Source organism: Lacticaseibacillus baoqingensis (genome assembly GCF_003946165.1).
Classification (GTDB): domain Bacteria; phylum Bacillota; class Bacilli; order Lactobacillales; family Lactobacillaceae; genus Lacticaseibacillus; species Lacticaseibacillus baoqingensis.
On the sequence record NZ_RHOI01000020.1, the window covers coordinates 1 to 48,953 of the forward strand.

The following is a 48,953-nucleotide window of genomic DNA, read 5'->3' on the forward strand; positions in this document are numbered from 1 at the left end:
TGTTTAATTCTTTTCATTTAAGAAAAGCCCTATCACATTTACGAAACTTTGTTCAGTTTTCAAAGGACTACCTTGTCCGTTAAGACAACTTTGTAAGTATATCTTATTGAGACAATGTTGTCAACAACTTTCTTGAAAGATTATTCATTGAATGAATAATCTTTCATCTGCTGTTCGCTGAGCGACTTAGCATCGCTCGACAACAATAGCTATCATACCAGCGAGAAAAGGCCTCGTCAACAAGAATTTGCAAAAAATCCGGCAAAAAAAATAAGCCGAACATCTGCCGCAATATGCGACTATTTATTCGGCCTATCCGATAGTTTTTCTCTGGCATTAGCTAATTATTCGCCTGTTTTAATTTCTGCTGACACTCTGGGCATAGCCCGTAAACTTCCAGATGATGCCCCGTTACCTGAAAACCAGTTTTAGCGGCAGCGACCGCTTCCACATTGGTTAATTGATCATAGTGAAAATCAACGATCTTGCCACAATTTGAGCAGACTGCATGGTAATGCGGCGATAAGGCAAAATCAAAATGGGTCGCGGTATCCGCAACACTCATTTCTTCGATCAACCCCAAATCGGCCAACAACCTTAAATTATTATATACCGTCGCCACACTCATATGTGGGAACTGTGGCGCCAACGCTGCATGGATCATTTCAGCAGTGGGGTGCGCGGTACTGGCGATCATATACTGAATGATCGCCGTACGCTGTGGCGTGACGCGGATCCCCTCAGCTTTGAGCCGCTTTAGCGTCTCCGTATAAACACTCGTTTGCATGTGCGTCACCTACTTTCTATCAATTGCACACAACTGTCAACGCAAGCTTAACGCCTTTTTCTATTAAGTACAACTAAAACTCACCCTGACTTGACGCTGACAAATACAAACACCTCTGCCACCTGTCCAATTCATGCAAGACAGGTGGCAGAGGTGCGCCGTGACTAACTACCTGATCAAGGTACTCATTTAGCCGAACTGCTGGTGCTGGCAGCCGCATTAGTTTGCAGCTCTGGGGCATCCGTTTGGTACGGGATCGACTTATTCTGGTTCTGATACAAAACAGAAGTCTGCTCTTTTTGACTCTTCTTCAGCTTCGTTAAAGCTTTCTTCTTATTATAGGAGAAACTGCTTTTATCGACCTTCATAAATCCATTCGGGGTGTAGAAACGCAAAAGATCTTCGTTCATCACCCGATCAGACAACGACAACTCAGTCGTGACTTGATTCGTTGCTTTATCGATAATGGCCTTTTGCGCTGCCGACAATTGCTTGATCACCTTACCAGTACCGGTGTCGTAATAGGTACTGCCGACCTTGGTAAATTGCGGCGTGACAAAGTCGCCATTTCGAAACGCAACGGTTTGACTATGCTGCGGGCTCAGCAGATCCGTCCCAAATTGCACATAACCTGAATGCTTCACCCCTAATAGATTCAATAAGGTCGGCAAAACATCGATCTCCCCACCATAGGTATGGTTGATCCCGCCTTTTAAGCCATCCATATGAATCATCAACGGGACGCGTTGAAACTGTGCATTATCATAATTGTTAAAGGTCTTCTTCCCTAGCAGCTTCGCAACCGCCTTTTTATGGTTAGCAGAGATCCCGTAATGATCGCCGTAAAAAACGACCATACTCTTCTTGTCTAATCCAGATTGCTTCAGCCAAGTCATGAATTCACCGATCGATTGATCAAGGTAGCGCGCAGTTTGCACGTACCCATCGACGGTATCATCCCCGGTGTCGGTTTTTTCGATCGTTTGGTTTTGCTTATCTAAGGTATACGGATAGTGATTCGTCACCGTGATCAGCTTCGCGTAAAAAGGCTGGGGCAGTTGTTCGATGTACTGGGCAGAGTCTTTCAAAAAGATCTTGTCTTTCAACCCGTACCCAACATTATAGTCTTTGCCTGAGGAAAAATAGTTTTTCGTGAACCAATAATCATAACCCCAGGACTTATACGTGTTGTCACGATTCCAAAAGCTTGGCACATCCCCATGAAAAGCAGCAGTCGTATAACCATTTTGATCCAAGATCGCCGGCGCCGCTTGGAAGGTATTCGTCGTCCCGTCAGACACCATCGCCGAACCTTCTGGCAGGCCAAACAGCGAATTTTCCAGCATCATTTCGGCATCGGCAGTTTTGCCTTGGCCGACTTGATTAAAGAAGTTGTCAAAACTCAAGGTATCATTTTGATGATACAACTTGTTCAGATTCGGCGTCACTTCTTGACCCTTCCACTTGTAATCGATCAAAAACTGCTGGAACGATTCCAAATGAATGATGAAAACATTCTTGCCTTTGGCGACCCCGGCATATTCAGCATTTGGGGTGGCCGGATTTTTCTTCAAATAATCCAAGACAGAATTAATATCACTTGCTTTGGCATTCGCCTTAGTCGCACTAGTCTGCGCAGTCTTAACGCCATCAACGACCGTATAGGCATTCAAGCCAAGATACTTCACGATATAGTTGTTATCAAACGTCCGCGTCAACAAACCGGAACGATCAGAATACGCCATGCTCAAGTTAGCCCCAAACAGCATCACAGCCAACACGGAGACGCCGATCGCAAAGCGCTTTTTGATCGGCCGAATATCGATGCGAATGAGGTGTGTGGCCAAGACAATGATCAAAAACGCCACATCCAAAAAGACCAGCCAATCACTGCCCCGCATGATCCCAAAAACCCCTTTACTGAGGTTATTGGAAACCGCGCCGGAACCTTTGATCAACGCGAAGGTCAAAAAATCTGAAAACTCGCGATAATACAAGATGTTGGCAAACAGCCACACAGAAGTTAACGCATCGATGATCACCATCACAATGTAAGACTTCCGCCCGCTGAGATAAAGCGCGATCCCAAACAGCAGTAAGGTGGTCGGGATCGGATTCAGCACCAGCAGCATTTGTTGCATGCTGCCTTTGACCCCAAGGTTAAATTTGTTGGAATACGCCCAATACGTTTTCGCCCAAAACAAGGCGATGGCAAGGACAAAAAATCCGAGTCGAGAATTAAAAAATGCCCGAATTTTGCTGCCGAGATGTCTCATCGTGATCCTCCAGATGGTTAGTTTTCATGAATAAGTCATTATATCACAACCGCTAGTCTACACATTCGCTAAGGAAAACTCAATTTATCCCTCGCTTCACGCGCCGCTTTTAACGACATCTTAAGGTTGTCAGGCACAAAAAAAGCCGCCCAAGTTGCCTTGGCCGACCACGATCCCGCTGACTAGTCCCCCAGGAGATCGTAAATCTCCATCGCCACTAGATCGATATCATCAAAATCAAACTTTTGGTGATGATCCATTTCTTCGAGGGTATAGGTTTCAGTCTTTGGGTCATATTCAACCAGACCCTTTTCGGTTCCGTCTTTTTCGAAACGCCGCGTTTGAACCTCGCCATCGGTTGCTTCTTGCATCGCCTCTAAGCGCTTGATAATCGCAACTAACTGTGAGCTCTTCATACCAACGGCCCCCTTCCTGTACTTCTGTGATAGCGTACCATAAAATGGCGCCTTGTGACTATGAAAATCCCTGAAACTCAAAGATTTTTAGCCTGTTGGGAATGATCGAGCCGCTTGACTGGGACTGCTAGTGCGATGATCCCAAAAGCGATGCCGAGGTAATACGTCAACAGCCGCCATAAAAGCATCGCCAAAACCAGCTGTGATGGCGTCGCCACAAAGCTGGCAAACAGCGTCTTAAAGCTCAATTCGGCGCCGCCAGTGCCGCCTGGGATCGGGAACAGCGAAACGATCATGACGATCATGACATGTGATACCATCACCGTGACCAGATCTACGCGGCCTAAGCCAAAACTCAACAACACAAAATACGGCACCGAGTAATACAACAACAACTGGATCAGCGTTAGTCCCGCTGCCCGCAACACCTTGAACTTTTCTTGTTTGAGATGCAGGCTTTCGGCGTAAAAGGTATCGATCTTGGCATCCATATGTTCTTGCCAGCGCAACAGCCGCTCGTGGCCAATGAACCAGCCGCACACGCGCACGGCAATGCCGACGAGCCGCTTGGTAAAGCGATACTGGTACATGACCAGCAACAACCCAATAATGACCACCACATGGATCACCAAGCCAAACACGATCAGCCATGCCAATGCCCCAAAATGCGTCGCCACCCGATTAAAGCCGATCAAGATCGTCAACACGAAGTTGATCAAAACCATGAACTGGTAAACCACAAACTTCATCAATAAGACAGAACTGGCCCGGCCGCCTTCGACCCCGGCTTGCATCAAAGCCACCAATTGTGCCGGCTGGCCGCCAGAAGCAAAGGGGGTGATATTGTTGAACAGCTGCTCCACTAAGGGGACGCGCAGTGCCGCCTTAAAATTCAGATGCTCGCCATCGTGTTGAACGAAGATCTTCACCACGAAGCTTTCCACGATCCACGAACTGACCATGACTAAAAACGCGACCACCAGCCATTGCAGCTGCATATGATTGAGCGTATGCCACACTTGGTGAAAATCCAAATGCCGCATTTCGACTCCGAAAATAGCCACGCCGATCAAGATCATGACGATCATAGCAATGCGATTGTTTTTACTCATGTGTCTTCACAAGCGCTGCTTGTTCACGATAAAACCGCTCCCAGACCCGCGCTAGGCGCTCCTCTGAATATTCTGCCGCCGCGTTTTGACTCTTTTGGGTATACTCGGCTTGCATGGCGGGTGAATCACGCAATTTCCGCAGCTGCACGTTCATGTCATGCCCGTCTTTGGCCATCATGGCATAAGGACGGATGATCGTATCATACAGCTGCAGATCACGGACCATCACTGGCGTTTGAGTGGAAAAAGCTTCTAGTACTGCCATTGGGAAGAGTTCTTCAAATGATGGCAACAAAAAAACATCCGCAATGTTATAGTAATCCACCATCTCCTCACGCGGCACGATCCCGGTGAACGTCAGATTCTCTGGCGCGTTGGCTACAGCCGACTTCAAATGATCGTATCCATTAGTGATCATCCCAAAAGAAAAACCGCCAGCCCAAATGAAGCGCATGTCGGGATTGCGCTTGGCCAAGGCAATAAAGTCATCGACGCCTTTGCGATCTTGGACTTGGCCAGCGCCAAACACGACAAACGCTGACGCTTTCACCCCATATTTTTGCCGCAGGATCTGCTTATTTGTCGGCGTTTCGGGATAAAAGGTTTCACGCGAGACAAAGTTTGGAATGTAGATGACCTTCTTGGGATCGATGCCATAAGCAGCCAAACGCGGAATAAAGTTTGGATTGACCACCACTAAGATATCCATCCGCTTGTAAAATGCCACCACGTACTTGTCCAAGGTCCACCGCGCTACGCCTGGCAGACGCAGGCTTTGATCTAACGTATCAGGCAAAAAGTGCACATAACCGATCTTGCGGCCGCGCCGTTTGGAAAATGTCGACGCGAAAAAAGCCGGGTCAATGGTGTGATAATGACTCACCAGACTAGGCGTATAATCGTTGATGCTGATCTTGAATTCTTCTGGAAAATATCGCTTCAATAAATCTAACAGTTCGGTATAGACGGCACCGACCCCTTGGCCGGCCACTTTATCTGCAGAACTGAACATGTGGATGTCGATCATCGCTACCCCTTCGCCTCAAACCGCGGCGAATCCTCTTCTTCTGTGGCGGCATCATCTGGTGCATACCGGCTGACTGCTTGCTGGTAAAAAGCCAAGACATCATCACCAAACTGGTCTGCCGAAATGGCGGTCAATTTGGCTGCCAATGGCGCTGGGTCGTCAAAGGCTTGTGGATGGGCTAAATATTGCAAGACTTGATTGACCATTTCCGCATCAGTGGAAAACGTGGTGCCGATCGCAGGATCATCCAGCAGCGACTGGGTATATTCGCCAGCACAAGCCACCACTTTGCGCCCGGCTGCCATCGCTTCAATATAAGTTAACCCTTGTGACTCTGAGTCACTGGCGGAAACAAACACATCCGCAGCCCGATAATAATCAGCGACGGCGTCATGATCCACTTCCCCGATGAAGCGCACATGCTCGCCTAAGCCTAATTGCTCAGCTTGGGCTTCTAAGTCGGCTTTGGCAGGCCCATCGCCAACGACCAAAAGCACCGCATCCGGCTGTTGGGCCAAAATCGCCGGCATCGCACCTACGACGCGATCGATCCGCTTTTCGTAAGCGACACGACTCAATGACAACAACACCGGCACGTCGCTCAGCCCTAGATCAGCACGCAAGTTTTCGTTTTGCGCCCGCTTGAATTGCGTTAAATCAACGCCTGTAGGAATGATCGCCATTGGTGTTTTGATGCCATAGCCTAAAAGCGAGTCCGCCGTCCGTTCAGAAGGGGCAATCACCCCAGAAACATGGTATAAGTATGCGCGCATAAATTGACGCACATGATACGGCCGCAATAAGTGGCCATTCATCACATAGTGTAAGTAATCCTCGTACATCGTATGATATGTGTGCACCGTCGGGATCTTCAATTGCCGCGCCACGAACTTGCCAATATAGCCCATGGAGAATTCAGTTTGCGTATGGACGATATCCAGTTTCAATTCTTTGGCCACCGCATAGGCGTGAAACAACCCGCGCACCGCAATGCGGCGATCCGTAAACGACACAAAAGGCACACTGGTAAACCGAAACACATTCGGCTCGACTGCTGATTCCGGCAAGTGCGGATCGGTCGTCGTAAAGATATACACGGTGTGGCCTTTGCGTTCCAGATCCTCTTTCAGCGTCTTAATGGACGTCGCCACACCTGAGACCTGCGGAAAATACGTATCCGTAAAAATGCCGATATTCATCAGACTTCCTCCAAACGCTGACAGACTTTTATCTACAGTATAAAGACAAACGCCAGTCAGCGCAAAAATTCTCGCGTATGGGTCTATTGTAACAGAAACATGACAGGCGCCAATCCGGCATAAGTCCGACTTTTCTCCACTGGTAAATTATTCCTTAAACCTCTTTTTAGCGGTAAATAGTCCAGCACGGTCATGGCATAATTGAGACGCTGATGAAAGGAGCTGCCTATGCAACGACGTAAAACCAGAACCAAAAAGAAGCAACGCTGGGGCCGCCGCCTGCTGCTTGCGATCATTGTGATCGCCGCTTTATGCGGCTTGGGAGTCGTCTTTTTCCCCCAGTTGAACAACACCTGGCGCAGCGCCAACGGTGGCAATGATACGCCTGCGGATACGGCCGTCAAAACTGCCGTCGTCAAAGAATTGAACCAACAAAAAACAGGCAATGCCGCCACTGACAGTGTGATCGACGCGGCCGCTCAAGCGATCACCAATACCAAGATGGCCACGGTCATGGCCGCGGCCAAAGATCAAACCACCGCCGCGCAATTGCTCACCCAAGCGGGATTAAACAGCAGTGAAGCGCAACTGGTAACCAACACTTTGTTCAACACCAGTGCCTTTGACGGCGTACGGCAGGCACTGGCCCAAGGCAATTACGTTGACGCCTATCAGGCCGCCAAACAACTCCGCAACAATGAGAATGTGGCCAGTTTACTCGGTCAGTAATTACCGATCAACTTTCGATAACCACAAAAGCGTCTGGTGCACGACCACAAAAATCGTGCACCAGACGCTTTTTTTCAGGCTTAATAACGACGAAAGCGTGCTTGCCGCTGGGCCAATAACGTGGCCGTCGGCATGGCGGCCAAACGCGCGATCGTTGGGATCAACGCGGTTTTCAGCATTGTGGGAAATTGTCTGCCAGCTTCTGGAAGCACGCGCTCTACCACCTGATTGGCCAATAGCTCTTTGGGTGTGAGACCCATCAGTGCTGCGGCTGCTTCAGCTTTGGTCACATCCTTGAATAAGATCGAGGCAAAACCTTCTGGCGACAAAATCGCGTACATGCTTTGCGCCGCCATCCACACTTCATCCCCACAAGCCAGCGCTAACGCCCCGCCACTGCCGCCTTCACCGACGATCACTGCCACCAGCGGCGTTTGCAAGGTACTCACTGCCAACAACAAGTCTGCGATCGCCGCGGCTTGACCATTGGCCTCTGCTTCCTTGCCGGGGTATGCACCTGGGGTATCGATCAGCGTGATGATCGGCCGATGGAATTTTTCTGCTTGGCGCATCAAGCGCAACGCCTTGCGATACCCCCAAGGCTCTGGACAGCCGCCATGCGTGGCTAAGCGCTCTGGCAGCGTCTCGCCTTTCGTCGTGGCGATCACGGTGACCGGCCGCTGATCGAGCCAGCCGATGCCGCCAATGATCGCCGAATCGTCTTGATGCACCCGATCACCACGACATTCTTGAAAATCGCTCACGATCCCGGCGATCAATGTCCGCGTCGAGTAAGGTCTAGGGGCGCGTGCTTGTAATACTTGTTCATATGCAGTCATCAGCAGCCCTCATGCAAGGCTAATAATGCGGCCAGCTTTGCGCCCAGCGCGGAACGCGGCACGATCGCATCGATAAAGCCCGCTTTTTGCACGGCCTCGGCGCGTTGAAAATCTGCCGGCAGCTGCGCATGGATCGTCGCTTCGATCACGCGCTTGCCAGCAAAACCCACGCGACTGTGCGGCTCTGCCAAGATGATGTCGCCTTGCATCGCAAAACTCGCGGCCACGCCGCCCATCGTCGGATCGCTTAACACCACGATATACAACAACCCGGCTGCCGCGTGGTGAGCCACCGCCTGTGAGACTTTGGCCATTTGCATCAACGACTGGATCCCTTCTTGCATTCGCGCCCCGCCGCTGGTGGCCACGACGACCACCGGCAAACGAGCTTGTGTCGCCCGCTCAAACAAGCGGCACAGCCGTTCACCGGCCACAGTCCCAAGCGACCCCATCATGTAATGACTATCCATCACCCCTAACGCGACCGTATGGGCACCGATCAGCGCTTGGCCGCAAATCACACTTTCGTCACTGCCGCTGGCGCTTGCGGCCGCCTGCCGCTTGTCGGCATAGCCAGGAAAATCCGTCGGCAACTGCGGCAGCTGCTGATCCCATTGTTCGAATTGCTGCGTCAACTGCGCAATGCGCTCATGCGCCGTCAAGCGCAACCCATAGCCGCATTGCGGGCAGACCTTGGCAGCGCCAAACCGCCTGCGATAGGCGCTGGCATGACAATTGGGACAAGTCAGCCACAACCCCGTTGGCAACGCTTGGGCCTTGGCGATGACGGCTTGATCTAAAGGTGCTGGGGTACTCGTTTTTAACATCATATTGCCTCCTGTTGCTGCCAATTAGGGATCACGACCCGATCGACATAATCGATCGCTGCGGTACCTTTTTGAATGACCGGATCGGTGATCAACGCTTGTTGAAAAGACACATTGGTTTGCACCCCGGCGATTTCAAGTTCGGCTAAGGCGCGAGCCATTTTCGCCCATGCGCCAGCGGCGGTGTCGGCATGCACGATCAGCTTGGCCAACATGGCATCATAATAGGGTCCGATCACATCGCCGCACCTGATGCCGCGATCAACGCGCACGCCGGTCCCGCCTAAAGGCCATTGCAAGCGCGTGATCGTGCCGGTTTGCGGGGCAAAATCTTGGGCTGGCGCTTCTGCATTGAGCCGACACTCAATAGCGACGCCTTGCGGTTGCCAGCGCGTCGTGCCATGCGCCAGCGCTTGGCCGGCAGCAACGTTGATCTGGGCAGCCAATAAGTCCAACCCAGTTACCATTTCCGAAACGGGATGTTCCACTTGAATGCGCGTATTCATCTCCATAAAATACGCTTGCCCCTTTGGTGTCACTAAAAACTCGACGGTCCCGGCGTTTTCGTAATGGCTGCCAATGGCGATCCGTTCAGCCAGCGTTTGCAAATGGGTGCGCAAAGCCGGGGTACATGTGAGACTGGGACTGATTTCCAATAGCTTTTGTTTGTGGCGCTGCAGCGAACAATCGCGCTCCGGCAAAGTCCACACTGCTCCTTGGCGGTCGGCCAGCACTTGCACTTCCAGATGTTTAGCCCCAACGAGGACTTTTTCTAAATACATTGCCGCCGCGCCAAATGCTGCCGTGGCTTCACCTTGAGCCACAGCCCATTCGGCTTGCAGCTGTTTGGCCGAAGCGACTTTGCGGATCCCTTTACCGCCGCCGCCTGCCGCGGCTTTAAGCATCACCGGATAACCTAAGTCAGCAGCGGCGGTCAACGCATCGGCTAAGGTCGTGACCGGTGGCGATCCTGGGATCACCGGCACGTTTAACCCTTGTACCAACGCCCGAGCTTGCGCCTTATCGCCTAAAGTTTGAATCACTGTTGCACTGGGGCCGATAAACACGATCCCGGCTTGCGCGCATAACTCGGCAAAATCCGCACTTTCAGCCAAAAACCCAAAACCGGGATGAATGGCTTCTGCCCCAGTCAACACCGCTGCGGCTAATATATTTTGCATCTGCAAATATGAATCACTCGCTTTAGCTGGGCCAATGCAAACCGCCGTATCTGCCAGCTGTACATGCAAAGCGGCTTGGTCGGCTTGTGAATACACCGCCACTGCGCTGGCGCCTAATTCATGGATCACTTGGATCAAGCGCACGGCGATCTCGCCACGATTGGCCACTAAGATCCGTTTGAACATGATGTCACTCCCTATTGAATGGCGAAGACTAATTCAGCCATACAAGCCAGCTCTTCGCCAACAAATGCGCGGCCAACGCCGCTGCCAATGCCTTGTGCACGCCGAGTCAACGTCACTTCCAGCCGTAAGGTATCACCGGGGCGAACCATTTTGCGAAATTTTGCTTTGCGGATCCCCCCAAGAAAAACGGTTTGACCGGCTAATTCCGGTTCTTGCAGCAATGCGATCGCCCCGGTTTGCGCCAAGGCTTCGATTTGCAAGACACCAGGAAAAATCGGGTTGCCTGGAAAATGTCCTTGGAAAATGGCTTCGTTGACAGAAACGTTTTTGATGGCAACAGCCGAAACTCCTGGCGTCGATTCTAAGACCCGATCGACCAACAGCATCGGATAGCGATGTGGCAATATCGCCATGATTTCTTGTGCTTCAAGCATTTGTTTCCTCCGTGATCAAAAGTAAGTCCTGGTGATATTCGACCAGTGATTCATTCGCGATCAAGATCTCTGAAACGACGCCAGAAACCGGACTTTTGACTTCATTCATCATTTTCATGGATTCGATCACGCACACCACTTCGCCTGCGGTCACGTGATCGCCTACTTGTTTGAACACTGGTTCTTCTGGTGCCGGCCGCAAATACGCGATCCCGACTAACGGCGCTAACACCGGGGTCCCGGTCCCGGTTGCCGGCGGAGACGTTGGCCCGGCAGGTTCAGCAACTGCTGCGCGATCAAGCGGCGCAGGCTTTTTCAAGTGCAAATGGTCATTGCCAATGGCCAAGTCTAATTCCAATGCGGAACTTTGCTCGAATTGAGCAAATAAGGCGGCAATCATTTTTTCATCCAAACGCCTGCGCACCTCCTAATGCTAAGACGGCATTATGTCCTCCGAACCCAAATGAATTACTCAACGCAAACGGTGTCTGCGGTTTTTGATCCAAGCCAGTGACTAAATCAACGTCACACGCTGCATCAGGCACCCCGCCAAGATTCACCGGCAAGCGCGCCGCATTCAGCGCGGCAATGGTCAAAATCGCTTCCAGCGCACCGGCTGCCCCAAGCAAATGTCCCGTCATCCCCTTAGTTGAACTAACGGCAACTGGCTGTTGGCCAAATACCGTCCGGATCGCCTTGGCTTCCATCAGATCATTAGCCACCGTTGCGGTCCCATGGGCATTCACATACCCGACTGCATCTGGAGTCAACCCTGATGTCGCCAGCGCTTGTTGCATGGCCTTAGCCGCATATTGCCCACTAGGATCAGGGGCCGTCATATGATACGCATCGCTAGTCGCGCCATAGCCTAAAACATAACCTAAGATCTGCGCACCGCGCGCCTCAGCGTGGGCTTGGGTTTCTAAGATCAAAGTGCCTGCGCCTTCGCCCATCACAAACCCGCTGCGGTCTTGACCAAAAGGCAGGCTGGCCGTTTGCGGGGTGTCTGCCGCAGACAAGGCAGTCAACGCCGCAAAGCCGCCGATCCCGATTTCATTGATCGATGCTTCTGCCCCTCCGGTGATCACCATATCTGCACGGCCGGCTTGTAAACACTGCACCGCCTGGGCGATCGCGCTGGTGCCTGATGCACAGGCGGTCACGACGGCATAGCTTTCAGCATGAGCACCAAAATATTGCGCCAAAACGCCTGGGGCCATGTTGATGATCGCCATCGGCACGAATAATGGTGAGATGCGCTTGGGGCCTTTCGCATTTTTCTTCGTGACCTGCGCTTCGATGGTTGATAGCCCCCCGATCCCTGAACCATAAATCACTGCCAAGCGCTGCGGGTCGACCGCCGTGGCTAACCCTGCTTGTTCGGCAGCTTCAATGGCACTATAAAGGGCAAACTGGGTAAAGCGGTCTAAGCGTTTGGCCAATTTCTTGTCCAAGCGCTTCGTCGGCTCAAAATCAGCGACCTCCCCGGCCACATGGATACCAGTGGCGCTGGCATCAAATTGCTTGATGGGTTGGATCCCCAAAGTTCCTGCTTGCATCGCTGCCACACTTTGCGCCACATTTTGGCCCAAAGCATTGACGGTGCCCATTCCTGTTATGACCACTCGCTGCACGTTGTTTCCTCCTATCACGTTAACCCGCCATCAACTGTCAGTACCTGTCCGGTCACATAGGCGTTACCGATCAAAAAAGCGGCCGCATCTGCCACTTCTGCTGGGGTCCCAAACCGATTCAAAGGGATGTTTGCTAAGACCTTGGCGGCGGCTTGTTCACTTAATGCGGCGGTCATGCTCGTGGCGATCATCCCCGGTGCGATCGCATTCACGCGCACCCCGCGTCTGGCGCCTTCTTTGGCTAACGTTTTAGTCAAACCAATGATGCCTGCTTTACTCGCGGCGTAATTGGCTTGGCCGATGTTGCCGATCATGCCAACGATACTGGCTAAATTGATGATCACGCCGCGGCGCGCTTTCATCATCGCTTTGTAAACCGGCTGCGTGACGTTATAAGTCCCGTTTAAGTTAACGTTGACGACCTCCGCAAATTGCGCCGGCGTTAGGCGCAAAGCCAGTTGATCATGGGTGATCCCGGCATTATTCACTAAAATATCGATCCGGCCATAATGGGCGATCGTTTGCGCGGCTAATTCAGCAGCAGCATCGACCGCTTCGATCCCGCCTTGAAACGTCTCCACCTGCCCGCCATAAGCTTTGAGGGTTTGCAATAATGGCGCCGGAAACGCGCTGCGGGCACTGAGCATCAAATCAGCCCCTTCTTGTGCCAACCGCAAAGCGATCGCTGCGCCGATCCCCCGCGTGGCGCCGGTCACCAACGCCACTTGTCCTGTCAATGTCATCTACGCGCCTCCTAACATGGTTTCTGCCGTGATCGTCGTCACGTGAGCCGTTGCCAATTGTTGCCGGATCAACTTGGCCAATACCGGTTTAGGCCCAATTTCGATGAAGTCGTTGACCCCTTGGGCTGCTAACGTCGCCACCGTTTGACCAAATGCAGTCGCAGTCGCCACTTGTGCGGTCAGATTGGCCACCACAGTTTCTGGCGTCAAGACCCTTTGCGTCGTGGTGCTGATCACCGGCACTTGCCCCACTCGCCATTGGGCAAAAGCCAAAGCCGCTTGTAAAGGCGGTTGTGCCGGCTGCATCAATGGCGTATGAAAGGCGCCAGCCACAGGCAAGGGCACCGTTTTGATCCGCTGGTCAGCCAGCTTTTGTTGCGCGTTGGCTAATCCCGCCAGCGTGCCGCCTAAAACGACTTGTTTTGGGCTGTTTTGATTGGCGATCCACACGTCCTCTAACTCAGCGATCAGCGCCAATTGCGCCGGCGTTTTGACCCGCAATGCCAGCATCCCGCCTGGGGTATGTGCACAAGCCTTGCTCATGGCCGCACCGCGTTTGGCCACGAGGGCTAACCCTTGGGCCATGCTGATTTGCCCGCCGGCGATCAAGGCGGTATATTCACCCAGACTTAGCCCTGCTAGTATCGCAGGGGCCAGCTTTGCCGTTTGATATAGCGCCACGCCATATGCCACTAAAGCGGGTTGTAAGGCATCTGGCTGTTGCCGCAACGGGGTTTGGCCAAATAGATAAGCAGGCAAGTCAAACGCCAGCACGGCATTGGCCGCATCGATATTTTGTTTGAAAGTCAAACTATTTAGGTAAAGTGTGCGCCCCATGCCTGCGTATTCGCTGCCTTGGCCGCTAAACACCACTGCTGTTTTCATCTCAAACCACCTTTTGCTTTAACGGCCCATCGCCGACGATCGCCAAGGTTTGACTCACCACTGAGCGTAAGATCGCCGCCGCCGGATCGACATGGCGGACCATCCCGGCAGCTTGTCCGGCCATAAAGGAACCGCGCTGAGGGTCGCCTTCTTGAACGGCAATGCGCAAGCTGCCATTGCCTAACTGCTCGACTGCGGTCATATCACCGCCAGTCAGCGCCAGTTGTTTTTCTAATTTCAAATACTGCCTGCTCATCGGATTTTTCAAGACCCGCGCCGCATGCCCGAGGTATTGCCCGGTGACTAAAGTATCGACGTCTTTGGCCTTTAATACCGCCGCTTGGTACTGAGGATGGATCTGCGTTTCTGCCGCTGCTAAAAAACGCGTCCCCATTTGCACCCCGCACGCGCCTAACGCCAAGGCCGCCGCGACTCCGCGGCCATCAGCGATCCCGCCAGCGGCGATCACCGGGATCGCTAACGCGTCGACCACTTGCGGCACCAGCGCCATTGTCGTCATGGCGCCAATATGGCCGCCTGACTCCATGCCTTCTGCAATGACCCCATCGACACCTTGCCGCGCCATGCGCTTGGCTAATGCCACTGATGGCACAACCGGCAGCACCACGCTGCCGGCGGCTTGCAAAGGTTCCAAGTAACGCCCAGGATCGCCAGCGCCGGTGGTCACGACCGCCACTTTGGCTTGCGCCACGACCGCGATCACCGCTTCGACATGCGGCGACAACAGCATCACATTGACGCCGAATGGGCGATCGGTGTGCTGTTTGGCGATCGCGATCTGTTCTGCCACATAACTGGCTGGCGCATGACCGCTGCCAATGATCCCCAAACCGCCAGCTTCAGAAACCGCCGCGGCCAATTGACCATCGGCGACCCACGCCATCCCGCCTTGAAAAATCGGGTAGCGTACCCCGATACGCGTCATCAAAGCTTCCATCGCTACGCCGCCTTTGCCAAGAACGTGACTAAGTCTTGGACGGTGTCGATCGTTTCATCCGTATCGATCGTGACATCAAAGGCATCTTCAATTTCGTTGATGATCTCAAACACGTCTAAACTGTCTGCATCCAGATCGTCTTTGAAGTTGGTGGTCAATTGGACCTTTTCAGGCGCTTGATCGAGTTGATCTGCGATGATCGCTTGTACCTTAGAAAAAATTGCTTCGTTTGCCATATACTTTCGTCTCCTTTTTCAATACGTCAACATCAAACTGCCAATACTCAACCCGCCGCCAAAGCCACACAATAAGAGGCGTTGGCCGCGCTTTAACCGTCCGCTGACAACCATGTCATGCAACAACAATGGCACGCTCGCAGCGCTGGTGTTGCCATAATTCGCCACATTCATCGGCAGCTTTGCCGCTGGGATCGCGAGTTTTTTACCGATCGCTTCAATGATCCGGGCGTTGGCTTGATGGATCAGGTACCAGTCACACGGCTGAGTCGCCACACGCCGAATCGACGCCGGGACTGCTTTTAACGCAAATTGATACACCGCGCGGCCATTCATGTGAAAATAAGGATCACCGCTCGCCGCCCCGGCTTGTAACACCAGCTTGAGATCACCATAACTGCGCAAGTCTGCTGGCGGCAGCGGCGCATCATCAGCGGCGACTAAGACCCCGGCGGCGCCATCACCGAACAATACCGCTGTGGTGCGATCTTGCCAGTCGACCAAACGCGATAACACCTCGCTGCCGATCACCAAGCCGCAACGGGCTTGTCCTTGCAGCAAGTGGGCGGCCATGTCTAGGGCGTAAACAAAACCCGCACACGCTACATTCAAATTGAGCCCAAACGCATGGGTGGCGCCAAGCGTCCCTTGCAGCCGGTTGGCTTCACTAGGCGTTTGAAAATCCGGACTCATCGTCGCCACGAGGATAAAATCCAAGTCCTCTGCCGCATAAGCTGACTGTGCTAATAATTGTTGGGCCACGCCTAATGCTAGGCTGTATGTCGTTTCATCTGCGGCGATCCGCCGCTCATGGATCCCGGTGCGTTGTCGGATCCATGCATCTGACGTCGCCATTTTTTGGCTCAGCTCCGCATTGGTCACCCGCTTTGCCGGTAATTCTGCCGCGGTCGTCACGATTCGCACGGCTGTGCCTCCTATCCGCGTTAAAGGTGCTGATCTTGTTCCGCGATAAACGCCATTAAATTATCCAGCGCATGTTCGATCAAGTGGATCTCGTCTTCATTGAAGCCTTGCACGAAACGATCGACCATTTGCTGGTGAAAGGCTTGGTGGGCGCGATACATCAAGCGCCCTTTACGCGTCAAGAGCAAATTCACGATCCGCTTATCATCGTCGGCATGTTCGCGATCAACGTAACCTTTACGCACTAATTGTTTGATGCCCACCGTTAAGGTCCCTTGGGTGACATGCAAGCGTGCAGCCACCGCACTGGACGTGGGCTTTTGATGTAACCCGATCGCATCGATCGTGTGCATTTCTGTGATGCTGAGATCGCGAAATTGACTCTTTTGCAACTCAGTTTCTTCGATCCGTAAAATATCTCGGTAAACCTTTTCTAATTTCGTGTTGATTCGTTTCATGATCGGGCGTTGTGCCATTATCCCATGGCCTCCTAGTTTGACTGATTTGATATTCAAAGTATCAGTCAAAACTGGGCGCCCGTCAACCGGCCGAGGCATCGGCTACGACAAAATGAAGCTCAGCATGAGCAACGGCTGAGCCGGCAACCACTGCTTGGGCATGCACCACACCCATCGTCTTTTTGACCTTACCCAAGGTGATCGTCATTTGCATCACGCACCCGGCAAACACCGGCTGGGTAAACTCAGCATCGCTCACAGCAGCTAAGTAGGCGGTTTTGCCAGCAAATTGCGGTGAGTTCAAGATCAACACCGACGCCGCTTGGGCTAACATCTCAATGATCAAGCTGCCTGCCAACACCGCACGCTTGGGATAATACCCCACCAGATGGTCTTCTGCCATGCTGACATACTTCTCAGCCACGACGCGTTGATCAGGCGTCAGCGCCAGCACGCGATCGATATAAAAAATCGGGAAGCGGTTGGGGATCATCGCCTGCACGGCTAAGCTATCCAAAGTTTGCATTTATTCACCTCCATCAGCGTCCAAAATTACTTGGACGTTCAAAGCATATCAGAAATAATTTGAATGTCAAACCTTTTTAGCGGTCAAAACTCCCATCAAGGGCCTTAATTGGCATTATTTCGGCAAAGACAGCACATCCAAAAAACATTAAAAAAAACCGGTGCCGGGTCAGCCCGGTCACCGGTTAGGCGCGATCCACGCCTAAATTTATGTACAAAAAAAATCATTTAATGATGGAGACACCGGTTGCCCGGTGCTCTCAAGCTAGACTAAGCAAGCTTACGCTTGGACCGGAGTCCTACCCTAGAAAAAGGCAGCCAACATCTCAACGCTCCATCGATCAAATGACCAAAGTGTCCCGGCCCCATGGGTCGTGACGGTTTTGAAAAGGTGATCACCGTTGCCGGTGAACATCTGAATGTCATGGTATCAGGCTGGTCAAAAAAATTAAACCAGTTCTAAGATAACCATAGGTGCGCCATCGCCGCGGCGAGGAGCAGTCTTCAGAATGCGGGTGTAACCACCCTGGCGTTCTTCATAACGCGGGGCAATATCGCTGAAGAGCTTTTGCAAAGCAGATTGAACGACAACAGTGTCGCCTTCTTCTTTGATATCAGCAATTTCGTTGCGCAAGAATGCAGCTGCCTGACGGCGAGCATGCAAATCGCCGCGCTTGCCTAACGTGATCATCTTTTCGGCGGTGGAACGAACTTCCTTAGCGCGCGCTTCGGTAGTCGTGATCGTTTCATGGATCAAAAGATCCGTGGTCAAGTCACGAAGCAAAGCCTTACGTTGGGAGCTGGTCCGTCCTAATTTACGGTAACTCATGAGTTGTTTGCCTCCTTTACTACATTATTAGTCTTCAGTGCGCAAGCCTAAACCCAGATCGCTAAGTTTATTCTTAACTTCTTCCAGTGACTTACGCCCTAAGTTGCGAACCTTCATCATATCGGCTTCTGTTTTGTTGGTCAACTCTTGCACCGTGTTGATTCCAGCACGCTTCAAGCAGTTATACGAACGGACGGATAAGTCGAGCTCTTCGATGGTCATCTCAAGCATCTTTTCCTTATGCGTCTCTTCTTTTTCAACCATGATTTCAGCGTTCTTGGCTTCATCGGTCAAGTTAACGAAGATATCCAAGTGTTCGGTGAGGATCTTCGCGGCTAAGCTGATGGCTTCGCGTGGATTGATCGAACCATTGGTCCAAACATCCAAAGTCAGCTTATCGAAGTCGTTACGCCGACCAACACGGGTACTTTCGACTTGGTAGTTAACCCGACTGATTGGGGTGAAAATCGAGTCGATCGCCAATACCCCGATCGGCATGTCGTCAACTTTATTTTGATCAGCTGCCACATACCCTCGACCAGTCTTAACCGTCATCCGGACGTGGAAGCGACCACCCTCTGCAACCGTACAAATGTACTGCTCAGGATTGAGCACCTCGACATCACTATCAGAGACAATGTCCGCAGCCGTGACGGTTGCAGGACCTGTTACGTCGATCTCAACAGTCTTGTCTTCTTCCGTGTTCATCTTCAAAGCGAGCTTTTTGATGTTCAGGATGATCTGCGTAACGTCTTCGAGCACACCGTCGATCGTGGAGAACTCATGGAGTACGCCGTCGATCTGGATGTTGCTGACCGCAGCCCCAGGTAAGGAAGACAAAAGGATCCGCCGCAACGAATTACCCAGCGTCGTGCCATAGCCGCGTTCAAGCGGTTCTACGACAAACTTACCGTAGTTGGTGCTTTCGTCAACTTTGGTGATGTTTGGCTTTTCAAATTCGATCATCTAAGTCTGTACCCCTTTCAAAACGAGAAGTGAAGTTTTGTATACCCGCCACAATGGCCTCGGGGTAACAATTAAACACGACGACGCTTTGGAGGACGAGAGCCGTTATGCGGCACTGGGGTGACATCGCGGATCGCGGTCACTTCAAGGCCAGTGGCCTGAAGTGAACGGATCGCAGCTTCACGACCGGAACCAGGGCCCTTAACAGAGACCTCAACGGACTTCATACCATGTTCCATGGATTCCTTCGCTGCGGCTTCAGCGGCCATTTGTGCGGCGAAAGGTGTCGACTTACGGGAGCCCTTGAAACCAAGGGAACCAGCAGAAGACCAAGCGATCGCGTTACCGCGAGGGTCCGTGATCATGACCAACGTGTTGTTGAAAGTTGAGTGGATATGCGCCACACCAGCTTCAACGTTCTTACGAACTCGACGCTTACGAGTTGTTTTGCGTGCTGCCATCGATGATTAACCTCCTTTAATTAATTATTTCTTCTTCCCGGCAATGGTAACTTTCTTACCTTTGCGGGTACGTGCGTTGTTCTTGGTGTTTTGACCGCGAACAGGCAAGCCACGACGGTGACGAATGCCACGGTAGGAGCCGATTTCTTGGAGCCGCTTGATGTTCAAGCTGACTTCACGACGTAAATCCCCTTCAACCTTGACATTGTCAACGGCTGCACGGATCTTGTCTTCTTGATCTGGCGTGAGGTCTTCTTGGCGAACGTTTTCAGGAACGCCGGCTTCGGCCAGGATCTTTTGAGCGGTGGTCTTGCCGATCCCGAAAATATAGGTCAAGGCAATTACGATTTGCTTACCACGGGGTAAGTCAACACCTGCGATACGAACCATACGATAGACACCTCCTAATAGTGATTTTTAGATTAACCTTGGCGTTGCTTGTGCTTTGGGTTAGCAGAGCAAATGATCATGACCCGGCCCTTGCGGCGGATGACTTTGCAGTGCTCGCACATCTTTTTAACAGATGGACGTACTTTCATTGTTGTATAGCCTCCTCATTGGATAGTGAGTTCACTCACTGCTGGCAATTACTTGAAACGGTATGTGATCCGGCCTTTGGTCAGATCATATGGCGATAATTCAACTGTGACCCGGTCACCAGGCAGAATTCGGATGTAATGCATCCGAATTTTACCAGAGACATGCGCCAAGATCGTCGCCCCATTTTCAAGTTCGACTTTAAACATCGCGTTGGGTAAAGTATCCACCACGGTGCCTTGAATTTCAATTACATCGTCTTTTGCCACTAAATAATTCCTCCTAAATTCTGGATCAACAAACACGCGCGAAAAGGGTGAGGCCACTGGCACTCACCGCACATACCGCGATATTGTACCATATATTTTGTACTATTAAAAGCCTGAGGATGTGCAAAAGACGAAGTCATCTACTTTGCAACTGCGGCCAGGATCTTTTTGATTTCGGCGAAAACCAAGTCGATATCTTGGTCACCATTGACAGTGTACAAGAGGTTTTGCTTCTTGTAGAAATCCAACAATGGTGTGTTCATTTCGATGTTTACTTTGAGGCGATTTTTCACGGTTTCTGGCTTATCGTCATCCCGCTGGAAGAATTCGTGGCCCCCACAGCGATCACACGTCCCGGCCACTTTTGTCGGGTTGTAGATCTTATGGTAAGTCGCACCACAATTCTTGCAGATATAACGACCAGATAACCGCTCAACCAAGGCACTCGGATCAACATCGATGTTGATCACAGCATCCAACGGCTTGTTGAGATCCGCGGTGATCGTTTCAAGCGCTTGGGCCTGGGCGATCGTCCGGGGAAAACCGTCGAGCATGAAACCGGCATCCGTGTCTGATTCAGCTAGCCGATCTTTAACAATACCATTTGTCACATCATCAGGTACGAGTTGCCCCGCATCCATGAACCGCTTCGCCTCTAAACCAAGCTTCGTTCCTTGTGCCATGGCGGCACGGAACATATCCCCGGTACTGATGTGGGCAATCGGATAGGCATCAACGATCTTTTCCGCCTGAGTCCCTTTGCCTGCGCCGGGAAGTCCCATCAAGATGAGATTCACGTTGCATCCTCCTCTAATAGCTGACTAATCTTTGATCAAGTCGCCTTGGATGAAACCGACGTATTCGCGTTTCATCAACAACCCGTTCAACTGGCGGACCAATTCGATCGCGGTCATCACCACGATCAACAAGCTCGTCCCGCCTAACCCGATAGATTGAGGCAAGCCCCAGATCATCGAAGCTAATTGCGGCAGCAAGGCAATACCCCCAAGGAATAATGCCCCGACAGTTGAGAGTCGCATCAACAGTCCGGAAAGATACTTCTCAGTTTCCTTACCCGGCCAGACTCCAGGGATATAACTCCCTTGCTTGGTCAAGTTCTCCGCCACTTTTTCCGGGTTGACCTGGACGAAAGCGTAAAAGAACGTGAACAAGACGATCAAGACGGTGTACACGGCGATCCCAGCAGGCTTTTGCATGCTGAAAATATTCGTCATGACCTGGTACCAAGTGTCTTCACTGTGGTTCGCCTGGAAAGCCATCAAGATGGTTTGCGGCGTCACAATAAAGGAACTGGCAAAGATCACGGGGATCACCCCAGCAACGTTGACCTTCAATGGCAAGTAGCTGTTGCTGCCTGCCGCGGTCACGCGCCGCGTATATTGGATCGGGATCTTACGGTTAGCCTGTTGGACCCAAGTCACAAAGGTCACCACCAGGATCAAAATGATCACTAAGGCGACTAAGAACACAATGCCCATGACCAGGTTATCCGTATTGATCAGATTATCAGTGATCAACGATTGAACGCCACTTGGCAGACGGGCGATGATCCCAGCAAAGATGATCATGGAAACCCCATTACCGATCCCTTTGTCCGTGATCTGTTCGCCCATCCAAGTCAGTAACATCGTCCCGCCAGTCAAAATGATCCCAATCGTGACGTACGTTGTTAACGTCGGATTCTTGACTAAGCCCAAGCTGCTGAGCTGTTGGAAACCGGCAGTGATCCCGATTGCCTGGAAGAATCCAAGGAATATGGTCAAGTAGCGTGTCACTTGATTCAGTTTACGCCGGCCGACTTCCCCTTGTTTGCTCCATTCAACAAACTTTGGCACGATGTCCATTTGGAGCAATTGGACAACGATTTGAGCCGTGATGTATGGTGAAACCCCCATCGAGAAAATCGAGTAGTTCGACAACCCGCCCCCACTCACTGTATCCAGTAATGGGATCAGGCCAGTCGCGCTGATGCTGGTCAGTGACTTGGCATCAACGCCTGGTACTGAGATCTGCGCACCTAACCGATAAACCAGCAAAACGCCTAAAGTGAAAAGGATCTTGTTACGGATTTCTTTGACCTTGAGCGCGTTTTTGAGGGTTTTCAGCATTAGATCACCTCAATCGAACCGCCTGCTGCCGTGACAGCTGCTTGAGCTGCTTCGGAAGCCTTGTTGACCTTGACCGACAGCTTCTTGTCAAGCTTGCCGTTAGCCAGCAGCTTGATGCCATCGCGTTCGTTCTTGACCAAACCAGCTTCAACGAGCACGGTTGGGTTGATTTCGGCGCCGTCTTCAAACCGGTTGAGGTCTTGGACGTTAACCACTGCATAGACTTTACGGTTGATGTTCTTGAAACCGCGTTTTGGCATCCGGCGGAATAATGGCATTTGGCCACCTTCAAAGCCGAGACGCGTCTTGCCGCCTTGACGAGCCAATTGACCCTTTTGACCTTTACCAGCCGTCTTACCTTGACCGCTGGAAGTCCCGCGACCGAGACGCTTGCCGTGTTGACGGGAACCTTCTGGGCTCTTTAATTCATGCAACTTCATTGCGTAGGCACCTCCTTGTCGTAAAAATTTTAGTCTTTGATTTCTTCTACAGATACCAGATGGGAAATCTGGAAGATCGCACCGCGGGTCGCGGCGTTGTCAGGCTTGACAACACTGCTGTTGACCCGGCCAAGACCGAGTTCTTTGACGATCTTGCGTTGCTTAGGCAGGCGGTGCGCAGCACTACGGGTCAAAGTAATCTTTAATTGAGCCATGTCTGTTTACCTCCTAGTCCTTCAAGTGCGCTGCGGAAACGCCCCGCAGTTCAGCAACCATTTCAACGGTCTTCAATTGCTTGAGGCCTTCCATAGTCGCACGAATCATGTTGATCGGCGTGTTACGGCCAAGGGACTTACTGGTGACATCGGTGATGCCTGCAAGTTCCATGACGGCACGAACTGCGCCACCAGCAGCAACCCCAGAACCTTCAACAGCAGGCTTGAGGAGTACTTCACCAGCGCCGAAGTGACCGATCACTTCATGCGGGATCGTGGTCCCGACGGTAGGCACTTCGATCAAGTTCTTACGTGCGTCATCAACGGCTTTGCGGATCGCTTCAGGAACTTCCTGAGCCTTACCGGTACCAAAACCGACGTGACCATTCTTGTCACCGACGATGGCGATAGCAGCAAAACGCAGCCGCCGACCACCTTTAACAACCTTGGTGACCCGGTTGATCGCAACAACGCGATCTTCTAAGTCCAATTGGGTTGGATCAATGTATGATGCCATGTGTTGGTTATCCTCCTTTGTATTAGAATTCGAGGCCGTTTTCACGTGCAGCTTCTGCTAAAGCCTGCACGCGACCATGATAGAGATAACCACCACGGTCGAAGACGACTACCTTGTGACCGGCAGCAACGGCGCGCTTAGCAACCAAAGCACCAACGGCCGCAGCCTGTTCGGTCTTGGAGCCAGCGGCGACGTCCTTATCAAGAGAGGAGGCACTTGCTAGCGTCACACCCGCTACGTCATCAATTAATTGCGCGTAGATGTTTGTGTTAGAACGGAAAATGTTCAAGCGTGGGCGCTCGCTCGTACCAGAAATCTTACCCCGGACACGTGCGTGACGCCGTTGCCGAGTTTTGTTTTTATCTGGCTTGGAAATCACAATATTCACCTCTTAAAGTTGACTTAGGAACTACTTACCAGTCTTACCTTCCTTACGACGAACATTTTCATCGACGTAACGAATACCCTTACCCTTATAAGGTTCTGGGGCACGGACTGCGCGGATCACAGCAGCAAATTGGCCAACAACTTGCTTGGAGATCCCGCTGATATTGATCTCAGTGTTGCTTGGCACGTCGAATTCAACGCCTTCTGGTGCTTCCATCTCAACTGGATGGGAGTAACCAACGTTCAATACCAACTTCTTGCCTTGCTTTTGGGCACGGTAGCCGACACCGACCAACTTCAACTGCTTGGTGAAGCCTTCGCTTACACCGAGGATCATGTTGTTCAAGTTGGCACGCATGGTACCATGCAAAGCCTTGTAAGAATCATCTGGACGGGTGAAAGAAATTTCAGCGCCTTCTTGATTCATCTTGATTTCTGGGACGAAAGTACGCGTTAAAGCGCCTTTAGGCCCCTTGACGGTGATTTGGTCGCCGTCCTGCGAAACAGTTACGCCTGCAGGCACGGTGATGACTTTATAACCAATACGACTCACTGGTGAGCACCTCCTTTTTAATTAAATTATTACCAAACGTAGGCGAGTACTTCGCCGCCGACGTTTTTAGCGCGTGCTTGCTTGTCCGTAAGCACACCTTCAGACGTGGAAATGATGGCGATGCCAAGGCCGTTTAAGACCTTCGGTACATCAGCGCTCTTCACGTAAGAACGTAAGCCTGGCTTGGAGATACGCTTCAAACCGGAAATCACGCGTTCGTTGTTCTTCCCATACTTGAGGAAGATCCGGATGATACCCTGCTTGTCGTCTTCAATGACTTCGTAGTCACGGATGAAGCCTTCTTGCTTGAGGATCTCGCTAATGTCTTTTTTCATCTTAGATGCAGGAACGACCAAGGATTCGTGACGCACCATGTTGGCGTTACGGATCCGGGTCAAGTAATCTGCGATTGGATCGGTCAGGACCATTGATTTAACCTCCTTTTAACTTGGTAGTGTTTACCAGCTAGCCTTGCGCATACCAGGAATTTGGCCGGCATGGGCTAATTCACGAAGGCAAATCCGGCAGAGCTTGAATTTACGATAAACGGAATGTGGACGGCCACAACGTTGGCAGCGTGTATATTCTTGCACTGCGAACTTTGCAGGCCGGTTGTTCTTCACGATCATTGACTTCTTAGCCAAGTGTGTCCCTCCCTTATTTAGCGAATGGCATCCCGACTTGCGTCAGCAATTCGAGAGCTTCTTCATCAGTGTTGGCAGTTGTAACGATCACAACGTCTAACCCGCGAACATGGTTTACCTTATCGTAATCCACTTCAGGGAAAATCAGTTGTTCCTTAACACCCAAGGTGTAGTTCCCGCGGCCATCGAAGGACTTAGCGGAGATACCATGGAAGTCACGGACACGCGGTAAGGAAACGTTGATCAACTTGTCTAAGAAATCATACATGCGTTCGCCGCGGAGGGTGACCTTCGCACCGATCGGCATGCCTTCACGTAAACGGAAGTTCGCGATCGACTTCTTGGCCTTGGTGATCAGTGGTTGCTGACCAGAGATGAGCTTGAGTTCTTCAACGGCTTCGTCAAGGTTCTTGGCGTTTTGCGTTGCATCACCCACACCCATGTTCAGCACGATCTTTTCGACCTTTGGTGCTTGCATGGAAGATTTGTAGCTGAACTTTTCGATCAAGCTCGGCGCGATTTCCTTAGTGTAGCGTTCTTGTAAACGGTTCGTCATTGCAGTATTGTCCTCCCTTCGTTAGTTTTCCAGTGCGGCGCCGGACTTCTTGGCGATGCGCACTTTTTTGCCGTCCTTGATTTCTACGCCGGTACGGCTTGGCTTATTGGATTCAGGATCCAGCAACATCACGTTAGAAACGTGGATAGCTGCTTCAACGTCCACGATGCCGCCTTGAGGGTTGGCATTGCTTGGCTTTTGGTGCTTCTTGACCATGTTCACGCCTTCGACGATCACTTTGTCAGCTTTGAGAAGCACTTTGGTTACGGTACCTTCTTTGCCAGCGTCTTTACCACGCATGACACGTACCTTATCACCAGTCTTGATTTTCATGCTTGCACCTCCTCTTACAGAACTTCAGGCGCCAAGGACACGATCTTCATGAAGTCACCGTCACGCAGTTCACGTGCAACGGGGCCAAAGATACGAGTGCCTTTAGGGCTCTTGTCGGCGTTGATGATCACAGCAGCGTTCTCATCGAACTTGATGTAAGAACCGTCAGTCCGACGCGCACCAGACTTGGTACGGACGATAACAGCCTTTACAACATCATGCAGTTTGACAACGCCACCTGGTGTAGCCTGTTTAACAGTAGCCACAACGACATCACCGATGTTACCGGTCTTGCGGAATGAACCGCCAAGAACCTTAATCACCAGCAATTCGCGGGCGCCAGAGTTGTCCGCCACTTTAAGACGACTTTCTTGTTGAATCACGGGTAGGTCCTCCTTTCGTCACTTTACGATTATTAAATACGAACAGCCTTTTCGACAACGTTCAATAAACGGAAACGCTTGTTGCGTGACAAAGGACGAGTTTCCATGATCTTCACAACATCGCCGATATGGGCTTCATTGTTTTCATCATGTGCGTAGTAACGCTTCGAATACTTAACACGCTTGCCGTAGACAGGGTGTGTCTTGGTCGTGGAAACTTCAACGGTGATGGTTTTGTCCATCTTGTCGGATACCACGGTACCTTGATAGACTTTACGAGAATTGCGTTCTTCCAAGGGAATTTCTCCTTTCCGTTTAAATTACTTGTCTTGAGCCTGACGAAGGACGGTCTTGATGCGCGCAATGTTCTTACGAACTTGCTTCAAGCGGGCGGTGTTTTCTAATTGACCGGTCGCCTGTTGAAAGCGCAAGTTGAACAGTTCTTCTTTGTACTGCTTCTCCTTGTCGAGCATCTCAGCAGTGGTTAATGCGGTGATATCTTTAGCCTTCATTTGATTGCCCACCTACTTCCTGACGAGTAATGATCTTCGTGCGAACAGGGAGTTTGTTCGAAGCAAGACGCAGCGCTTCATGCGCAACTTCTTCCGGCACGCCGGCGACTTCAAACATCACTTTTTCGCGCTTAACAACAGCGACCCAGCCGGACGGTGCACCTTTACCATTACCCATACGTACGCCGACACCTTTGGAGGTGTATGACTTTTGCGGGAAAATGCGGATCCAAACTTTCCCACCACGCTTCATGTAACGGGTCATGGCGACACGAGCAGCTTCAATTTGACGGTTTGAAATCCAGGAAGATTCGAGTGCTTGCAGGCCGTATTCGCCAAAGCTTACTTCCTTACCGCCCTTAGCGGCACCGCGCATCTTCCCACGGAATTCGCGACGGTGCTTGACACGCTTAGGTACTAGCATCGATTATTTTCCTCCCTTCACATTGCGACTTGGCTTATCTGGAAGGATCTCGCCACGGTTGATCCAGGTCTTGATGCCGATCTGGCCGTATGTGGTGGTTGCTTCTTCCCAAGCATAGTCGATATCGGCACGCAAGGTGTGCAATGGCACGGTGCCTTCAGTATAGTGTTCACGACGTGCAATATCCGCACCGTTCAAACGACCAGCAGCTTGGGTCTTGATACCCTTAGCGCCGGAACGCATGGTCCGCTGCATTGCTTGCTTCATTGCCCGACGGAAGGCAACACGTTGTTCCAATTGGACAGCAATGCTTTCGCCAACCAGCTTGGCATCTAAGTCAGGCTTTTTGATCTCGACGATGTTGATGTGGACTTTGCGGCCAGTCAAGTCGTTGAGTTGCTTGCGCAATGCTTCAACTTCGGCACCACCCTTACCAATAACCATCCCTGGCTTGGCGGTATGGATAGAAATGTTGACGCGGTTAGCAGCACGTTCGATTTCGATCGTAGATACCGATGCATCTGCGAGTTTCTTATTGATGAATTCCCGGATCTTGATGTCTTCGTGCAGGAAGGTGGCAAAATCTTTTTCAGCATACCACTTAGATTCCCAATCGCGAATGACGCCAACACGGAAACCCTTAGGATTAATCTTTTGACCCACGCGTTATCCCTCCTTATGCTTCTTTTTCGGAAACGACCACAGTGACGTGGCTTGTCCGTTTGTTGATCGGCGATGCACTACCTTTGGCGCGAGGACGGAACCGCTTAAGGGTTGGGCCTTCGTCAACGTAAGCTTCACTTACGTAGAGGTTTTGTGCATCTAAGTCGTAGTTGTGTTCTGCATTGGCGATGGCAGACTTGAGAACTTTCTCAATGATCGGAGAACCCGCACGAGGGGTGAACTCCAGGATTGCCAGGGCTTCAGCAACGTCGCGGCCGCGAATAAGATCGATGACCAAGCGCGCCTTGCGAGCAGCGATCCGCACGGTCTTAGCCGTAGCCTTAGCAGAAGTAATTGTTTCAGCCATGTATGATGCGCTCCTTTCTAGCGAGCCTTGGATTTCTTATCGTCGGCGGCGTGCCCACGGAAAGTCCGTGTTGGAACGAATTCGCCCAACTTGTGACCAACCATGTCTTCAGAGATGAAGACTGGGACATGCTTGCGACCATCGTAAACCGCGATGGTGTAACCGATGAAACTTGGGAAAATGGTTGAACGACGAGACCAAGTCTTGATGACTTGCTTCTTTTCGTTGTCTGCCTGCGCGTCGATCTTCTTCATCAGATGAGCGTCGGCGAAAGGTCCTTTTTTAAGACTGCGACCCATTATGTGACCTCCTTTATTCGGTGTGATTCAGGTTATTGATTACTTCGTCTTACGATGACGAACAATGAACTTCTCGGACTTAGCCTTATGGTTCCGGGTCTTCTTACCGAGAGTCTTCTTACCCCATGGAGATAATGGAGATGGACGGCCGATAGGCGCCTTACCTTCACCACCACCATGCGGGTGATCGTTAGGGTTCATGACAGAACCACGGACGGTCGGACGGAAGCCTAACCAGCGCTTGCGGCCAGCCTTACCAATACTGATCAGTTCGTGTTGTTCGTTACCAACAGCACCGATAGTGGCACGGTTAACGGCCAAGATCATCCGCACTTCACCAGATGCCAGGCGCACCGTGACGTACTTGCCGTCATCGTTTTTACCTAACAACTGTGCTGAAGCACCAGCGGAGCGAGCCAATTGGCCGCCTTTGCCAGGCTTGAGTTCGATGTTATGGATCGTCGTCCCATCAGGAATGTTCTTTAATTGCAGCGCGTTGCCGACTTTGATATCTGTTTCTTCACCAGAAACGATCTTGTCGCCGACCTTCAAACCCTTAGGTGCGAGGATGTAGGACTTGACCCCATCTTCGTAGTGCAACAATGCGATGTTAGCTGTACGGTTAGGATCGTATTCGATTGCGACCACCTTAGCTACGACATTGTCTTTTTGGCGCTTGAAGTCGATCACACGGTAGAATTGCTTGTGACCGCCGCCACGGTGACGAACCGTGATATGGCCGTGTGCATTACGGCCGGCAGTATGACTTTGATCTTCCAGAAGGGTCTTTTCAGGACGCTTCTTGGTGATTTCGGCGAAGTCGGAACCAGACATGTTCCGGCGACCGTTCGTCGTTGGTTTGTACTTAATAATCGCCACAGTGTTAACCTCCTATAATTGATTTCTGGAACTAGTCTTCAAACAGTTTGATTTCTTTAGAATCAGCGGTCAAAGTAACGATGGCCTTGCGGCGCTTGCGGGTATAACCTACAAAGTTACCTTGGCGCTTCTTTTTGCCGCGAACGTTGGCGATGTTGACTTGGGCCACCTTAACGTCGAAGATCTCTTCGACAGCGCGGCGAACCGCAGTCTTTTCGGTGTGCATAGCAACTTCGAAGGTATACTTCTTGTTGTCCATGTCAGCCATCGTTTGTTCGGTCACGATCGGGCGTAAAATGATATCGCGTGCTTCCATTATGCGAGCGCCTCCTCAATCTTTTGGAGCGCAGATTGGGTCAAGATCAGCTTGTTGTGGTTCACAACATCCAACACATTGATCCCGTCTGCGGCAACAACCTTAACGTTAGGCAAGTTGCGGGCTGCCAATGCAGCATTGTCATTGCCATCTTCAAGGACGACAAGCGCCTTTTCGTTGACCTTCAATGCGGCAAGGCTGGCTGCAAAAGCCTTAGTCTTTGGTGCGTCGAATGCAAAGCTGTCGACAACGACCAAAGCATCATCCAATACCTTCTGAGAAAGCACGGACTTGATGGCCAAGCGGCGAACCTTCTTATTGATGGTATAGCTGTATGAACGCGGGTGTGGGCCAAAGACGATCCCACCGCCACGCCATTGTGGGGAACGGATAGAGCCTTGACGTGCACGGCCGGTACCCTTTTGCCGCCAAGGTTTGCGACCACCACCAGAAACTTCGTGGCGGTTTTTAACCTTGCTGGTGCCTTGACGAAGGGAAGCGCGTTGCATGATCACTGCGTCAAACACGACGTTTTCATTTGGTTCGATCGCCCAGATCGTATCGTTTAAATCAACGGTGCCGTTTTCTGTGCCATCTTGCTTGTATAAAGTAACGTTAGCCATTAGTTATTTTCCTCCCTTCGTATTACTTCGCTGCTTTAACAGCGGAACGAATCGTAACGAAGGACTTGTTAGCGCCTGGAACGTTACCCTTGATCAGGATCACGTTGTGCTCTAAGTCGGTCGAAACGACCTTCAGGTTTTGCATGGTGCGGGTGTGGTTACCCATCCGGCCAGGTAATTTCTTGCCCTTGAACACCTTGTTGATGATGGCGCCAAGAGAACCTGGACGACGATGGTAACGAGAACCGTGCGCCATAGGACCACGGGATTGGCCATCCTTCTTGATGTTACCTTGGTAACCGTGACCTTTGGTTGTACCGGTGACATCCACGATGTCGCCTGCTGCAAATTCGTCAGCTTTGACTGCTTTGCCTACTTCATATTCGCTAAGCGCTACATCACGGATTTCCTTAATGAAGCGCTTAGGGGTTGTGTCCGCCTTCTTGGCGTGACCAACACTTGGCTTGTTGCTAAGCACTTCACGCTTGTCGCCGTAGCCCAGTTGAACTGCTTCATAACCGTCAGATTCAACAGTCTTGACTTGCAAGACAACGTTAGGCGTTACGTCGATCACGGTAACGGGAACGAGTTCGCCGTTGTCGGTGAAGACTTGCGTCATGCCAATTTTCTTACCTAAGATTCCTTTACGTGCCATGGGTACACCTCCAATGCTATAAATTATAATTTGATTTCAATGTCAACGCCGCTTGGCAAGTCGAGCTTCATTAAAGCATCAACTGTCTTCGGGGTTGGGTTTACGATGTCGATCAGACGCTTATGAGTGCGCATTTCGAATTGTTCACGGGAATCCTTGTACTTATGCGGGGAACGCAGCACCGTATAAAGTGTCCGTTCGGTTGGCAGTGGGATCGGACCCGAGATTTGCGCACCAGTGCGCTTAGCGGTATCAACGATCTTATCTGCAGATTGATCAAGAATCCGGTGTTCGTATGCCTTTAGGCGGATCCGAATCTTTTGTTTTGCCATTGTGTGACCTCCTTCGTCCATTATCATTAGTAGACTAGCTCCGTGGGAATTCCCGACACGCTGCCGTGGCAAAGCGGCCGGGCGTGTCGCAACCTCTCACATCCTTGCTACCTCGGCTCCCAATGAGCCAAAAGTGCATAGTGATCCATCACAGATTACACAGCACTTGACTAGTATACAAAAACTCACCGCCTAGGGCAAGCTTTTTTTACTGATTATTTGCTCGAAAATGCCGCTGGCATGGGTCTGTCTTCTAGTCGGCGCCACTGTGGTTTGCCTTGACAACCGTATCTTGACAGTGTACGTTGGCTGTAACCTATTTGGAGGTGGCATCCTTGACTAAAGCCTTATTGATTATCGATTATACCAACGATTTTGTCGCTGACCAAGGCGCCCTCACCTGTGGCGCTGTCGGTCAAGTCCTACAACAGCCCATCGCCGATTTGGCCCAATCTTTTGTTGAGGCTGGCGAATTTGTCTTCTTGCCAACTGACGTTCACACCCCACAAGACCCTTACCACCCTGAAACCAAGTTGTTCCCGCCTCACAATGTCCGCGATTCTTGGGGCCGGGAACTGTTTGGGGCCGTGAACACTTGGTATCAAGCGGCCAAGGCTAATGACCATGTGCGCTTGTTTGATAAAACCCGCTACTCCAGTTTTGCCGGTACCCCATTGGATCTGTGGCTGCGTGAACGGCAAGTCGATGAGTTGCATCTGACCGGGGTTTGTACCGATATTTGTGTCTTGCACACGGCTGTAGATGCGTATAACCTGAATTACCCCTTAGTGATCCACCAAGATGCCGTTGCGACTTTCAAACCTGGCGGCCAAGCATGGGCAATCGATCACTTCAAGACGGTTTTGAACGCGACGATCATCTAGTGTCTTTATAATAGAAGGAAAACGTGCCGGTAGCATTTTTTTATGACTCCGGGGCGTTTTTCTTTGTAATTAGCCGGCACTATGCTTAACATGGGGGTAGCAATTAACCAAGAAAGTTGGAAACCTATGAGTAAGATCGCGATCGTCACTGACAGCACCGCCTATCTCGAACCTGAACAAATTGCCGGTTTGCCGATCCGCATCGTCACGACACCGTTAGTCGTAGGCGGGGAAACTTTTAATGAAGGCGTCGATATCACGCCGGAAGAGTTTTATGCCAAGATGCGGGCAGCTAAGGATTTTCCCCACACCTCACAACCGCGTTTGGCGGATGTCTTAGCCGTTCATGCTGAGCTGCGTCAATCCGGCTTTGATACCGTCTTGAATATTTACTTATCCAAAACCATCTCAGGGATCCACGACACTGTCCAAGCCGCCGCCAGTGAGATCAAAGATCAGCATGTGGTGGTCTATGATTCCCAGATCACGGTGATCTTAATGGGCGAGCTGGTGTTGACGGCAGGCAAAATGGCTGCGGCTGGCGCGAGTTTGGAGGCCATCATCGCCCGGTTGGACCAACTGCGCCAGACGATGAATGAATACTTTATCGTCAATGACTTGATGCACTTGGTGCGCGGCGGGCGGCTCAGCAATACCGCCGGCATGCTGGGCAGCATGCTGCACATCAAACCGCTCTTAACGTTTGACGCAACGCATAAAATCGTTGTCGCAGAAAAAGTACGCACATTGACCCGCGCTTACACGCGGGTGGAAGAACTTTTTGCCGCCGCGATCACCCAAGCTCCGCACCCGCTGAAAGTTTGGGTGATCGATGCCGGGATCCCCAATGAAGCCGCGCAATGGCAGCGCAGCTTACAAGCTGAATTCCCGCAAGCCACGATCGAGCGCTCTTATTTTGGTCCGGCGATCACCACGCATATTGGTGAAAAGGCGATCGCCTTAGCCTGGATGCAAGACCCAAACCGCGATTGAATCAAAAAAGCCGAGCGCTGAGCGCTCGGCTTTTTTGATGACGTCGTGTTCCTATTTGATCTCTTTGGCGGTGGTTTCTGGTCCGAAGAAGCCGACGACTGCCGCTGCGATCACCGCCATGCCGGCGATCCCATAAAAGATCGCACTTGGCGACACTTGGGTGATCAAAAACGCCACAACGGTAGGCATCAGCACATTCAGCAACTTGGCGACCGCATTGGCGATACCGGCGCCGCGGAAGCGATACTTGGTTTCAAACAGTTCATTGGTATAAACCGAGATCACTGACGCCATTAAGATGTAAAACGTCGTCGTCAACAGCATCCCATTGATGATCGTCCCGACTGTGGTGGTTTCATAAGCATAGGCGATGCCTAAGATCGCGGTAGCTAAAAACGTCGTCACGATCAACTTCTTGCGACCGGTACGTTCCACTAAGACGGTCCCGATCGTCGCGCCGATCGGTGCCCCTAACATCATCACGGCTGAAAAACCGATCGAAGAAAAGATGCTGATCCCGCGCCGCACCAGCAATGTTGGCACCCAAGAAGTGAACGTGTACTGGCATAGTAATGCCGCTCCTACTGCCACGCTGGCAACAAACACGCCGCGGCCAAAGCTGACTTTAACACGCCGTTCGTCTTCGTTTTTCTCGGTAATGTCATACATGCCATTCACGTTGAGCTGATCGACGATCGCTTGGGCTTCTTTTTCACGTCCGCGTGCGATCAGCCAACGCGGAGATTCTGGGAAGTTGTGGCGGGCAAACCATAAAATGATCGCCGCAATCCCCATCACGATAAACATCGAACGCCAACCTACATTAGGCACCATAAACGTGGCCACTAACAACGTGATCGGCGCTCCGGCATTAGCTACGATCGCGATCATCCCTGACCAAAAGCCGCGGCGATTGACTGGGGCAAATTCGTTGACCACCGCATATCCGGTGACGATCTCTGCGCCTAGCCCGACAGCTGCAAAGAAGCGGCAGATGATCATCCAAGTGACACTCGGCATGAACGCTGAGATAAAGGTAAACACCCCAAACAACAACAGGTTAAATTGATACGAACGCCGCCGGCCATAGAAATCGCCGATATACCCGGCCAACAAGGAACCGACAAACAATCCCAAAAACCCTGCAGACAAGAACATCGAGCCTTGGGCCACTGTGGCAAACTTGTCGTTCATCATTGCGGTATTGATCGCGCTGGCCATATACACATCAGCCGCGTCCAGGAATATCCCAATCCCCGCCAAGGTAAAGACTTTATAAAAAAGCGGTGATTCCTTGGCGTAATTCATTTGTGTTTCTATGGTCGTATTGGCTTCCATAATAAGTTCCTGCTTTCTTATTTAAACACTGGCCGCCGGGCCTCATAAGCTTCGATCTGTTTTTCATACTGTTGCGTCAAGCTGATATCATCTTGCCCTTTCAAGAACTTTTCTTTCCAAGTGGCATTGATATCAAAATGAAAAACATGGTCGCGGAAGCTGACGGTTTGCGCGGCTAAATCGATCGTCACCTTTTCATCTGCTTGGCATTCGCGCAAGATCGCGCGATCCGCTTCTGGCAAAATGATCGGCAACAGCCCATTTTTAGTCGCGTTCATGAAGAAAATATCGGAAAATCCGCCGGCGATCACGGCGCGAAAACCATAATCAGTCAATGCCCAAACCGCGTGTTCTCGACTTGACCCGCAACCGAAGTTATTCCCAGTGATCAAGATCGTGGCGCCAGCATGTGCTTTTTGGTTCAACGGAAAATCCATCTTCTTAGTCCCGTCTTCGTTGTAGCGCCATGGGTAAAAGGCGCTGATCCCAAAACCGGTCCGCAAGATATTCTTCAAGAATTGCTTGGGGATCAAGATATCGGTATCGATATCATCATTGGGGATCACGATGGCTTTACTGGTTTCTTTTACAAAAGCTTCCATAAGATGATGTCCTCCTAAAGATCGCTTGTCTGGGCCTGCTATGTATGCCCAATATGGGCGGTGGTACATTATGGGTGCTCGCAATGCGAGGCGGTGGTGCATTATGTTTGCAGGCCGATGGGACAAACCGATCGACGATGGTAATAACTCAGGCGTTGATTGCTTGCTTGGAAATATCGACGAAATGCCCTGCCACCGCGGCAGCTGCGACCATGGCTGGGCTGGCCAAATGGGTCCTGGCACCGGCGCCTTGGCGGCCTTCAAAGTTACGGTTGGAAGTCGAAGCGCAATGCTTGCCTGCCGGGATCTTATCTGGGTTCATGGCTAAGCATGCCGAACATCCTGGTTCGCGCCATTCACAACCGGCATCGATAAAGGTTTGCGCGATACCTTCTTCCATACAGCGATTACGGACTGCCCGAGACCCTGGCACGACCCACGCAGTGATGTTAGGCGCAATATGTTTGCCTTTCATAAAGGCGGCAGCGGTTTTTAAGTCTTCATAGCGGCCGTTGGTACAAGAACCAATGAAGACATAATCTAAGGGGATCTCTTCTGCGGTCATGCCGGGATGCAGGCCAATGTATTGATACGCTTTTTTGTCATCTTCATCGGCGATCTCTGGCAGCGTGCTGCGCACAGATGTTGCCATGCCTGGATTCGTCCCCCAAGTGATCATCGGGGCAAGCGTTGAGACATCAAATTCGATCACCTTATCAAAGTCAGCTTCTGAATCTGTCTTGTACTTTTGCCAATATTCGATGGCTTTGGCCATGTCTTTAGGGGCGTATTCGCGGCCGGCGACATAATCATAAGTGGTCGCATCTGGCGCGACCATCCCCGTTTTCGACCCGCCTTCGATACACATGTTGCAAATCGTCATGCGCCCTTCCATGGACATCGCATCGATCGTTGGCCCATAAAATTCCATCGCATAGCCTTGGCCAACGGCAACGCCATACTTGCCAATGATCCCCATGATAATGTCTTTGGCAAAAACGTTATGCGGCAGTTGACCGGTGACCTTGACGCCTAAGGTCTTGGGCTTGGTTTGCCAAATCGTTTGAGTGGCTAACACATGCTCCACTTCAGAAGTCCCGATCCCAAAAGCCAATGCCCCAAACGCGCCATGTGTCGAGGTATGCGAATCGCCACAAACAATGGTTTTTCCTGGTTGAGTCAAGCCGCGCTCTGGGCCAACGACATGGACGATGCCTTGGCGGGAGTCACCGATCTTGGCTAAGGTGATCCCAAATTCCTGACAGTTCTTCTTTAAGGTGTCGATTTGGGCTTTAGCGATCGTATCTTGAATGTTGAAGATGTTTTCAGTGGGCACATCATGATCCATCGTCCCAAAGGTCAGATCCGGGCGGCGCACCTTGCGATGATTGATCCGCAACCCTTCAAACGCTTGCGGTGACGTAACTTCATGAATCAACTGCAAATCGATGTAAAGCAGTTGGGGATCACCCGGTTCTCCGGCGATCACATGGTCTTGCCAAAGTTTGTCAAACATAGTTGTCATAACACATTGCCTTCTTTCATTAGATCCTTGCGATGATCGCGTCAGTCACATCTTGATTCGTTGCGCTGCCACCCAGATCAGGGGTGGTGATCCCAGCGGCGATCACAGCGTCACAAGCGGCTTCGATCGCTTGGGCCATGGCGTTGGCTTGGAATGAGTACTGCGCCATCATGGCGACACTTTTGATCATGGCGATCGGGTTGGCGATGCCTTTGCCGGCAATATCCGGTGCCGAGCCATGGATCGGTTCATAAAGGTTGGGCCCGCTGGCCCCTGCTGACATTGAAGGGATCGTGCCGATCGAGCCGGTGATCTGCGCCGCTTCATCAGAGAGGATATCCCCAAACAAGTTGGCGGTGATGATCACATCAAACGCTGTCGGCGCGGTCATGATCGCCATGGTGGTGGCATCGATGTAGCGGTAGTCGACGCTGACTTTTGGGAAGCGCTTGGCGATGCGCTCAGCCGTCGCCCGCCAAAACTTCGAGGTGGCCAACACATTGGATTTATCGACGATCGTGACATGTTGCTTGCGCTGCATCGCCAATTGGAAGCCCGTGTTCATGATGCGTTCGACTTCTGCTTGACTGTAATACATGGTATCGATCGCATGATCTGCCGCCAGCTCGCGCGGTTTGCCGAAATACGCGCCGGAAGTCAACTCGCGGGCGATCACAAAATCAGTACCGGCAACGATCTCTGGCTTGATCGGCGACGCATCGATTTGGGCATCGCTGACTTTAGTCGGGCGGATATTGGCATATAATTGCAAGGCTTGGCGAATCGCCAGCAAGCCGGCTTCTGGCCGCTTTGGCGCAGCGTCCCATTTGGGCCCGCCGATGGCTGCTAGTAAGATCGCATCGGCGGCTTTGGCGCCATCGATCGTGGCTTGCGGCAAGGGTTCGCCGCAAGCGTCGATCGCCGCGCCGCCAAATGGATAAGCTGTCGTCTCATAATCGAAATCATATTTGGCGGCGGCGTGTTGCAAGACGGCCAGCGCACTCGCCATAATTTCAGGACCGATATAATCCCCCGCTAAGACTGCAATGTGGTGTGTCATGTGTTGCTCCTCTCTATTAACAAAAAAATTCGACTAGTCCTGGTCAAGTTGACCAAAGCTAGTCGAACAGAAGTTGTTGGCTAGCCACCGGTAACGTCGGTGACCAGCATGAAAAGTGGGCACCGACTATTTCAACACGCGGGTGCTCAACAACAAGGCTACAATAATGGCATTGACATGATCAAAATGATTAGCTTGTTTCATGATCGTAACCTCCTGTGAATTAAGTATGGTGTAATATTAACGCCTTCTCATTTTGCTGTCAACGGTTTTTCATAATTTATTCAGAAAAGGTCAAGCTCAGCTTGCCTAAGCCATCGACTTCACCGGTCAAACGATCCCCAGGCTTCAAGAAAATCGCCGGGTCATGGCCGACTCCAGTCCCCACTGGCGTCCCCATAAACAACAAGTCGCCTGGCTGCAGCGCGACGATCTGCGATAAGTAATGGATCAACGCTGCGGGATCAAAGATCATTTGCGCCAACGGGGCGTGTTGCATCACCACGTCATTCACCTTGGTGGTGATCGTCAACGCCTTGAGGTCAGCGATTTCATCTGGTGTGGTCAGCCATGGGCCGATCGGGGCGAAGTTTTCAAAGGACTTGCCTAAAGAAAACTGGGCCGGATCATTGGCCATTTGTACATCGCGATCAGATAAGTCTTCGCCGACCATATACCCGGCAATGTGGGCAGGCGCATCGGCAACGGCAATATTGCGCCCTCCTGTACCGATCAAAACGACCAGTTCGGTTTCCCAATCTGTGCGCGGGCCATGCATTTGCACGTTGGCCACTGGTCCGGTGATCGCACTGGCAAACTTGGTAAAGATCGATGGGGTCTTAGGAATGGCGAAGTGCAGTTCTTGAGAATGGGCCGCAAAATTCATCCCGATGGCAAACAACTGCCCCGGGTGGGTGATCGGCGCTTGCAGCTCACTGTCTTTAAACGCCTGCTCAACCCCTAATTGCCAAGCATCGCGCCCAGCTTGTTGAGCGGCTAACACATCCTCGAAGTTCGTGATGGCCTGACCAGTATGGTCGCCAGTCAAAACCAATGGTTGGTGGTGCAAACGGGCAATTTTCATCGTGAAGACTCCTTTTTATGATAGTAGCGAGCGACTTGTTCAACATAATGGTGCGCGGCATTGACTTGGCGCAGCAAATCGCGATCATGGGTGATGGTATTGCCGCTTTCACGCAAAAACGCATACTGCGAGAAATACGGCAGGTGGCGGTGTTGGGCGAGCTGGATCTCTTGTTGGCGATCATAATCGACTTTGCAAAAGGCCACCTCGATGCGGCCGGCATCGTCGATCGACAATCGCGCATAATGCGCCCGCTGATCGGCAAAAAAGCGCGGCCATAAGCTGTACGGCTGCCCCACAGCGCCTGGATTGATCACGAGTTGGCCGCTGCTAGTGGTGCGCATGACTTGCTGATGGGTGTGCCCATAAACGGCAATATCGACGTTTTTGGGCACTAACTCGTCGAAATTTTGCTGCGGCTGGGCGGGATACAAACTGTAGCCTTCGTCTTGATCTGGCAAGTTGTGCGTGGCTTGGATCCGCACCCCGTTGACGGTCATCAGCTGCTTCAACGGTGCTTGGGCAATTTTTTCCAGCATCCCTTTGGCGGCATGGTCGTTGAGATAAGCACTCAAGCGGGCCAGATAGATCGCCCCTGGATCATCAAGATCAAAATCTCCAGCCAGCATGGCCAAAACGGCATCTTCCCAATTGCCGCGCAGCCACACTTGCGGCTTGACGGCAAGCAGCTGCTGATAAAGCTCTCCGGCCCCTGGCCCTGGCAAAAACAAATCGCCTAAAAACCAGTATGCCGTCACATGGTGCGCCAAGGCATCTGCCAATACTGCCGTCAGTGCGCCGACATTACCATGGATATCTGCCAGCAACGCGATTTTTTGTTTCATGCGCTTCACCTCGTGCGTCCATTGTAACCGTCACACTTAAAATTTGCCATCTTCACCCCAGGCGCCTATGCTGGAGGTGGCAGCAGAGATAACTTAAGGAGGCGGTCTTTATGGCGGCAAAAACGATCCTCAATGTTTATTATGATGACACCCATCAACTCGCTTTAGACCTTTACCCCACTCGCGGACCAGCGCGTGCTGGGGTGATCGTGATCCATGGCGGCGGCTGGTTTCGCGGCGATAAACGCAAGGAAAGCGATTGGGCCAATCGCCTCAACGCCCGCGGCTTTTATGTGATCGCCCCAAATTATCGCGAAGGCGCCCAAGGCCACTACCCGGCGCCGTTGGCGGATATGGACAAGTTATGGGACTGGATCCACCGCCGCGACTTGCCATTCAACCGCCGGGCACTAGCCGTTGTTGGCGCCAGTGCCGGCGGCAACTTAGCCGTGGAAATGGCGTTAAAATATGGGATCCCCGGGGTCAGCTTATCCGGGATCTTAGACATCGCCGATTGGCTCGGCCAACACCGCGATGTCATCGCCAAACAAGGTGATACCAGCAACTTCGGTACTGCCGCTTCCAATACGATCAATCAATCCGGGGCCAACGATGCGTTTTATAAGTGGTTCATCACCAACTATTTACCTGACCCAGCAGATTATGTCGCAGCGACACCAGCCAAGCATGTCACTAGTACCAGTGGACCCATGTATCTGGCCAATTCACTCAATGAATTCGTCCCCACGAGCGGCGTCGCGGAGTTATCTGGCGCTTTAGGCCAAGCCGGGATCCCGCACAGCACCCGGATGCTGGCCGGCAGCCGGCATGGTGAAGGGTACCTTGATGATGTCTTTGCAGATACCACCGGCTTTTTGGAACACACATTAGGGCTAAAGTGAACACGGCCTTTGATGGCACCTTTACTGCCCGCCACGCAAATAGCGCGAACAATGCCGCCAACCGGCTTGTCCGCGCTATTTGTTTGGTTGCGTTAGACCCGCACTAAACTGCGGGTAGCTTCCACGATCCGCTTGGCAACTGTCGGGTTATCCATCGTATAAATATGGATCCCGTCAACGCCATGGACTAAGAGATCCACGATTTGGTCGATCGCATAGGCAATACCTGCATCGCGCATCGCAATCGGATTGTCGGCGTAACGGGCCATCATCGAGACGAATTTATCCGGCAGGCTGACCCCGCCCATTTTCGCCATACGCTGGATCTGGCGTTGATTCAAGACTGGCATGATCCCGGCTTCGATCGGGACATTGATGCCTGCTTGGCGACAATTTTTCGTAAAATCATAAAAAACTTGATTGTCGAAAAACAACTGCGAGATCAATTGGGTCGCGCCGGCATCGACTTTCAACTTGAGATGTGCAATGTCATCTGCCGTATTTTTTGATTCAGGGTGGCACTCAGGATAGCAAGCGCCGATCACATTGAAATCCCCATACTGACAAATGTGGCGCACCAAGTCATTGGCATGCGGAAAATCATTGCTGACGCGGCCATCTTTGGGGATATCGCCGCGCAGCGCCAAAATATTTTCGATCCCATGAGTGGCAAATTGGTCAAGCAACTCATCGACTTGGGCGCCAGTCAGTTGCGCCGCAGGCAAATGCGCTACGGGTTCGATCCCATATTCGCTTTTGATCAAACTGGCGATTTCTAACGTTCCTGCTTGGCGTTTGGTGCCGCCAGCGCCAAACGTCACCGATACGAAGTCCGGGTCAAGTTGACTCAACGCATCCATGGTGCCATAGATCCGCGTAAAGTCGATCGAAGGTGATTTGCGCCTGGGAGGAAACACCTCAAAGGAAATCACCTGATGGGCTTTAAACAGTTGGTTGACTTTCATGCAATTCCTCCCGCACCTGTTGCACTGCGGTCACCATGTTCTTCAAGCTGGCAACCGTTTCCGGCTCTTCACGTGTCTTCAAGCCGCAATCCGGGTTGATCCAGACATTTTGCAACGGGATGCGCGCTAAGATCTTATGGATGATCGCGACGATTTCGTCAACGGATGGGACACGTGGTGAATGGATATCGTAAACGCCAGGGCCCACATGCGTTTCAAAATGCGTATCATGCAAGACATCCAGCAAGGTCAGATCCGCCCGTGCCGCTTCAAATGAGATCACATCAGCATCCAAGGCATCGATGGCTTTGATGATGTCTTGAAACTCGGAATAGCACATATGCGTATGGATCTGCGTCGTTGGCTTGACGGCTGCAGCGGTCAAGCGAAAGGCCGGCACAGCCCAGTCAAGGTATTTGGTATACCAGTCCTTTTTGCGCAGCGGCAGATTTTCACGCAAAGCCGGCTCGTCGATTTGAATGATCTTGATGCCATTTTTTTCAAGATCCAGCACTTCATCTTGTAATGCCAAGGCGATTTGTTCCGTCGACAACTTGGCAGACACATCTGCTCGTGGGAAAGACCAGTTCAAGATCGTCACCGGCCCTGTCAGCATCCCCTTGACCAGCTTATCCGTTTGGCTTTGCGCATAAACCGTTTCGGCTACGGTGATCGGATGAGTCCGGGCGACATCGCCCCAAATGATCGGCGGCTTCACGCCGCGCGTCCCGTAAGATTGGACCCAGCCGTTTTCGGTAAAGCGGAAGCCTTCCAGGTTTTCACCAAAGTATTCGACCATGTCATTGCGTTCGAATTCCCCATGCACTAACACGTCCAACCCGAGGTCTGTTTGGATCTTCAACCAGCGGCGCGTTTCAGCATGGTTGAATTCAGTATATTGCGCTTCGGTGATCTCGCCTTTGCGCAACTGAGCGCGGTTTTTTCGCACCGCTGCAGTTTGAGGGAAAGAGCCGATCGTCGTCGTCGGCAGATCCGGTAAGTGCAGCGCTTCTGCTTGCAATTGCAGCCGCGTTTGCCGATCAGGCTGGCGGGTATAGTCGGCCGGCTTAAGGGCGGCGATCTTCGCGTTTAACGCCGCATTTTCTTCATACCGCGGGGTGGCAAACAGCGCTTGATTAGCTTGATAAGCAGCATGTTTGGTGCCGGTCGTCCGGATCGCGTCTAAATCAGCCAACTCTTGCAGCTTTTCTTCAGCAAAGGCCAAATATTGCAGTTCATTGGCGGGGATCTTAGTTTCGTTGCGGGTCGTGTAAGGCACATGCAACAGGCTCGTTGACGTGGACAACACGGCATTATCAGGCAATTTAGCCAATAAGTCTAAAGTCGCTTGATAATTGGTCCGCCAAATATTTTTCCCGTTGATCACGCCGGCAAACAGCGTCTTATCTGCGGGGAACGGGTGTTTAGCCAAGACGGCTAAATTCTCTTGGCCTTCGATAAAGTCCAGCCCTAACCCATCAAAATCTAATGCCGTCAAGGTGTCAAAGCTGTCGCGAACATCACCAAAATACGTTTGCGCTAACACAGACAAGTGGCCTTTAGCTGCCAAGATCGGCGTATACAATTGCTTGAACAGCGCCAAATCGGCATCGGTTTGGTCATAAACCAAGGCCGGTTCGTCGAGTTGCACCCATTTGGCCCCTAACGCAGCCAGCTTCGCCAAGATCTCGGTGTAAGCTTGGATCAAAGCAGCCACAAAATCAGCCGGTTTGCGGCCATCCAAGAAGCGGCTCAAGCGCAACAAGGTGTATGGACCGACTAAGGTTGGCCGGGCGTTGATCCCTTGCGCTTGGGCTTCTTGGAACTGGTCAAATAATTGCCAATCGCCGACTTTGATCTGCGTATCCGCATCAAATTCCGGCGTCAGGTAATGATAGTTGGTATTGAACCACTTCTTCATCGGCAAGGCTTTAACATCTCCGGTGTCGCCTTGATAGCCGCGCGCCAAGGCAAAATATTCTGCCAAGTCATCTAAGTGCAAGTCGCGATACCGCTTTGGCACGATGTTCAATAACTTGGCAGTATCCAAGGTCGTATCAAAAAAGCTGAAATCGCCAGTCGGGATCTGATCGATCCCTGCTGCTGCGATCGTTTGCCAATTTTTAGCGCGCAGCTGCCGAGCAGTTTCTTGCAGTTCTTCTGCTGTTAGCAAGTGCTTAAAATATTTCTGAGTCGCAAACTTCAATTCACGATGTTCACCGATACGGGGATACCCAATAATTGTTTTTGTCATGATAATCTCCTCCTTGATCAAAAGAAAAAGCCGTCCTTAACGCGATCGCGTCAAGGACGGCTGAGCCGTGGTACCACCTTGGTTTGCACCAGGCTTGTGCCTGAGTGCCTCAATAGGTCCAAAAAGACCGTAACGCTGTAATGGGCGTACCCATGTCAGCTTCACCACAGCTCAGCCAACAGCGCAAACCAAGACCATCTTCACACGTTGCGCCTTGTCGTCTCGCACCAATGACAACTCTCTGAGAAGGAAGCAGATCGTGTTACTCATCTTTTAATCGCTTTTTTATATTGGACTCATCATAACGACATTGGCATAACATGTCAACTAAAATTGCATATTTTTATCGGCATATCTTTAAGATTTTCTCGATCGGTGGGCTTAGCCTGCAGTTTTGGGTATGCTAAAGGTATTGCAAATGTGAAAGGAGTCACGATGCGCCGTTTTTGCTGCTTGGTCTTTTTGCTCGTCATCAGTTGGGTCACCGTCCCGCAAACTGCCGTGCACGCCACGACTCAACCCGTCACCGTTTATCTGCATGGCCATAATGGCAATCGTCATTCGATGCTGGCCTTAATGGCCGCTGCAAAACGGCAAAAACAAGCCACACCAGCGTTAGTGATGACCGTCAGCGCCGCTGGCCAAGTCACCTGTTATGGTCAGCTGACCGCCCATACCCCGCGGCCGCTGGTGCAAGTGGTGTTTTTGGATCGTCATGAGTTGGATTATCACCGCTTGCGGCGGTGGCTTTACAATGTGCTGGCGACCCTCAACAGCCGCTACGGTGTGCGCCAAGTCAACTTGGTCGCTCATTCACTCGGCAACACCGCCGTATTGTTTTACTTATTGCGCTGGGGCAACGACGCCCACCTGCCGCAAGTGGCCAAGTGGGTCAGCATTGCCGGCAACTTTGATGGGATCGCCGGCATGCATCTGCAACCGCAACACAATCACCTCAATGCCAACGGCCGCCCCCACTTGCTGGCGCCAGCCTTCCGCCAAGCCATGCTTTGGCGTGATCGCTTCCCAGCAGTCGCCATCTTAAATATCTATGGCAATTTAGCCGATGGGTCGGCTTCTGATGGCCGTATCTTAAACGCCTCATCGCGCGCGTTAGGGTTTCTTGTGGCTGGCCGTGCCGCCAGTTATACCGAGCGCCGCTTCAGCGGACCAGCAGCACAACACAGCCGCTTGCGTGAAAATCCGCAAGTGGCCACTGCGGCCAATGACTTTCTTTGGCCAGCCAGTGTTCGTTCAAACTGATACCGGTATCCACCGGCAGCTAAAAAGGTGCGCATAAACGCACCTTTTTTGGTTTGCCCTGATAACTGTTTTTACTGTGCGGTAAACGCTTGTTGCAGCGCGGCAAAATTCAACGCTGCCGTAGTGGGCACGACCACGTCTGCAGCTGCCAATACGGTTGCATCGCCGATCCCCACGGCAAATTGATGCGCGGCTTTGATCGCCGCGACGCCTGCGCTGGCATCTTCAAAACTCATCACTTCATCTGCAGCCAAATGCAGCGTCTCAGCCGCCTTGATGAAGATCTCAGGATCAGGCTTGCCGTGCTGCAAACTGTCTGGATCCACGATCCCGGCAAAACGGTCCATCAATCCTAATTGCGTCAAGATCGTAGGCGCGTTTTTAGAGGCGCTGGCGATCGCCAATTGTAACCCGGCTGCTCGCGCCGCATCTAATAACGGCACGATCCCTGGCAAGATATCCGCCGGGGTCATTTGCTTGATCAGCGCTTGATAATGGGTGTTTTTAGACGCGGCCAGCGCTTGTTTTTGGGCTAAGGTGTAGTGCGTTTGCTGCCGGCCATAAGCTAAGATCAAATCCAGCGAATCCATGCGGGAACGCCCGCGCAAGGCATCGTTTGCCGCTGGCGGCAAGGTGATACCGATGCTTTTGGCTAAGTCGTTCCATGCTTGTAAGTGATACGCGGCGGAATCGGTCAAAACCCCGTCAAGATCAAAAATCAAACCTTTTAACATATTGGTCCCCCTATTTTGTCACGACTGCCCCAGCATAAGCCCCTAACGTCAGCTGGTGCGCACTGTGCTTGACGTCACCGGCAGCCAAAATTACCTGCTTGCCTGTCACGCTTAACGTCACTGGTGCTGCGCCTAAGTTGACCGCCACCAGCGCCTTTTGGGCCTTGAGTGTCCGCGAATATAAATAGACCATGGCCGGGGATTTTAACAAGCGTTCTTTGCCAGTGGTGAACAGTGGCGTTTGTTTCAATTGCAAGAGCTGCCGATAAAATGCCAACACACTGTCGGCAGCGCCGGTTTGTTGCGCCACACTGGTTGCGGCTGGGTGTTGACCTTGCAGCCACGGTGTTTGTTGACTAAAGCCATGATGGACAGACTCATCCCAAGGCATCGGCCCGCGCGCCGCAAACTTATGCGTCGCATTGACCATCGCCAGCGCTTCGGCTTCAGAATATCCCACTGCTTGGGCTTGATCCAAAAAGGCGGCCACACTCGGGTCAGCGGCATAAGCTGCAGCCGGCAGGTCCAGGTTTTGCAGGCCTAATTCTTCACCGTAATACAATAACGGCGTGCCGCGTTGTAAATACATCAACATCGCTAAACTCTTGCTGGCGGTTGGGTCATGGTGGCCGTAGCGCGTGGCCACCCGCGCCATATCATGGTTGTTCCAATATAAAACCGGCAGCGTCTTGCCTAAGCCCTGCTGCCATTGCACCTGGGTTTGTTTAAAGGCCAACGGCGCGATCGGTTTAGGCTGATAAAGCGCTGGCAAGCGTGAGTCTAAGGCCTGCTCATCATCGGCAAACATGCGAAACGAGATCACGCTGTCTAATAACCCGCTGGCTGGATCCGTATAGGCTGCCGCTTGTGCCACATCGGCGCTGGCTGCTTCGCCGAGCAAAAACGTCTCTGGATAATCCGACTTGATGCGGCTGACCAGCGGCCGCAACCACTGCTTGACCGCCGGCAGGTTGGCAATGAACGGCTCAGCCAATACCGGTTGGTCATCCGAGGCAGGAAAATCCTGGCCTAAGTCTGCTTTGGCCACGTGAATGAACGCATCTAACCGCAAGCCGTCGATGCCTTTGTCCAACCAAAACGCGGCCACATCCCCCATGGCGTAGCGCAAATTCGGATTGCGCCAGTTCAGATCAGGCATTTTGTCGTCAAACAGATGCAGGTAAGATTGCCCGCTGGCATCTGGGGCTACTGTCCACGCCGAACCGCCAAAAAAACTGCCCCAATTATTGGGCCGTTGTCCCTTTTCGCCAGCGAAAATATAATAATCACGGTACAAACTGTCGCGTGATTGCAGCGCATCTTGAAACCAAGGATGCTGATCGGACGTGTGGTTCAAGACAAAATCCAACAGCACGCGGATCCCGGCGGCGTGTAAGTCAGCGATCAAGCGTGTCATATCGGCCATCGTGCCCATTGACGGATCGATCGCGTAATAATTCGCGACATCATAGCCATTATCCACTTGTGGCGATACAAACACCGGATTCAGCCACACCGTATTGATCCCAAGGGCTTGCAAATAAGGGACTTGCTGCCTGATCCCTTCCAAGTCGCCGATCCCATCACCGTTGCTGTCATTAAATGACTTTGGGTAGATCTGATAGATGATCGCCTTTTCATACCATGCCATCGCGTCTTCCTCCTTCACCTAAGCGTAAGCGGTTACGCGGCGTTGAGCAAGGAATCTCACTCGTGTTATCGGTAACAGAATCCCCGTTTGATCAAGTGGCGGCCGCACCAAAAAAGCCCGAGCAGCGCTCGGACTTTAGGTCATGTTTGAGGCGCGCCGCCACGCATCGTGTGGCGCATGATCAATTCAGGGGTCACCAATAATTCGCCTTGCGGCGCGCCTGACTGCTGGATCTTTTGCAGCAGCATTTGCGCGACCAATTCCCCCAAACGCGTCACTGGTTGTTTGACGGTACTCAGTTTGGGGTTGGAAACTTGGTCTAAAAACACCCCATCAAAGCCGACCACGCCGTAATCTGCCGGCAAATCGCCGCCACAATGCTGGATCGCCCGCACCACACCGAGTGCCAGCCGGTCTGATGCACAAATAAACGCGGTATTCGGCGGAAACTGCGACCAGTGCGCTGTGATAAATTGTTCCGAAGCATGGCTGTGATTGCCCATGCGGTGGATCTGCGGCATGAATTGAGCTTGCTGCAAGGTGTTGATATAACCTGCTTCTCGCGAATATTCAAACGGCTCTTTCACATCGATGCCGATAAACACGATATTGGCGTAATTTTGGGCCAATGCGGCTTGCGTTGCCATTTGTGTGCCCAGCTTATTGTCCGTATCGACATAATCATAGCCGTTGCGGTTTTCACCAAACAACACCACCGGCTTTTCGAGGCGATCGATCCATTCATAATCGCTGCCGCGCGCACCGGTGATGATATAACCGTCAGCATAATCCAAGTCAAAGTTGCGATTGGTGATCAGCTGCATGGCGTATTGCTTCTCATCTAATCCTTTGGCGATGCCAAACAACAAGGTCATATAGTAAGGTTCTGTGGTATCGATGTCTTCGAGGATGAAAAACTTGATCACCTGCGTGCGGTTGTTCGCCAAGGCCTTCGCCGCCACGTTAGGCCGATAGTTCAGCTCTTTCATCGCCGAAAACACGAGCTGTTTTAATTCATCGGTCACCTGTTCCGGGTGGTTGATCACCCGCGAGACCGTCATCTTCGAAACATTGGCTTTTTTTGCCACATCGGATAACGTGATCATCGCTATTCCTCCTCGTATAGTAAAAGTTGTATCAAGTTCAAAGTTGTTCAGTCGACTTGAGCGTTGCGTGATATCCTCTAGT

At 51.7% G+C, this 48,953-nt stretch carries 64 protein-coding genes; 5 read left to right on the plus strand and 59 right to left on the minus strand.

Annotated features, from left to right (window positions below; translation table 11 throughout):
- Positions 1–340: 340 nt before the first annotated feature.
- The 6 genes from EKM91_RS08750 to EKM91_RS08775 all read right to left on the minus strand — a co-directional run bounded on the left by EKM91_RS08750 (position 341) and on the right by EKM91_RS08775 (position 6,817).
- Complete coding sequence (locus EKM91_RS08750; RefSeq protein ID WP_125752857.1) at positions 341–787, minus strand: Fur family transcriptional regulator; 447 nt, start codon at positions 785–787, stop codon at positions 341–343.
- A 185-nt stretch (positions 788–972) separates the two neighbouring features.
- Positions 973–3,063: an LTA synthase family protein gene (locus EKM91_RS08755; RefSeq protein WP_125752860.1), complete on the minus strand. Its 2,091-nt coding sequence runs from the start codon at positions 3,061–3,063 to the stop codon at positions 973–975.
- Between the two features lie 182 nt (positions 3,064–3,245).
- Positions 3,246–3,479, minus strand: a complete 234-nt coding sequence (locus tag EKM91_RS08760) for a YkuJ family protein (protein ID WP_125752863.1) — start codon at positions 3,477–3,479, stop codon at positions 3,246–3,248.
- Positions 3,480–3,556: 77 nt separating this feature from the next.
- Positions 3,557–4,591, minus strand: coding sequence for a lysylphosphatidylglycerol synthase transmembrane domain-containing protein (locus EKM91_RS08765; RefSeq protein WP_125752866.1), 1,035 nt, complete (start codon positions 4,589–4,591; stop codon positions 3,557–3,559).
- Complete coding sequence (locus EKM91_RS08770) at positions 4,584–5,618, minus strand: glycosyltransferase family 4 protein (RefSeq protein WP_125752869.1); 1,035 nt, start codon at positions 5,616–5,618, stop codon at positions 4,584–4,586. Before EKM91_RS08770 ends, EKM91_RS08765 begins: the two co-directional genes overlap by 8 nt.
- A 2-nt stretch (positions 5,619–5,620) precedes the next feature.
- Positions 5,621–6,817: a glycosyltransferase family 4 protein gene (locus tag EKM91_RS08775; RefSeq protein WP_125752871.1), complete on the minus strand. Its 1,197-nt coding sequence runs from the start codon at positions 6,815–6,817 to the stop codon at positions 5,621–5,623.
- Between the two features lie 228 nt (positions 6,818–7,045).
- Here EKM91_RS08775 and EKM91_RS08780 point away from each other — a divergent pair, with 228 nt between their 5' ends.
- Positions 7,046–7,546: a hypothetical protein gene (locus tag EKM91_RS08780; RefSeq protein ID WP_125752874.1), complete on the plus strand. Its 501-nt coding sequence runs from the start codon at positions 7,046–7,048 to the stop codon at positions 7,544–7,546.
- Positions 7,547–7,626: 80 nt separating this feature from the next.
- Here EKM91_RS08780 and EKM91_RS08785 read toward each other — a convergent pair whose 3' ends face one another.
- The 42 genes from EKM91_RS08785 to rpsJ all read right to left on the minus strand — a co-directional run bounded on the left by EKM91_RS08785 (position 7,627) and on the right by rpsJ (position 31,665).
- Positions 7,627–8,385, minus strand: a complete 759-nt coding sequence (locus tag EKM91_RS08785; protein ID WP_125752877.1) for a carboxyl transferase domain-containing protein — start codon at positions 8,383–8,385, stop codon at positions 7,627–7,629.
- The gene (locus tag EKM91_RS08790; RefSeq protein ID WP_191987994.1) at positions 8,385–9,212 is read right to left on the minus strand and encodes an acetyl-CoA carboxylase carboxyltransferase subunit beta; all 828 of its coding nucleotides are present in this window, start codon (positions 9,210–9,212) and stop codon (positions 8,385–8,387) included. The genes EKM91_RS08785 and EKM91_RS08790 overlap by 1 nt, the downstream gene beginning before the upstream one ends.
- Positions 9,212–10,579, minus strand: a complete 1,368-nt coding sequence (locus tag EKM91_RS08795) for an acetyl-CoA carboxylase biotin carboxylase subunit (RefSeq protein ID WP_125752884.1) — start codon at positions 10,577–10,579, stop codon at positions 9,212–9,214. Before EKM91_RS08795 ends, EKM91_RS08790 begins: the two co-directional genes overlap by 1 nt.
- Positions 10,580–10,590: 11 nt before the next feature.
- Complete coding sequence (gene fabZ / locus EKM91_RS08800) at positions 10,591–11,013, minus strand: 3-hydroxyacyl-ACP dehydratase FabZ (RefSeq protein WP_125752887.1); 423 nt, start codon at positions 11,011–11,013, stop codon at positions 10,591–10,593.
- A complete protein-coding gene (locus EKM91_RS08805; RefSeq protein WP_191987995.1) occupies positions 11,006–11,425 on the minus strand; it encodes an acetyl-CoA carboxylase biotin carboxyl carrier protein in 420 nt (139 codons plus the stop codon). The genes fabZ and EKM91_RS08805 overlap by 8 nt, the downstream gene beginning before the upstream one ends.
- Positions 11,418–12,647, minus strand: a complete 1,230-nt coding sequence (fabF, locus tag EKM91_RS08810) for a beta-ketoacyl-ACP synthase II (RefSeq protein WP_125752890.1) — start codon at positions 12,645–12,647, stop codon at positions 11,418–11,420. The genes EKM91_RS08805 and fabF overlap by 8 nt, the downstream gene beginning before the upstream one ends.
- Before the next feature lie 14 nt (positions 12,648–12,661).
- Complete coding sequence (gene fabG, locus EKM91_RS08815) at positions 12,662–13,390, minus strand: 3-oxoacyl-ACP reductase FabG (protein WP_125752893.1); 729 nt, start codon at positions 13,388–13,390, stop codon at positions 12,662–12,664.
- Positions 13,391–14,275 (minus strand): ACP S-malonyltransferase, encoded by an 885-nt coding sequence (locus EKM91_RS08820; protein ID WP_125752896.1) that lies wholly within the window; start codon positions 14,273–14,275, stop codon positions 13,391–13,393.
- A gap of 1 nt (position 14,276) precedes the next feature.
- Positions 14,277–15,233 carry a nitronate monooxygenase gene (locus EKM91_RS08825; protein WP_125752899.1) on the minus strand — a complete coding sequence of 319 codons (957 nt, stop codon included), beginning with the start codon at positions 15,231–15,233 and terminating at the stop codon, positions 14,277–14,279.
- A 2-nt stretch (positions 15,234–15,235) separates the two neighbouring features.
- Positions 15,236–15,469, minus strand: a complete 234-nt coding sequence (locus tag EKM91_RS08830) for an acyl carrier protein (protein WP_125752902.1) — start codon at positions 15,467–15,469, stop codon at positions 15,236–15,238.
- Positions 15,470–15,487: 18 nt separating this feature from the next.
- Positions 15,488–16,393, minus strand: coding sequence for a beta-ketoacyl-ACP synthase 3 (locus EKM91_RS08835; RefSeq protein WP_125752905.1), 906 nt, complete (start codon positions 16,391–16,393; stop codon positions 15,488–15,490).
- Between the two features lie 20 nt (positions 16,394–16,413).
- Positions 16,414–16,869 carry a MarR family winged helix-turn-helix transcriptional regulator gene (locus EKM91_RS08840; protein ID WP_125752909.1) on the minus strand — a complete coding sequence of 152 codons (456 nt, stop codon included), beginning with the start codon at positions 16,867–16,869 and terminating at the stop codon, positions 16,414–16,416.
- Positions 16,870–16,933: 64 nt separating this feature from the next.
- Positions 16,934–17,377 (minus strand): 3-hydroxyacyl-ACP dehydratase FabZ family protein, encoded by a 444-nt coding sequence (locus EKM91_RS08845; protein WP_125752911.1) that lies wholly within the window; start codon positions 17,375–17,377, stop codon positions 16,934–16,936.
- Between the two features lie 447 nt (positions 17,378–17,824).
- On the minus strand, positions 17,825–18,205 hold the full coding sequence (rplQ, locus tag EKM91_RS08850) for a 50S ribosomal protein L17 (RefSeq protein ID WP_125752916.1): 381 nt from the start codon (positions 18,203–18,205) through the stop codon (positions 17,825–17,827).
- A gap of 27 nt (positions 18,206–18,232) precedes the next feature.
- A complete protein-coding gene (locus EKM91_RS08855) occupies positions 18,233–19,171 on the minus strand; it encodes a DNA-directed RNA polymerase subunit alpha (protein ID WP_125752919.1) in 939 nt (312 codons plus the stop codon).
- A 71-nt stretch (positions 19,172–19,242) separates the two neighbouring features.
- Entirely contained in the window at positions 19,243–19,632 is a 390-nt protein-coding gene (gene rpsK / locus EKM91_RS08860; RefSeq protein WP_125752922.1) for a 30S ribosomal protein S11, read from the minus strand.
- Positions 19,633–19,656: 24 nt separating this feature from the next.
- Positions 19,657–20,022, minus strand: a complete 366-nt coding sequence (rpsM, locus tag EKM91_RS08865; RefSeq protein WP_125752925.1) for a 30S ribosomal protein S13 — start codon at positions 20,020–20,022, stop codon at positions 19,657–19,659.
- Positions 20,023–20,054: 32 nt separating this feature from the next.
- Positions 20,055–20,171, minus strand: coding sequence for a 50S ribosomal protein L36 (rpmJ, locus tag EKM91_RS08870; RefSeq protein ID WP_125752929.1), 117 nt, complete (start codon positions 20,169–20,171; stop codon positions 20,055–20,057).
- Positions 20,172–20,219: 48 nt separating this feature from the next.
- A complete protein-coding gene (gene infA, locus EKM91_RS08875; protein ID WP_054717703.1) occupies positions 20,220–20,438 on the minus strand; it encodes a translation initiation factor IF-1 in 219 nt (72 codons plus the stop codon).
- 140 nt (positions 20,439–20,578) lie between these two features.
- The gene (locus tag EKM91_RS08880) at positions 20,579–21,235 is read right to left on the minus strand and encodes an adenylate kinase (RefSeq protein ID WP_125752932.1); all 657 of its coding nucleotides are present in this window, start codon (positions 21,233–21,235) and stop codon (positions 20,579–20,581) included.
- A 24-nt stretch (positions 21,236–21,259) separates the two neighbouring features.
- Positions 21,260–22,567 carry a preprotein translocase subunit SecY gene (gene secY / locus EKM91_RS08885; protein ID WP_125752935.1) on the minus strand — a complete coding sequence of 436 codons (1,308 nt, stop codon included), beginning with the start codon at positions 22,565–22,567 and terminating at the stop codon, positions 21,260–21,262.
- A complete protein-coding gene (rplO, locus tag EKM91_RS08890) occupies positions 22,567–23,007 on the minus strand; it encodes a 50S ribosomal protein L15 (protein ID WP_125752938.1) in 441 nt (146 codons plus the stop codon). Before rplO ends, secY begins: the two co-directional genes overlap by 1 nt.
- 29 nt (positions 23,008–23,036) lie before the next feature.
- Entirely contained in the window at positions 23,037–23,222 is a 186-nt protein-coding gene (rpmD, locus tag EKM91_RS08895) for a 50S ribosomal protein L30 (RefSeq protein ID WP_125752941.1), read from the minus strand.
- A 13-nt stretch (positions 23,223–23,235) separates the two neighbouring features.
- Entirely contained in the window at positions 23,236–23,739 is a 504-nt protein-coding gene (rpsE, locus tag EKM91_RS08900) for a 30S ribosomal protein S5 (RefSeq protein WP_125752944.1), read from the minus strand.
- Positions 23,740–23,761: 22 nt separating this feature from the next.
- A complete protein-coding gene (gene rplR, locus EKM91_RS08905; RefSeq protein WP_125752947.1) occupies positions 23,762–24,127 on the minus strand; it encodes a 50S ribosomal protein L18 in 366 nt (121 codons plus the stop codon).
- Positions 24,128–24,148: 21 nt separating this feature from the next.
- Positions 24,149–24,679, minus strand: a complete 531-nt coding sequence (gene rplF / locus EKM91_RS08910; protein WP_125752950.1) for a 50S ribosomal protein L6 — start codon at positions 24,677–24,679, stop codon at positions 24,149–24,151.
- A gap of 29 nt (positions 24,680–24,708) precedes the next feature.
- Positions 24,709–25,107, minus strand: coding sequence for a 30S ribosomal protein S8 (gene rpsH, locus EKM91_RS08915; protein ID WP_125752953.1), 399 nt, complete (start codon positions 25,105–25,107; stop codon positions 24,709–24,711).
- Between the two features lie 30 nt (positions 25,108–25,137).
- Complete coding sequence (locus EKM91_RS08920) at positions 25,138–25,323, minus strand: type Z 30S ribosomal protein S14 (protein ID WP_054717680.1); 186 nt, start codon at positions 25,321–25,323, stop codon at positions 25,138–25,140.
- A gap of 13 nt (positions 25,324–25,336) precedes the next feature.
- The gene (gene rplE / locus EKM91_RS08925) at positions 25,337–25,879 is read right to left on the minus strand and encodes a 50S ribosomal protein L5 (protein WP_125752956.1); all 543 of its coding nucleotides are present in this window, start codon (positions 25,877–25,879) and stop codon (positions 25,337–25,339) included.
- 21 nt (positions 25,880–25,900) lie between these two features.
- Positions 25,901–26,212, minus strand: a complete 312-nt coding sequence (gene rplX, locus EKM91_RS08930) for a 50S ribosomal protein L24 (protein ID WP_125752959.1) — start codon at positions 26,210–26,212, stop codon at positions 25,901–25,903.
- A gap of 14 nt (positions 26,213–26,226) precedes the next feature.
- On the minus strand, positions 26,227–26,595 hold the full coding sequence (gene rplN / locus EKM91_RS08935) for a 50S ribosomal protein L14 (RefSeq protein WP_125752962.1): 369 nt from the start codon (positions 26,593–26,595) through the stop codon (positions 26,227–26,229).
- Between the two features lie 32 nt (positions 26,596–26,627).
- Positions 26,628–26,891, minus strand: a complete 264-nt coding sequence (rpsQ, locus tag EKM91_RS08940; protein ID WP_125752965.1) for a 30S ribosomal protein S17 — start codon at positions 26,889–26,891, stop codon at positions 26,628–26,630.
- Between the two features lie 24 nt (positions 26,892–26,915).
- A complete protein-coding gene (gene rpmC, locus EKM91_RS08945) occupies positions 26,916–27,107 on the minus strand; it encodes a 50S ribosomal protein L29 (RefSeq protein ID WP_125752968.1) in 192 nt (63 codons plus the stop codon).
- Positions 27,097–27,531: a 50S ribosomal protein L16 gene (gene rplP / locus EKM91_RS08950; protein WP_125752971.1), complete on the minus strand. Its 435-nt coding sequence runs from the start codon at positions 27,529–27,531 to the stop codon at positions 27,097–27,099. Before rplP ends, rpmC begins: the two co-directional genes overlap by 11 nt.
- Positions 27,532–27,534: 3 nt before the next feature.
- On the minus strand, positions 27,535–28,194 hold the full coding sequence (gene rpsC, locus EKM91_RS08955) for a 30S ribosomal protein S3 (protein WP_125752974.1): 660 nt from the start codon (positions 28,192–28,194) through the stop codon (positions 27,535–27,537).
- A gap of 13 nt (positions 28,195–28,207) precedes the next feature.
- Positions 28,208–28,561 carry a 50S ribosomal protein L22 gene (rplV, locus tag EKM91_RS08960; protein WP_125752978.1) on the minus strand — a complete coding sequence of 118 codons (354 nt, stop codon included), beginning with the start codon at positions 28,559–28,561 and terminating at the stop codon, positions 28,208–28,210.
- A gap of 17 nt (positions 28,562–28,578) precedes the next feature.
- Positions 28,579–28,860 (minus strand): 30S ribosomal protein S19, encoded by a 282-nt coding sequence (gene rpsS / locus EKM91_RS08965; protein WP_125752981.1) that lies wholly within the window; start codon positions 28,858–28,860, stop codon positions 28,579–28,581.
- A 39-nt stretch (positions 28,861–28,899) separates the two neighbouring features.
- Positions 28,900–29,739, minus strand: coding sequence for a 50S ribosomal protein L2 (gene rplB, locus EKM91_RS08970; RefSeq protein ID WP_125752984.1), 840 nt, complete (start codon positions 29,737–29,739; stop codon positions 28,900–28,902).
- 31 nt (positions 29,740–29,770) lie between these two features.
- Positions 29,771–30,055: a 50S ribosomal protein L23 gene (gene rplW, locus EKM91_RS08975; RefSeq protein ID WP_125752987.1), complete on the minus strand. Its 285-nt coding sequence runs from the start codon at positions 30,053–30,055 to the stop codon at positions 29,771–29,773.
- Positions 30,055–30,678 carry a 50S ribosomal protein L4 gene (rplD, locus tag EKM91_RS08980; RefSeq protein WP_125752990.1) on the minus strand — a complete coding sequence of 208 codons (624 nt, stop codon included), beginning with the start codon at positions 30,676–30,678 and terminating at the stop codon, positions 30,055–30,057. The genes rplW and rplD overlap by 1 nt, the downstream gene beginning before the upstream one ends.
- Positions 30,679–30,700: 22 nt before the next feature.
- Positions 30,701–31,333 carry a 50S ribosomal protein L3 gene (gene rplC / locus EKM91_RS08985; protein WP_125752993.1) on the minus strand — a complete coding sequence of 211 codons (633 nt, stop codon included), beginning with the start codon at positions 31,331–31,333 and terminating at the stop codon, positions 30,701–30,703.
- Positions 31,334–31,356: 23 nt separating this feature from the next.
- The gene (gene rpsJ, locus EKM91_RS08990; RefSeq protein ID WP_054717647.1) at positions 31,357–31,665 is read right to left on the minus strand and encodes a 30S ribosomal protein S10; all 309 of its coding nucleotides are present in this window, start codon (positions 31,663–31,665) and stop codon (positions 31,357–31,359) included.
- A 326-nt stretch (positions 31,666–31,991) separates the two neighbouring features.
- Between rpsJ and EKM91_RS08995 the strand changes: the two genes are divergently transcribed.
- Entirely contained in the window at positions 31,992–32,549 is a 558-nt protein-coding gene (locus EKM91_RS08995; RefSeq protein ID WP_125753040.1) for a cysteine hydrolase family protein, read from the plus strand.
- Positions 32,550–32,675: 126 nt separating this feature from the next.
- A complete protein-coding gene (locus EKM91_RS09000; RefSeq protein ID WP_125752997.1) occupies positions 32,676–33,542 on the plus strand; it encodes a DegV family protein in 867 nt (288 codons plus the stop codon).
- 51 nt (positions 33,543–33,593) lie between these two features.
- On the opposite strand, the gene EKM91_RS09005 is transcribed toward EKM91_RS09000, so the two are convergent.
- The 6 genes from EKM91_RS09005 to EKM91_RS09030 all read right to left on the minus strand — a co-directional run bounded on the left by EKM91_RS09005 (position 33,594) and on the right by EKM91_RS09030 (position 39,996).
- On the minus strand, positions 33,594–34,880 hold the full coding sequence (locus tag EKM91_RS09005) for an MFS transporter (RefSeq protein ID WP_125753000.1): 1,287 nt from the start codon (positions 34,878–34,880) through the stop codon (positions 33,594–33,596).
- Between the two features lie 17 nt (positions 34,881–34,897).
- Entirely contained in the window at positions 34,898–35,482 is a 585-nt protein-coding gene (gene leuD / locus EKM91_RS09010; RefSeq protein ID WP_125753003.1) for a 3-isopropylmalate dehydratase small subunit, read from the minus strand.
- A 148-nt stretch (positions 35,483–35,630) separates the two neighbouring features.
- A complete protein-coding gene (leuC, locus tag EKM91_RS09015; RefSeq protein ID WP_379896288.1) occupies positions 35,631–37,007 on the minus strand; it encodes a 3-isopropylmalate dehydratase large subunit in 1,377 nt (458 codons plus the stop codon).
- A 19-nt stretch (positions 37,008–37,026) separates the two neighbouring features.
- Entirely contained in the window at positions 37,027–38,067 is a 1,041-nt protein-coding gene (gene leuB, locus EKM91_RS09020) for a 3-isopropylmalate dehydrogenase (protein ID WP_125753006.1), read from the minus strand.
- Between the two features lie 280 nt (positions 38,068–38,347).
- The gene (locus tag EKM91_RS09025) at positions 38,348–39,151 is read right to left on the minus strand and encodes a fumarylacetoacetate hydrolase family protein (RefSeq protein WP_125753009.1); all 804 of its coding nucleotides are present in this window, start codon (positions 39,149–39,151) and stop codon (positions 38,348–38,350) included.
- Positions 39,148–39,996, minus strand: coding sequence for a metallophosphoesterase family protein (locus EKM91_RS09030; RefSeq protein ID WP_125753012.1), 849 nt, complete (start codon positions 39,994–39,996; stop codon positions 39,148–39,150). Before EKM91_RS09030 ends, EKM91_RS09025 begins: the two co-directional genes overlap by 4 nt.
- A gap of 110 nt (positions 39,997–40,106) precedes the next feature.
- Here EKM91_RS09030 and EKM91_RS09035 point away from each other — a divergent pair, with 110 nt between their 5' ends.
- Positions 40,107–40,898 carry an alpha/beta hydrolase fold domain-containing protein gene (locus EKM91_RS09035; protein WP_125753015.1) on the plus strand — a complete coding sequence of 264 codons (792 nt, stop codon included), beginning with the start codon at positions 40,107–40,109 and terminating at the stop codon, positions 40,896–40,898.
- 92 nt (positions 40,899–40,990) lie between these two features.
- Here EKM91_RS09035 and metF read toward each other — a convergent pair whose 3' ends face one another.
- Positions 40,991–41,863 (minus strand): methylenetetrahydrofolate reductase [NAD(P)H], encoded by an 873-nt coding sequence (gene metF, locus EKM91_RS09040; protein ID WP_125753019.1) that lies wholly within the window; start codon positions 41,861–41,863, stop codon positions 40,991–40,993.
- Positions 41,841–44,117, minus strand: coding sequence for a 5-methyltetrahydropteroyltriglutamate--homocysteine S-methyltransferase (metE, locus tag EKM91_RS09045; RefSeq protein WP_125753022.1), 2,277 nt, complete (start codon positions 44,115–44,117; stop codon positions 41,841–41,843). The genes metF and metE overlap by 23 nt, the downstream gene beginning before the upstream one ends.
- 462 nt (positions 44,118–44,579) lie before the next feature.
- Between metE and EKM91_RS09050 the strand changes: the two genes are divergently transcribed.
- Positions 44,580–45,380, plus strand: a complete 801-nt coding sequence (locus EKM91_RS09050) for an alpha/beta hydrolase (RefSeq protein ID WP_164508519.1) — start codon at positions 44,580–44,582, stop codon at positions 45,378–45,380.
- 71 nt (positions 45,381–45,451) lie between these two features.
- Here EKM91_RS09050 and pgmB read toward each other — a convergent pair whose 3' ends face one another.
- The 3 genes from pgmB to EKM91_RS09065 form a co-directional block, all read right to left on the minus strand.
- Complete coding sequence (gene pgmB, locus EKM91_RS09055; RefSeq protein WP_125753028.1) at positions 45,452–46,114, minus strand: beta-phosphoglucomutase; 663 nt, start codon at positions 46,112–46,114, stop codon at positions 45,452–45,454.
- A gap of 10 nt (positions 46,115–46,124) precedes the next feature.
- Complete coding sequence (locus tag EKM91_RS09060) at positions 46,125–47,765, minus strand: alpha-glucosidase (RefSeq protein ID WP_125753031.1); 1,641 nt, start codon at positions 47,763–47,765, stop codon at positions 46,125–46,127.
- A gap of 140 nt (positions 47,766–47,905) precedes the next feature.
- The gene (locus EKM91_RS09065) at positions 47,906–48,871 is read right to left on the minus strand and encodes a LacI family DNA-binding transcriptional regulator (RefSeq protein WP_125753034.1); all 966 of its coding nucleotides are present in this window, start codon (positions 48,869–48,871) and stop codon (positions 47,906–47,908) included.
- Between the last annotated feature and the right edge of the window lie 82 nt (positions 48,872–48,953).

Excerpts from the sequence above, each read along its gene's own strand:
- EKM91_RS08840 (WP_125752909.1), bottom strand. The coding sequence starts at position 16,869 with ATGGCACAACGCCCGATCATGAAACGAATCAACACGAAATTAGAAAAG.
- secY (WP_125752935.1), bottom strand. The coding sequence starts at position 22,567 with ATGCTGAAAACCCTCAAAAACGCGCTCAAGGTCAAAGAAATCCGTAAC.
- metE (WP_125753022.1), bottom strand. The coding sequence starts at position 44,117 with ATGACAAAAACAATTATTGGGTATCCCCGTATCGGTGAACATCGTGAA.
- EKM91_RS09000 (WP_125752997.1), top strand. The coding sequence starts at position 32,676 with ATGAGTAAGATCGCGATCGTCACTGACAGCACCGCCTATCTCGAACCT.
- rpsM (WP_125752925.1), bottom strand. The coding sequence starts at position 20,022 with ATGGTTCGTATCGCAGGTGTTGACTTACCCCGTGGTAAGCAAATCGTA.
- leuD (WP_125753003.1), bottom strand. The coding sequence starts at position 35,482 with ATGGAAGCTTTTGTAAAAGAAACCAGTAAAGCCATCGTGATCCCCAAT.
- rpsJ (WP_054717647.1), bottom strand. The coding sequence starts at position 31,665 with ATGGCAAAACAAAAGATTCGGATCCGCCTAAAGGCATACGAACACCGG.
- rpsH (WP_125752953.1), bottom strand. The coding sequence starts at position 25,107 with ATGGTCCTGACCGATCCAATCGCAGATTACTTGACCCGGATCCGTAAC.
- rplQ (WP_125752916.1), bottom strand. The coding sequence starts at position 18,205 with ATGAGTTACCGTAAATTAGGACGGACCAGCTCCCAACGTAAGGCTTTG.
- rplD (WP_125752990.1), bottom strand. The coding sequence starts at position 30,678 with ATGGCTAACGTTACTTTATACAAGCAAGATGGCACAGAAAACGGCACC.
- EKM91_RS08770 (WP_125752869.1), bottom strand. The coding sequence starts at position 5,618 with ATGATCGACATCCACATGTTCAGTTCTGCAGATAAAGTGGCCGGCCAA.
- rplP (WP_125752971.1), bottom strand. The coding sequence starts at position 27,531 with ATGCTAGTACCTAAGCGTGTCAAGCACCGTCGCGAATTCCGTGGGAAG.
- rplC (WP_125752993.1), bottom strand. The coding sequence starts at position 31,333 with ATGGCACGTAAAGGAATCTTAGGTAAGAAAATTGGCATGACGCAAGTC.
- rplX (WP_125752959.1), bottom strand. The coding sequence starts at position 26,212 with ATGAAAATCAAGACTGGTGATAAGGTACGTGTCATGCGTGGTAAAGAC.
- rplE (WP_125752956.1), bottom strand. The coding sequence starts at position 25,879 with ATGACGAACCGTTTACAAGAACGCTACACTAAGGAAATCGCGCCGAGC.
- EKM91_RS08750 (WP_125752857.1), bottom strand. The coding sequence starts at position 787 with ATGCAAACGAGTGTTTATACGGAGACGCTAAAGCGGCTCAAAGCTGAG.
- rpsK (WP_125752922.1), bottom strand. The coding sequence starts at position 19,632 with ATGGCAGCACGCAAAACAACTCGTAAGCGTCGAGTTCGTAAGAACGTT.
- EKM91_RS09065 (WP_125753034.1), bottom strand. The coding sequence starts at position 48,871 with ATGATCACGTTATCCGATGTGGCAAAAAAAGCCAATGTTTCGAAGATG.
- rpmD (WP_125752941.1), bottom strand. The coding sequence starts at position 23,222 with ATGGCTCAATTAAAGATTACTTTGACCCGTAGTGCTGCGCACCGCCTG.
- EKM91_RS09030 (WP_125753012.1), bottom strand. The coding sequence starts at position 39,996 with ATGAAACAAAAAATCGCGTTGCTGGCAGATATCCATGGTAATGTCGGC.
- EKM91_RS08760 (WP_125752863.1), bottom strand. The coding sequence starts at position 3,479 with ATGAAGAGCTCACAGTTAGTTGCGATTATCAAGCGCTTAGAGGCGATG.
- leuC (WP_379896288.1), bottom strand. The coding sequence starts at position 37,007 with ATGACAACTATGTTTGACAAACTTTGGCAAGACCATGTGATCGCCGGA.
- EKM91_RS08790 (WP_191987994.1), bottom strand. The coding sequence starts at position 9,212 with ATGTTAAAAACGAGTACCCCAGCACCTTTAGATCAAGCCGTCATCGCC.
- EKM91_RS08775 (WP_125752871.1), bottom strand. The coding sequence starts at position 6,817 with ATGAATATCGGCATTTTTACGGATACGTATTTTCCGCAGGTCTCAGGT.
- rplV (WP_125752978.1), bottom strand. The coding sequence starts at position 28,561 with ATGGCTGAAACAATTACTTCTGCTAAGGCTACGGCTAAGACCGTGCGG.
- fabG (WP_125752893.1), bottom strand. The coding sequence starts at position 13,390 with ATGACATTGACAGGACAAGTGGCGTTGGTGACCGGCGCCACGCGGGGG.
- rpmC (WP_125752968.1), bottom strand. The coding sequence starts at position 27,107 with ATGAAGGCTAAAGATATCACCGCATTAACCACTGCTGAGATGCTCGAC.
- fabZ (WP_125752887.1), bottom strand. The coding sequence starts at position 11,013 with ATGCTTGAAGCACAAGAAATCATGGCGATATTGCCACATCGCTATCCG.
- pgmB (WP_125753028.1), bottom strand. The coding sequence starts at position 46,114 with ATGTTAAAAGGTTTGATTTTTGATCTTGACGGGGTTTTGACCGATTCC.
- EKM91_RS08780 (WP_125752874.1), top strand. The coding sequence starts at position 7,046 with ATGCAACGACGTAAAACCAGAACCAAAAAGAAGCAACGCTGGGGCCGC.
- EKM91_RS09035 (WP_125753015.1), top strand. The coding sequence starts at position 40,107 with ATGGCGGCAAAAACGATCCTCAATGTTTATTATGATGACACCCATCAA.
- EKM91_RS08765 (WP_125752866.1), bottom strand. The coding sequence starts at position 4,591 with ATGAGTAAAAACAATCGCATTGCTATGATCGTCATGATCTTGATCGGC.
- rplW (WP_125752987.1), bottom strand. The coding sequence starts at position 30,055 with ATGGAAGCACGCGATATCATTTTACGCCCGATCGTGACCGAACAAACG.
- EKM91_RS08845 (WP_125752911.1), bottom strand. The coding sequence starts at position 17,377 with ATGCAAACTTTGGATAGCTTAGCCGTGCAGGCGATGATCCCCAACCGC.
- EKM91_RS08825 (WP_125752899.1), bottom strand. The coding sequence starts at position 15,233 with ATGGAAGCTTTGATGACGCGTATCGGGGTACGCTACCCGATTTTTCAA.
- rplO (WP_125752938.1), bottom strand. The coding sequence starts at position 23,007 with ATGAAGTTGCATGAATTAAAGAGCCCAGAAGGTTCCCGTCAACACGGC.
- EKM91_RS08755 (WP_125752860.1), bottom strand. The coding sequence starts at position 3,063 with ATGAGACATCTCGGCAGCAAAATTCGGGCATTTTTTAATTCTCGACTC.
- EKM91_RS09025 (WP_125753009.1), bottom strand. The coding sequence starts at position 39,151 with ATGAAAATTGCCCGTTTGCACCACCAACCATTGGTTTTGACTGGCGAC.
- metF (WP_125753019.1), bottom strand. The coding sequence starts at position 41,863 with ATGAAAGTCAACCAACTGTTTAAAGCCCATCAGGTGATTTCCTTTGAG.
- EKM91_RS09005 (WP_125753000.1), bottom strand. The coding sequence starts at position 34,880 with ATGGAAGCCAATACGACCATAGAAACACAAATGAATTACGCCAAGGAA.
- rpsE (WP_125752944.1), bottom strand. The coding sequence starts at position 23,739 with ATGGCATCATACATTGATCCAACCCAATTGGACTTAGAAGATCGCGTT.
- EKM91_RS08820 (WP_125752896.1), bottom strand. The coding sequence starts at position 14,275 with ATGAAAACAGCAGTGGTGTTTAGCGGCCAAGGCAGCGAATACGCAGGC.
- rpsS (WP_125752981.1), bottom strand. The coding sequence starts at position 28,860 with ATGGGTCGCAGTCTTAAAAAAGGACCTTTCGCCGACGCTCATCTGATG.
- EKM91_RS08795 (WP_125752884.1), bottom strand. The coding sequence starts at position 10,579 with ATGTTCAAACGGATCTTAGTGGCCAATCGTGGCGAGATCGCCGTGCGC.
- rpmJ (WP_125752929.1), bottom strand. The coding sequence starts at position 20,171 with ATGAAAGTACGTCCATCTGTTAAAAAGATGTGCGAGCACTGCAAAGTC.
- EKM91_RS09060 (WP_125753031.1), bottom strand. The coding sequence starts at position 47,765 with ATGGCATGGTATGAAAAGGCGATCATCTATCAGATCTACCCAAAGTCA.
- leuB (WP_125753006.1), bottom strand. The coding sequence starts at position 38,067 with ATGACACACCACATTGCAGTCTTAGCGGGGGATTATATCGGTCCTGAA.
- EKM91_RS08830 (WP_125752902.1), bottom strand. The coding sequence starts at position 15,469 with ATGGCAAACGAAGCAATTTTTTCTAAGGTACAAGCGATCATCGCAGAT.
- EKM91_RS08855 (WP_125752919.1), bottom strand. The coding sequence starts at position 19,171 with ATGATCGAATTTGAAAAGCCAAACATCACCAAAGTTGACGAAAGCACC.
- EKM91_RS08785 (WP_125752877.1), bottom strand. The coding sequence starts at position 8,385 with ATGACTGCATATGAACAAGTATTACAAGCACGCGCCCCTAGACCTTAC.